Annotated in this window: 47 protein-coding genes, 1 tRNA gene and 2 pseudogenes; 21 read left to right on the top strand and 29 right to left on the bottom strand. The window is 64.4% G+C overall.

The genetic code is table 11. The features are described from left to right. Positions 1 to 904: porin (locus tag G8O24_RS34955; protein WP_188107067.1), on the bottom strand; the 904-nt coding region annotated here is incomplete at its 3' end. 522 nt (positions 905 to 1,426) lie between these two features. Here G8O24_RS34955 and G8O24_RS34950 point away from each other — a divergent pair. After that, complete coding sequence (locus G8O24_RS34950) at positions 1,427 to 1,906, top strand: MarR family winged helix-turn-helix transcriptional regulator (protein ID WP_188107066.1); 480 nt, start codon at positions 1,427 to 1,429, stop codon at positions 1,904 to 1,906. Positions 1,907 to 1,981: 75 nt separating this feature from the next. Here the strand turns inward: G8O24_RS34950 and G8O24_RS34945 are convergent, their stop codons facing one another. After that, a complete protein-coding gene (locus G8O24_RS34945; protein WP_188107072.1) occupies positions 1,982 to 3,079 on the bottom strand; it encodes an alpha/beta hydrolase family protein in 1,098 nt (365 codons plus the stop codon). Positions 3,080 to 3,568: 489 nt separating this feature from the next. Between G8O24_RS34945 and G8O24_RS34940 the strand changes: the two genes are divergently transcribed. Continuing rightward, positions 3,569 to 4,633 carry a ketopantoate reductase family protein gene (locus G8O24_RS34940; RefSeq protein ID WP_188107065.1) on the top strand — a complete coding sequence of 355 codons (1,065 nt, stop codon included), beginning with the start codon at positions 3,569 to 3,571 and terminating at the stop codon, positions 4,631 to 4,633. 25 nt (positions 4,634 to 4,658) lie between these two features. Here the strand turns inward: G8O24_RS34940 and G8O24_RS34935 are convergent, their stop codons facing one another. From G8O24_RS34935 to G8O24_RS44625, 4 genes are all read right to left on the bottom strand, one after another. Then, the gene (locus G8O24_RS34935; RefSeq protein ID WP_244646189.1) at positions 4,659 to 5,732 is read right to left on the bottom strand and encodes an Acg family FMN-binding oxidoreductase; all 1,074 of its coding nucleotides are present in this window, start codon (positions 5,730 to 5,732) and stop codon (positions 4,659 to 4,661) included. A gap of 125 nt (positions 5,733 to 5,857) precedes the next feature. After that, positions 5,858 to 6,127, bottom strand: a complete 270-nt coding sequence (locus G8O24_RS44635) for a hypothetical protein (protein ID WP_244646187.1) — start codon at positions 6,125 to 6,127, stop codon at positions 5,858 to 5,860. Next, the gene (locus G8O24_RS44630) at positions 6,128 to 6,283 is read right to left on the bottom strand and encodes a hypothetical protein (RefSeq protein WP_244646185.1); all 156 of its coding nucleotides are present in this window, start codon (positions 6,281 to 6,283) and stop codon (positions 6,128 to 6,130) included. It abuts the gene before it with no gap. Positions 6,284 to 6,295: 12 nt separating this feature from the next. Beyond that, positions 6,296 to 6,463, bottom strand: coding sequence for a hypothetical protein (locus tag G8O24_RS44625; RefSeq protein ID WP_244646183.1), 168 nt, complete (start codon positions 6,461 to 6,463; stop codon positions 6,296 to 6,298). Between the two features lie 425 nt (positions 6,464 to 6,888). Here G8O24_RS44625 and G8O24_RS34925 point away from each other — a divergent pair, with 425 nt between their 5' ends. Both G8O24_RS34925 and G8O24_RS34920 read left to right on the top strand, forming a co-directional pair. Further along, positions 6,889 to 7,707: a YkgJ family cysteine cluster protein gene (locus G8O24_RS34925; protein WP_188107064.1), complete on the top strand. Its 819-nt coding sequence runs from the start codon at positions 6,889 to 6,891 to the stop codon at positions 7,705 to 7,707. A gap of 105 nt (positions 7,708 to 7,812) precedes the next feature. Continuing rightward, a complete protein-coding gene (locus tag G8O24_RS34920; RefSeq protein WP_188107063.1) occupies positions 7,813 to 9,324 on the top strand; it encodes a helicase HerA domain-containing protein in 1,512 nt (503 codons plus the stop codon). A gap of 5 nt (positions 9,325 to 9,329) precedes the next feature. Here G8O24_RS34920 and G8O24_RS34915 read toward each other — a convergent pair whose 3' ends face one another. From G8O24_RS34915 to G8O24_RS34870, 10 genes are all read right to left on the bottom strand, one after another. Further along, the gene (locus tag G8O24_RS34915; protein WP_244646181.1) at positions 9,330 to 10,355 is read right to left on the bottom strand and encodes a HoxN/HupN/NixA family nickel/cobalt transporter; all 1,026 of its coding nucleotides are present in this window, start codon (positions 10,353 to 10,355) and stop codon (positions 9,330 to 9,332) included. Between the two features lie 106 nt (positions 10,356 to 10,461). Then, positions 10,462 to 11,202 (bottom strand): ABC transporter ATP-binding protein, encoded by a 741-nt coding sequence (locus G8O24_RS34910; RefSeq protein WP_188107062.1) that lies wholly within the window; start codon positions 11,200 to 11,202, stop codon positions 10,462 to 10,464. Further along, positions 11,199 to 12,047, bottom strand: a complete 849-nt coding sequence (locus G8O24_RS34905; protein WP_188107061.1) for an ABC transporter ATP-binding protein — start codon at positions 12,045 to 12,047, stop codon at positions 11,199 to 11,201. The genes G8O24_RS34910 and G8O24_RS34905 overlap by 4 nt, the downstream gene beginning before the upstream one ends. Next, positions 12,047 to 13,870 (bottom strand): ABC transporter permease, encoded by a 1,824-nt coding sequence (locus G8O24_RS34900; protein WP_188107060.1) that lies wholly within the window; start codon positions 13,868 to 13,870, stop codon positions 12,047 to 12,049. The genes G8O24_RS34905 and G8O24_RS34900 overlap by 1 nt, the downstream gene beginning before the upstream one ends. A 53-nt stretch (positions 13,871 to 13,923) precedes the next feature. Next, positions 13,924 to 15,075, bottom strand: coding sequence for an ABC transporter substrate-binding protein (locus G8O24_RS34895; protein WP_188107059.1), 1,152 nt, complete (start codon positions 15,073 to 15,075; stop codon positions 13,924 to 13,926). Positions 15,076 to 15,136: 61 nt separating this feature from the next. Continuing rightward, entirely contained in the window at positions 15,137 to 15,715 is a 579-nt protein-coding gene (locus G8O24_RS34890; protein ID WP_188107058.1) for an alkylhydroperoxidase domain protein, read from the bottom strand. Between the two features lie 15 nt (positions 15,716 to 15,730). Beyond that, on the bottom strand, positions 15,731 to 16,330 hold the full coding sequence (locus G8O24_RS34885) for a CMD domain protein (protein ID WP_188107057.1): 600 nt from the start codon (positions 16,328 to 16,330) through the stop codon (positions 15,731 to 15,733). A 32-nt stretch (positions 16,331 to 16,362) separates the two neighbouring features. Continuing rightward, a complete protein-coding gene (locus G8O24_RS34880; protein ID WP_188107056.1) occupies positions 16,363 to 17,397 on the bottom strand; it encodes a putative FMN-dependent luciferase-like monooxygenase in 1,035 nt (344 codons plus the stop codon). Between the two features lie 133 nt (positions 17,398 to 17,530). Further along, positions 17,531 to 18,325 (bottom strand): MetQ/NlpA family ABC transporter substrate-binding protein, encoded by a 795-nt coding sequence (locus tag G8O24_RS34875; protein WP_188107055.1) that lies wholly within the window; start codon positions 18,323 to 18,325, stop codon positions 17,531 to 17,533. Positions 18,326 to 18,484: 159 nt separating this feature from the next. Continuing rightward, a complete protein-coding gene (locus tag G8O24_RS34870) occupies positions 18,485 to 19,939 on the bottom strand; it encodes an MATE family efflux transporter (RefSeq protein WP_188107054.1) in 1,455 nt (484 codons plus the stop codon). A gap of 146 nt (positions 19,940 to 20,085) precedes the next feature. On the opposite strand from G8O24_RS34870, the gene G8O24_RS34865 reads away from it, so the two are divergent. Next, positions 20,086 to 20,661 carry a TetR family transcriptional regulator gene (locus G8O24_RS34865; RefSeq protein ID WP_188107053.1) on the top strand — a complete coding sequence of 192 codons (576 nt, stop codon included), beginning with the start codon at positions 20,086 to 20,088 and terminating at the stop codon, positions 20,659 to 20,661. Positions 20,662 to 20,899: 238 nt separating this feature from the next. Here G8O24_RS34865 and G8O24_RS34860 read toward each other — a convergent pair whose 3' ends face one another. Then, positions 20,900 to 23,221, bottom strand: a complete 2,322-nt coding sequence (locus tag G8O24_RS34860) for a molybdopterin guanine dinucleotide-containing S/N-oxide reductase (protein ID WP_188107052.1) — start codon at positions 23,219 to 23,221, stop codon at positions 20,900 to 20,902. A 117-nt stretch (positions 23,222 to 23,338) separates the two neighbouring features. Between G8O24_RS34860 and G8O24_RS34855 the strand changes: the two genes are divergently transcribed. The 10 genes and pseudogenes from G8O24_RS34855 to G8O24_RS34810 all read left to right on the top strand — a co-directional run bounded on the left by G8O24_RS34855 (position 23,339) and on the right by G8O24_RS34810 (position 32,278). Further along, entirely contained in the window at positions 23,339 to 23,506 is a 168-nt protein-coding gene (locus tag G8O24_RS34855; RefSeq protein WP_188107051.1) for a hypothetical protein, read from the top strand. Between the two features lie 16 nt (positions 23,507 to 23,522). Beyond that, positions 23,523 to 25,310, top strand: a complete 1,788-nt coding sequence (locus G8O24_RS34850) for a peptide ABC transporter substrate-binding protein (protein WP_188107050.1) — start codon at positions 23,523 to 23,525, stop codon at positions 25,308 to 25,310. Positions 25,311 to 25,474: 164 nt separating this feature from the next. Next, the gene (locus G8O24_RS34845; protein ID WP_188107069.1) at positions 25,475 to 26,353 is read left to right on the top strand and encodes a carbohydrate ABC transporter permease; all 879 of its coding nucleotides are present in this window, start codon (positions 25,475 to 25,477) and stop codon (positions 26,351 to 26,353) included. Beyond that, positions 26,350 to 27,147 carry a carbohydrate ABC transporter permease gene (locus tag G8O24_RS34840; protein WP_188107049.1) on the top strand — a complete coding sequence of 266 codons (798 nt, stop codon included), beginning with the start codon at positions 26,350 to 26,352 and terminating at the stop codon, positions 27,145 to 27,147. Before G8O24_RS34845 ends, G8O24_RS34840 begins: the two co-directional genes overlap by 4 nt. 210 nt (positions 27,148 to 27,357) lie before the next feature. Continuing rightward, positions 27,358 to 27,598 (top strand): annotated as a pseudogene (locus tag G8O24_RS34835) (TetR/AcrR family transcriptional regulator); the annotation flags it as partial. A 152-nt stretch (positions 27,599 to 27,750) separates the two neighbouring features. Continuing rightward, positions 27,751 to 28,779, top strand: coding sequence for an amidohydrolase family protein (locus G8O24_RS34830; RefSeq protein WP_188107048.1), 1,029 nt, complete (start codon positions 27,751 to 27,753; stop codon positions 28,777 to 28,779). 2 nt (positions 28,780 to 28,781) lie between these two features. Then, positions 28,782 to 29,477: a 4-carboxy-4-hydroxy-2-oxoadipate aldolase/oxaloacetate decarboxylase gene (ligK, locus tag G8O24_RS34825; RefSeq protein ID WP_188107047.1), complete on the top strand. Its 696-nt coding sequence runs from the start codon at positions 28,782 to 28,784 to the stop codon at positions 29,475 to 29,477. A gap of 9 nt (positions 29,478 to 29,486) precedes the next feature. Further along, a complete protein-coding gene (locus tag G8O24_RS34820) occupies positions 29,487 to 30,176 on the top strand; it encodes a substrate-binding domain-containing protein (protein ID WP_188107046.1) in 690 nt (229 codons plus the stop codon). A gap of 51 nt (positions 30,177 to 30,227) precedes the next feature. Further along, positions 30,228 to 31,160, top strand: coding sequence for an amidohydrolase family protein (locus G8O24_RS34815; RefSeq protein ID WP_188107045.1), 933 nt, complete (start codon positions 30,228 to 30,230; stop codon positions 31,158 to 31,160). Between the two features lie 158 nt (positions 31,161 to 31,318). Then, positions 31,319 to 32,278: a Gfo/Idh/MocA family oxidoreductase gene (locus G8O24_RS34810; RefSeq protein ID WP_188107044.1), complete on the top strand. Its 960-nt coding sequence runs from the start codon at positions 31,319 to 31,321 to the stop codon at positions 32,276 to 32,278. A 75-nt stretch (positions 32,279 to 32,353) separates the two neighbouring features. Here the strand turns inward: G8O24_RS34810 and G8O24_RS34805 are convergent, their stop codons facing one another. The 3 genes from G8O24_RS34805 to G8O24_RS34795 all read right to left on the bottom strand — a co-directional run bounded on the left by G8O24_RS34805 (position 32,354) and on the right by G8O24_RS34795 (position 34,973). Continuing rightward, a complete protein-coding gene (locus tag G8O24_RS34805) occupies positions 32,354 to 32,677 on the bottom strand; it encodes a 2Fe-2S iron-sulfur cluster-binding protein (RefSeq protein WP_188107043.1) in 324 nt (107 codons plus the stop codon). Between the two features lie 11 nt (positions 32,678 to 32,688). Beyond that, entirely contained in the window at positions 32,689 to 33,852 is a 1,164-nt protein-coding gene (locus tag G8O24_RS34800) for a cytochrome P450 (protein WP_188107042.1), read from the bottom strand. Between the two features lie 164 nt (positions 33,853 to 34,016). Continuing rightward, the gene (locus tag G8O24_RS34795; RefSeq protein ID WP_188107041.1) at positions 34,017 to 34,973 is read right to left on the bottom strand and encodes a LysR family transcriptional regulator; all 957 of its coding nucleotides are present in this window, start codon (positions 34,971 to 34,973) and stop codon (positions 34,017 to 34,019) included. Positions 34,974 to 35,104: 131 nt separating this feature from the next. On the opposite strand from G8O24_RS34795, the gene G8O24_RS34790 reads away from it, so the two are divergent. Continuing rightward, positions 35,105 to 35,458 carry a protocatechuate 4,5-dioxygenase subunit alpha gene (locus G8O24_RS34790; protein ID WP_188107040.1) on the top strand — a complete coding sequence of 118 codons (354 nt, stop codon included), beginning with the start codon at positions 35,105 to 35,107 and terminating at the stop codon, positions 35,456 to 35,458. Positions 35,459 to 35,463: 5 nt separating this feature from the next. After that, positions 35,464 to 36,303: a class III extradiol dioxygenase family protein gene (locus tag G8O24_RS34785; protein WP_188107039.1), complete on the top strand. Its 840-nt coding sequence runs from the start codon at positions 35,464 to 35,466 to the stop codon at positions 36,301 to 36,303. 121 nt (positions 36,304 to 36,424) lie between these two features. Here G8O24_RS34785 and G8O24_RS34780 read toward each other — a convergent pair whose 3' ends face one another. Further along, positions 36,425 to 37,096 (bottom strand): GntR family transcriptional regulator, encoded by a 672-nt coding sequence (locus G8O24_RS34780; RefSeq protein ID WP_188107038.1) that lies wholly within the window; start codon positions 37,094 to 37,096, stop codon positions 36,425 to 36,427. A 134-nt stretch (positions 37,097 to 37,230) separates the two neighbouring features. Here G8O24_RS34780 and G8O24_RS34775 point away from each other — a divergent pair, with 134 nt between their 5' ends. Both G8O24_RS34775 and G8O24_RS44620 read left to right on the top strand, forming a co-directional pair. Beyond that, on the top strand, positions 37,231 to 38,433 hold the full coding sequence (locus G8O24_RS34775; protein ID WP_188107037.1) for an ABC transporter substrate-binding protein: 1,203 nt from the start codon (positions 37,231 to 37,233) through the stop codon (positions 38,431 to 38,433). Next, complete coding sequence (locus G8O24_RS44620; protein ID WP_311972361.1) at positions 38,397 to 38,591, top strand: fumarylacetoacetate hydrolase family protein; 195 nt, start codon at positions 38,397 to 38,399, stop codon at positions 38,589 to 38,591. Before G8O24_RS34775 ends, G8O24_RS44620 begins: the two co-directional genes overlap by 37 nt. 57 nt (positions 38,592 to 38,648) lie before the next feature. On the opposite strand, the gene G8O24_RS34765 is transcribed toward G8O24_RS44620, so the two are convergent. From G8O24_RS34765 to G8O24_RS34740, 6 genes are all read right to left on the bottom strand, one after another. Then, positions 38,649 to 39,434, bottom strand: a complete 786-nt coding sequence (locus tag G8O24_RS34765) for an ABC transporter permease (protein ID WP_188107036.1) — start codon at positions 39,432 to 39,434, stop codon at positions 38,649 to 38,651. After that, positions 39,431 to 40,243, bottom strand: coding sequence for an ABC transporter permease (locus tag G8O24_RS34760; RefSeq protein WP_188107068.1), 813 nt, complete (start codon positions 40,241 to 40,243; stop codon positions 39,431 to 39,433). Before G8O24_RS34760 ends, G8O24_RS34765 begins: the two co-directional genes overlap by 4 nt. Positions 40,244 to 40,312: 69 nt before the next feature. Continuing rightward, on the bottom strand, positions 40,313 to 41,359 hold the full coding sequence (locus tag G8O24_RS34755; RefSeq protein ID WP_188107035.1) for an ABC transporter substrate-binding protein: 1,047 nt from the start codon (positions 41,357 to 41,359) through the stop codon (positions 40,313 to 40,315). A 26-nt stretch (positions 41,360 to 41,385) separates the two neighbouring features. Further along, entirely contained in the window at positions 41,386 to 42,693 is a 1,308-nt protein-coding gene (locus G8O24_RS34750; protein WP_244646177.1) for an NAD(P)/FAD-dependent oxidoreductase, read from the bottom strand. Between the two features lie 15 nt (positions 42,694 to 42,708). Beyond that, a complete protein-coding gene (locus G8O24_RS34745; protein ID WP_188107033.1) occupies positions 42,709 to 43,425 on the bottom strand; it encodes an HAD family hydrolase in 717 nt (238 codons plus the stop codon). Between the two features lie 36 nt (positions 43,426 to 43,461). Then, entirely contained in the window at positions 43,462 to 44,544 is a 1,083-nt protein-coding gene (locus G8O24_RS34740) for an ABC transporter ATP-binding protein (RefSeq protein ID WP_188107032.1), read from the bottom strand. A 210-nt stretch (positions 44,545 to 44,754) separates the two neighbouring features. On the opposite strand from G8O24_RS34740, the gene G8O24_RS34735 reads away from it, so the two are divergent. Continuing rightward, positions 44,755 to 45,711 carry a LysR family transcriptional regulator gene (locus G8O24_RS34735; RefSeq protein WP_188107031.1) on the top strand — a complete coding sequence of 319 codons (957 nt, stop codon included), beginning with the start codon at positions 44,755 to 44,757 and terminating at the stop codon, positions 45,709 to 45,711. A gap of 166 nt (positions 45,712 to 45,877) precedes the next feature. Here G8O24_RS34735 and G8O24_RS34730 read toward each other — a convergent pair. After that, positions 45,878 to 45,954: transfer RNA gene (locus G8O24_RS34730), tRNA-Met, on the bottom strand. Between the two features lie 253 nt (positions 45,955 to 46,207). Continuing rightward, complete coding sequence (locus G8O24_RS44615) at positions 46,208 to 46,474, bottom strand: hypothetical protein (RefSeq protein ID WP_244646175.1); 267 nt, start codon at positions 46,472 to 46,474, stop codon at positions 46,208 to 46,210. Between G8O24_RS44615 and G8O24_RS44610 the strand changes: the two are divergent. Beyond that, a pseudogene (locus G8O24_RS44610) lies at positions 46,428 to 46,526 on the top strand (SAM-dependent methyltransferase); the annotation flags it as partial. The gene G8O24_RS44615 and the pseudogene G8O24_RS44610 sit on opposite strands and share 47 nt — an antisense overlap.

Here is a 46,526-nt window from a genome sequence, read left to right as displayed (position 1 = left end):
CAACGTGGTTGTCATGCGCCGCAACCGACGCCTGGAACAGACCCCAGGCCTGGTCGACACGCACCGCACCGACGAGGTTCGGCGAACGCGAACCGCCGATGGCGTTGGAGCCGTACGAACCACCGATGATGCCGCCGACGCTGGCGCCGGTCATGTTGAGGTTGCCGGCCTGATAGTAAGCGGTTGCGTCTTCAGCCGAGAACGACGCCGTCACGCCCTGGCCGAAATCGGCCGTGTAGGTGAACTGGGTGACGCCGGTGACGGTGCCGCTGCCGCCGACGAGGTTGTCGACGCTGTTGCCGGGATAGTTGGTCCAGGGCGCGTCGAACTGCGACACGGCCTTACCCATCGTGAAGCCAGCGAACTGGATGAAGGCGTAGTACACGCCGAGCGCACCGGCCGAGGTGTTGCCGTCGGTGCCGTTGATCGAGGAACCAACGAGAGCCGGGGTCGCACCCGAGGTGTTCAGAGCCAGGTTGCCGCTGTAGGCGGTCGCGCCGGTCGCGCTGCCGGTGCCGGAATAGTTGCCGGTCGTCCAGGTGAAGACGCCGTCGAAGAAGGTGCGGACAACGCCGTATTCGGTGGCGGTGCGGGTGTCGATGTTGAGATCTTCACGAGCGCGGAAGGTGTAGTAGTTCGCTAGGCGGTTGCGACCGCCGGGGGTGCCGCTCTGGTTCGGATTGTAGTCCGAGTTGGTGTTCAGGTTCGCGTCAGCGCGCAGGTAGCCACCGAGCTTGATGCAGGTGTCGGTGCCCGGGATGTAGTAGAAGCCGGCGCCGTACAGCGAGCAGATCTTCACGTATTCGACCGCCTTGGCCTTCACGGGGAGATCGGCTGCGAACGCGCCCGAGACAGCCATCAGGCTGGCGGCCGTGCCGAGAAAGAGCGTCTTCGTCAACTTCATTAGTAAGCCTCCAAGTCGGTTCCGGGGGCTCGGCTCCCCGATGGGAGGCCGCTCTGCCCTCTTCAATTTCCGTTCAATCCAGGTCCGCACAGATGGTCCGGAACTGAAACGACAGCGAGGTGCCCCCTCCGTCGTGGAGTCACGTATAGTTTATAAAAACAATCACCTCAATTTGTTGATTTGGTGAATCGTAACTTCGGAACCGAATGTTGCCCCCAAGCAACAGAACGCTGACGCAGTGCGGTAACTTGCAGTTAACTGGCAAGAAAAATGAAAAAGCCCTCAGGGGGCATCCCGAGGGCTTTCTTGGAGGTCTCACATCGCTGTCTATCGACGTGGTCAAGAGCAGCAAATTCTGAGGACTACAGACCTAATTTAATTAATTGCTTTTTGCAAGCAATAAACGGGGCTACCTTTTGGTATAATAGGTCTACTGCCCCATCATGGCTTGCGCGACCGGTCGAGGCCTGTCCTATATCTCATCAAAACAATGACCAAAGCCAAACGGAGGGGACTAGCCGCATGATCGAGAAGAAACTCGACAGGGCGATCAGAGATTTCATCTGGAACGTGGTCGAGATCCATTCTCAGCTGGAGGACATCCACACCAGCTGGGCCGGACTGCTCGGCATTACCGAGCCGCAATGGCTGATCCTGATGGCGATCACCGAGCTCGACGAAGGGCGCGGCGTCGCCGGCATCGACATCGCGACCAAGCTGCGGGTTCATCCCGCCTTCGTGACCAACCAGACCAAGAGCCTCGAAAAGGCCGGCCTGCTGTCGCGGCAACCGGGGGCGGACGATGCGCGCTTCGTCCTGATGTCGCTGACGGCAAAGGCGAACGCCGACATCGAAAAGCTGTCGAAGCGCAAGCTCGCCCTGAACTCGACCATGTTCAACGAGCTCGACGAGAAGACCCTGGCCGAACTGAATGCCACGCTCGCAACGATCGCCAAGAACGCGCGGCTGGCTGCGCGCCTGCTGGCGATCGACGCCTCCTGAACCGCCGATGATCACGAGCGCGACGTCGCTCTCCTCGCGCCGAAGCCGTTCGCTCGCACGTTTCCGGACCGTGGCTCAGAGGTAGGTCACGGCATCGAGCCTTCGCGCGGGCCCGAGCTTGCCGTCCAGCCATTCGAAGATGAAATCATCGACAGCGACGAAATTCTCGACCTCGCCAAGGGGATGCGGGATGCGGTTCGGCACGGCGACTGCGCAATCGGCGCCGGCCTGCCGATAGCCGGCCTGGAGCTTCAGCGCGTCCTGCTCCGTCACCATTGAGCGACTCCCGACGACCACGAGCAGCGGGCACGGGATCCTGCGCGACGGCCGCGACGCATCCGACGCGATGCCGTCATCTGCGATGCCGTCATCGACAGCCGGCTCCAGGCCGCTGCTCCGGCGCAGCCACGCCCGGCGCATGACCGGCGTCGCAAGCCCGCCGTCACATATGGCGGCAGCGATCCTGCGATCGGAGAAGGCAAGGCGGGACGCGTGCGCGGCGCCCACGCCTTCGCCATAGATCGCGATCCGCTGCGGGTCGACATCCGGGCGCGCCTCCAGATAGTCCAGCCAGCATTGAAACGCCTGCTCTGCCCGCGACCGGCGGCGAATGGATAGATGGCCAGCATCGACGAACAGCAGCGACATGCCCCTGCAGAGTGAGGCCGGCAGCAGCCGGCTCACCATCGAGCCCAGGGACGTGCCCGCGTCGCTGACGCAGATGACCACGGGAGCGGTCGGCCCGGGACGGCGCACCGGGAGAAAGAAGCCCGTCAGCATCCCCTGATCGGGGCCATCGATCTCCACGCGTTCGACGGCCGGGCCCGCATCATCCGCAAAACTCCGCAGGCTATGACCCACCTTGTCGGCGAAATCGACATGATCGAGATCCCCCGGACACGCCAGGCTGCGCGCAACCTCCAGCGCCGTCAGCCCGCACAGCCAGGCCTCGCCCGCAGTCTGGGCGGAGCCGTCCTTTCGCACCGTCTCGGCGGTCACCAAATAATCGTTCGCGATTCTCGACCAGTCCGAAATCCACAGATGCCTGGGCGCCTCGCGCGCGAGCTCAGCGACCGACAGGCTTTCGAAGAACCCGGACGCACGGCTGCGCAAACGCGCCAGGTTGCGCCCGGCGCCATTGCAGGCGTCATGAGATCGATGATGAGTATCCATATCAGTACGCCGCCAGCAATTTTCCGGACATTTGCCTGGGACTTCTTGTTTGCGCGCGCTTCGCGGACCGACCGGACGAAACGGCCGGTCTTTGAAACGAGCCGGCTTCGATGCGAAGTTCACCTCGGCTCAACTTGATCGTCACGTCTCAGCTCCGTTGCTGCCCACAGTCGTCGGCGCATTCTGCCATTTTTGCAGCGCGGCATTTGCTTTTTTTGCTGCGACCGGCGCTCAAAAAATAGATTTCGTTGATGACATAGAGGGCACGACAATATGCGGCGGATTGCCGCTTCCTCGTTGCCAGATTGACGGTAGCGAGGAACCATCGGGACCGCTTCATCGGCGCGCGAGATGGCGCAACATACAAGCGGCGCCGGGCCGACCGCCTTGTATGCATTATCCCAGTTGCCATCCCCGACCCATTTGCCTTACATGCCGGCCAACGCACCCTGGGATGACGCCGGGGGCGGGATGTCGAGGGGACGAAACGTGGCGCGCAACATTCTGATTCTGGGAGCTTCCTACGGCTCCCTGCTGGGCACCAAGCTCCTGATGGCGGGACACAACGTGACCCTGGTCTGCCGCGCCAAGACCGCGGAGCTGATCAACCGCGACGGTACCGAGGTGCGCATCAAGCTGCGCGACGAGGCGGTGCACCGCGCGATCTTCTCGCGCGACCTGCCCGGCAAGCTGGATGCGGTGACGCCGCAGAACGTCGACCTCTCCCGCTACGATCTCGTCGGCCTGGCGATGCAGGAGCCGCAATACACCAACCACACGGTCCGCATGCTCATGGTCAAGATCGCGGCGGCCAAACTGCCGTGCCTCTCGATCATGAACATGCCGCCGCTGCCGTATCTGAAGCGCATCCCGGCGCTATCAGACATGGATCTCGAGGAGGCCTACACCAATGCGCAGGTGTGGGAGCGGTTCGAGCCTGGACTGGTGACGCTGTGCTCGCCCGATCCGCAGGCCTTCCGTCCGCCGGAGGAAGCGGCGAACGTGCTGCATGTCGGCCTGCCCACCAACTTCAAGGCGTCGGTCTTCGCCGACGAGAAGCACAACAAGCTGCTGCGCGAGCTCGAGGCCGACATTGACGCGGTCACGCTCGACGGCAAGGACGTGCCGGTGAAGTTGAAAGTGTTCTCGTCCCTGTTCGTGCCGCTGGCGAAATGGTCGATGCTGCTCACCGGCAACTACCGCTGCATCACGCCGCACGAGCCGCAGTCGATCCGCGACGCCGTGCATGGCGACCTCAAGCGCTCGCAGACGATCTACGATCATGTCGACGCCATCGCCCGCCGTCTCGGCGCCGACCCCGCGGACCAGGTGCCGTTTGCGAAATACGCCAAGGCCGCCGAAAGCCTGCTCAAGCCGTCGTCGGCGGCGCGCGCGGTCGCCAGCGGCGCGCCCTTCATCGAGCGCGTCGACCTTCTGGTGAAGCTGATCTCGCATCAGCTCGGCGTGCCCAATGCCGAGATCGACCGCACCGTCGAGACCGTGGACCAGAAGCTGAACGAGAAGATCGTGCAGGGCGGCTCAGGCGCGCAGTGATGGGGCGGCGCCGCGGCGCTACGCCTTACGCGATCACCTGAGCGACGGGCCGGCGCAAGGACTTCGGCAGCTCCGGCCCGGTACCGAAACGCACCACGAGATCGGGCAGGCGCGAACCGAGATCGAGATAGGCAGCAAGCTGGCGGCGGAGGTGCGGCACTTCGACCGGCTGATTGACGAAGGCATATTTCAACCCGAGCGCGGTCGCCTGCAACGCAACGCGCTGGCAGGCACGCCCGACCTCGACCCAACGGGCCGCGTCGTCATGCTCGGCGACGAACACCGCAAGACCCGCCGAGCTCTCGATGCAGGCGCGATACTTGTCGTTCTCGGAGCGTTCGGTGAACACGAACGGCAATAGGGGCTGCGCCAGCCATCGCGGCAAGGCCGGATTGCCCGATGCGCGCGAAAACAGGCCGTCCATGGTCGCGACCGCCTCCCGCTCGCTGAAGCGCAACCAGGCCTTGAGCTCCGCCATGAACCTGGCGTCGCGCATCTGTGTCGTGTTGCCTTCAACAACGTAATCCGTGATTGCCGCCATCCGCTTGCGGTCGGTGACGAGGAGCATCGCAACGCCTTCACCGCGGCCTGCCCGATCGAGCTCGCGCAACAGGTCGGTCGTCACAGGCTTGCCGTCGTAGACCGCGCGCGTCGACTGCCGGTGCGGGATTGCGGCGAGCAGCGGCGATTGCTCCGCCGAAGCGTTCTCGAAATCGGCCATGATCGTATCGGCTTCGAAGCGCAGCGCCGGCCGCAACCCCAGGGCAAGGGCCGCATGCGTCAGATTCTCGGCCGCGCAGCCAAGGCTGACGAAGACATGATGATCGTTCGGATCGACCGCGGGGCAGCGGCGCGAGAGATCCGGCGCGAGGGCGATGCTTCGCGGCCCCAAGGTGAAACGCCATGGCTGGGTGTTGTGGCTGTTGGCAGCCAGCGTCGCATAACGGACGATTTCACTGACGCCGCCTTCGGCGCGCAGCGGCGCCCAGGTAGCGCGCACCGCCTCGTCATAAGTCATGGCCGCGGCGGCGCGCGACGGCAGCGGACGCATTACGGCCGCACAGGCAATCCCCGCCATGAAACTCCGTCGGTTGACCATGCAAGCCTCCGCTTAGTGTTTGGAACAATGCCGCGTGCGAGCGTTTCCGACGTTGACGCCGCGCAAGTTCGGCCGGAAAGCTCGGGACGAGTGGCGTCTGGCCGGATCAATCCCGGTCTGGTCCGTCAGGCGTTCCAGAAAGTTTGAAGCCAGATCAGGCCGGTCATGGCGACGAGCGTGACTGCGCCGGTGCGCGTGACGATCTCCGGCCGCCCCAGGCGTCGCACACCACGACCGAGCATCACGCCCAATGTCACCCACGCAGCGCCTGCCGTGACGATCTGAAGCGCAATCACGGCGATCCAGGGCAAGAGCTCGAACAGGCCGGCGTGGAGCGGCAGTAGCAGGAAGGCGAACACCATCGCCTTCGGATTCAAGAGCGTTGTGATCAGCACCTAGCCAAACGTCACCGGAGCGCCGCCACCAAGCTCCCGCACATTGACGCGCCAGAGCGTGACCGCGAGACCCAGGATGTAGACGGTGACCGCGATGCGAAGCGCGACCGCCGCGAGGGGGACATCGTCGAGGATGGGATTGAGCGCCAGCCGCAACAGCGCGATCGCTCACAGATAACCGCACAGCTCCGCCGCCAGCAGATGAAGCGAGCGCGAGATGCCGATCCCCGCCCCCGATGTCGCGAGCAGAGTGTTGGTCGGTCCCGGCATGGCCAGGAGGAAACAGGTCGCCGTGAAGAAGGTCAGAAAGGTCACGGCCGCAAGGTTAGCAGCCATCGAGCCGGCCGATCTTGATCTGTGTCAGATCAAGTTAGGCTGCCATCACGCAAACGTGTCGGCTCACGCGACGTTCGGGACATGTGGGCAAATATCACGACTGCGTGACGACGGCCGTATCACGCGTCTCTCTTGGCCGCGCGCAGCGCCGAATCGCACCGAGATCGAGCGCAAATGGGTCCGGGCAGCCGGATTGACGTTCGCACGTGAGGTCGAAAGCGGTCACGGCCCGCTGCATCGCCCTGCGTTTGCGCAAGCGCAGCATGCGCGCATTGCGGGCCCGACTTCTTGTCAAAAGAGCGAAGAAATGAGCAGCATATTTGTCTCAATCAGGTGTCTGCAATCTATTTGCCAGTCTGCTGTTCCAGCGGGCCGCACGGTTTGCTGGAACACCAGACAAGCCCGAGGCAACAAGAACAAGAACAATGGACCAGGCAATGTTGAGCGTCGTCCGCGCGGTGGAGGCCGGCGCGACCACGATGAAGAGCGTGATCGACGCCACCGGGCTATCCCGTCTCAAGATCGAACGTGCGTTGACTGCACTCGAGAAGCAGAAGCTGCTGGTTCGCGACGACCAGGGGTTTCGCGCGACCGGCCTACCGAAGTCGGCGTCGCCGACACGACAATGCGGAACCTGCAACGCCTGCTGCGACATCCTCGAGGTGGCCGCGGTGGACAAGCCGGTGAACCAGCTCTGCAAGCACTGGCAGACCGGCGCGGGGTGCACGATCTACGATCGCCGCCCGCAGATGTGCCGGTCCTTCGCCTGCGCCTGGCTGCAGGGCCATCTCGACGAGACCTGGTTTCCCGCGCAGTCCGGCATCATCGTGCATTTCAGCCAGGACGCCGTGAACGTGACGGTCGATGACCATTGCCCGGATCGCTGGCGCGAGGAGCCCTATTTCAGCAAGCTCGCCGAATGGTCACTGAACGGGATCAGGCGAATCGGCAATCGCGGCTATGCGACACTTGTCGTGTCCGGCAAGAGCAAGTTCCTGCTGCTCGGACGCACCATTGTTCCCGAACCGACATTGGCGGGAACGGCATTCCTGCCGCTCACCGCCGATACGTTCAGATTCTGGCGGGCGACGTCGGCCGAGCATCTGCAGCGGCTGCACGAGCGCATCGCCGAGATGGAGCGGATCAGACAGGAATTCGGCGCCTGCGCGATTCCTGACAGCGAGGACGACGATCCGCAGCCCCCCTACCGGCCCGCACTTCTACGGCTTTCGAAGCTCGGCTGAAATCGGCCGTGGGCAACGGGGCGTGATTCGTCCTGTTTTGCTCGACGCATCCCGCTCCGATTGATAAGTCCCTTGCCGCTGATGACGGGGACTTGAGTCGGGGACATGACAGTTGCGATCGAGATGGGGCTGACCACGGCGGGCGCCGCGGCGGCCATGGACCTCGAGGAACTGCTGGCCACCCGGCTCCTGGTGCAAGGCAATTCCGGCTCCGGCAAGTCGCATCTGCTCAGGCGCCTCCTGGAGCAGAGCGCGCCCTGGGTGCAGCAGGCCATCATCGATCCCGAAGGCGATTTCGTTACGCTGGCCGAACGCTTCGGACATCTGGTGATCGACGCCGAGGATCACACCGAGCGCGGCCTTCAGGTCGCGGGCGAGCGCGCGCGGCTGCACCGGGTCTCCACCGTACTCAATCTCGAAGGGCTGGATGCCGAGAACCAGATGCGGCGCGCGGCCACCTTCCTCGGCGGCCTGTTCGACGTCGAGCGCGACCATTGGTACCCGATGCTGGTTGTGGTCGACGAGGCGCAGCTGTTCGCGCCCGCGGTCGCCGGCGAAGTCTCGGACGAAGCGCGAAAACTGTCGCTCGGTGCAATGACCAATCTGATGTGCCGCGGCCGCAAGCGCGGACTTGCCGGCATCATCGCGACGCAGCGGCTGGCCAAGCTCGCCAAGAACGTCGCGGCCGAAGCCTCGAACTTCCTGATGGGCCGGACCTTCCTCGACATCGACATGGCGCGCGCCGCCGATCTGCTCGGCATGGAGCGGCGACAGGCGGAAGCCTTTCGCGATCTCGAACGCGGACAATTCATGGCGTTGGGGCCTGCGCTGTCGCGCCGTCCGCTGCGCCTGAACATCGGTTCGACCGAGACCAGCCCGCGCAATTCGACGCCGCGGTTGATGCCGCTGCCCGAGGCCACACTTGAAGACGCTCGCGCCGTCATTCTCGCCGCGCCGCCGCCGGACGCCAGCCGGCCGCAGCGACGGCCAGCGCCTGACCTGCTCGAGCAGCTCCGCGCGGCCAAGGCGGCCGCGCCCGAGATCAGCCGAGAGGAGGTCGAGGTTCCCGTCAGCGCCGAAGAGCTCGCCGAGCGGCGCGAGCGCGTCGATCGCACCTTGCGCGCCGTCTTGGCCGCGCCCGATGCCGGTTTCCGCGCCATCGGCGTGCTCTATCAGGAATTCGTGGTCCGCTGCCGCATCGAAGGCCTCGGCGCCTCCGTGCCCGACCTCACCGAATTCCGTCGCATGCTGACCCATGCGCGCGCCGGCCTCGGCACTGACATCGCCGAGGACGATGCCTGGCAGGAGGTGACATTGCGGGCCTCGATCCTGCCCGACGACATGCAGGGCGTGTTCATGATGATCGCGCGCGCCGCCAAGGAAGGCTGGCCCTGCCCCGGCGATATCGCCATCGCCCGCGCCTATGGATCGCACTCGCTGCGCCGGGCGCAGCGGTTGCTCGGCTATATGGAGGAGCAGGGCCTGATCGTGGTCCAGCTCGACGGCGGCGGGCGCCGGATCGTCACACTGGTGGAATTGGCCTGGGCGACCGCGCCTGGTGATCCCAACGGCGATGATCAACCGGCCGAGCAAATAGCGAGCGCGGCGTCGGCCTGAGGCCGTCAAGCCGCCGCGAACATGCGGCGGTAGACCAGGCGCGAGACCAGCCAGGCGATCACGAACAGCGCGATCACCGCGAAACCGACATTGGCGAGCGATTCATTGAGAGCGTCGACGAGCGCCCACACCCCGCCGTCAAGTCCAAGCCGATCGGCAATCAAACCAAGTGCCTCGATGCCACCGATGAACAGGGCGACCGCGACGGACGCGCCGGTGATCGTGAGATTGTACCAGAGCTTGCGCATGGGATCGACGAAGGCCCAGCGATAGGCGCTGACCATCAGCGCGGAGTCGGCCGTGTCGACCAGCGCCATTCCTGACGCGAACAGCGCCGGGAAAACCAGGATGTCGGCGAGCGAGGCACCGCGCGCCGCTTCGGTGGCGGAGATGCTGAGCAGGCCGATCTCGGTCGCGGTGTCGAAGCCGAGGCCGAACAAGAGGCCGAGCGGAAACATGTGCCAGGGCCTTGTCACCAGGCGGAACATCGGGCCGAGCAGGCGCACTAGAAATCCGCGATGGGCGAGCAGCGCATCAAGCCCGGCGGCGTCATGAACGCCCTGCTCGCGCGCCGCGCGAAAGGTTCGCCACAGGCCGGCGAAAATCACCAGGTTGATCGCCGCGATGAGCAAGAGGAATAGGGCCGACACCGAGGTGCCGATCAGGCTGCCGATATTCTTGAGCAAACTGTCGCCACCAAGGCTGACGACGCCGAGCGCGAGCAGCATGGTCGCGACCACGACGACGGTGGAATGGCCGAGAGCGAAATAGAGCCCGACGCTGCGCGGCGTCTCGCCCGTCGCCATCAGCTTGCGCACGACGTTGTCGATGGCGGCGATGTGGTCGGCATCGACAGCGTGGCGCAGGCCGAACACCCAGGCCAGCAGCGCGGTCGCCATCACCGCGGGCCGGTCCGCGAACGCCTCGAAGGCCCAAGCCCATGCGGCGACATTGGCGGCGACGAGCCCGCCGAACAGCGACACCATTCCGGGCTCGGCAGCCCACACTGACCATCTCGTCACGACACGCATTCCGCCGCACGCCCATTGCGCCCAACGGTATGATATTTTCACAAAGTAGTCATACTGACCAGTGCAAACCGAAGCCGCCGGGACGACGTTCGTGCATGGGCACGCCTCACGCCGCCTCGGAACCGCCGAGATAGGCGTCGCGCACGCGCGGGTCTTCCTTCAGCGTCCGCGCCGGGCCCGACAACACGATCTTGCCGGTCTGGAGCACGTAGGCCTCGTGTGCGATCTCGAGCGCGAGGCTGGCATTCTGCTCGACCATGAACACCGAGACGCCCTCCGCGTTGATGGCGCGGATCAGTTCCAGCACGCGATCGACATAGAGCGGCGACAACCCCATGGTCGGCTCGTCCATCACGATCAGGCGCGGCCGGCTCATCAGCGCACGCGCCATCGCCACCATCTGCTGCTCGCCGCCGGACAGCGAGCCCGCCCGCTGCGACAGCCGCTGGCCGAGCTTGGGGAACAGCGTCAGCATCTTGTCGAGATCCTGCGCGATCGCCTCACGATCGTTACGCACGAAGGCACCCATCAGGATGTTCTCGCGGACGCTCATGTCGGCGAACAGCCGCCGCGCCTCCGGCACCGAGGCAATGCCGCGGCGAACGATCTGCGGCGTGGTCAGGCCGATCACCGAGGCGCCGTCGAACATCACCTCGCCCGAGCGCGGCTTGACCAGGCCCAGAATGATCTTCATCGTGGTCGACTTGCCGCTGGCGTTACCGCCCAGCAGGCAAACGATATGGCCACGGCCAACGGTGATGGACAGGTCGAAATGCACCTGGGCCTGGCCGTAGAAGGTGTTGACGTTCGACAACGCCAGCAACGGTTCGGGTGCGCCCGTGCTCATGCTGCATTCTCCTGCTCCGCCGCCCCCGACAGCCCGTGACCGAGATAAGCCTCGATCACCTTGGGATCGGTGCGCACCTGTTCGCCCGGCCCTTCTGCGATCTTCTTGCCTTCGTCCATGACGATGACTCGGTCGGAGAGCTGCATCACCATCTCCAGCTTGTGCTCGATCAGGAGGATGGTCAGCCCTTCCGTCTTGAGCTCGGCGACGAGCGCCTGCATCTCCGCGGTCTCGCTCGGGTTCATGCCGGCGGTGGGCTCGTCGAGCAGCAAGAGGCGCGGCTTGAGCGCCAGCGCACGCGCGATCTCGACGCGGCGGCGATTGGCGTAGGAGAGGCTGTAGGCCGGCTGGTCGATCCGCGGCAACAGCCGCTCGCCGAAGCGGGCGACAATGGCCTTCACGTCATCGCGCAGCCGCTCTTCCTCGGCCTTGACGCTAGCGGGTCGCAACAGCGCCAGGCCCAATTCCAGCAGCGGGCCGATCACGGGCACCGCCGGCTTGACCGCGCGCAGCCGCGTGTGGGCGCCGATCAGGACGTTGTCCATCACGCTGAGATTGCCGAAGACCCGGCCGAGCTGGAACGTGCGCGCGATGCCTTGCGCCGCGAGCCGTTCCGGCGAGAGGCCGGTGATGTCCTGTCCCTCGAAACGAACCTCGCCCGCATCGGGCCGGTCGAGCCCGGTGACGAGATTGAACAGCGTGGTCTTGCCGGCGCCGTTCGGACCGATGATGCTGACGAGCCCACCCTTGGCGAGATCGAGATCGATGCCGTCGACGGCGGTCAGGCCGCCGAAGCGGCGGGTCAGCCCGCGCAGGGACAACAGCGGTGCATTCGCTTCCGCCATCAGATCGTCCCCAACAGGCCCTGCGGCCTGAACCGCACGAGCAGCAAGAGCACGATGCCGTAGATCAGGATGCGGTATTCCGCCGCGATTCTGAACACTTCGGGGAGGCCGACCAGCGCCACCGCGCCGACGATGGCGCCGACGACATTGCCGAGGCCGCCGAGGATGACGACCGTCAGCGCCAAAATGGATTGCTGGGTGTTGAAGGTCTCGTGGTTGATATAGGAATAGAGATGCGCGGCGATGCCGCCGCTGACGCCGGCGGCGAACCCGCCGAAGATGAAGGCGAGCGATTTGTAGCGGTTGAGGCTGAGGCCATAGGCGCGCGCGGCGATGTCGTCATCGCGGATGGCGCGAAAGCTGCGGCCGAGATGCGATGAGAGCAGGCGCGCCTGCAGCAACGCGAGCACCACCATGACGGCGAACGCGAACCAGTAGATCGAGGCCGGGCTGATCAAATCGTAGCCGAACAGCGACAGCGGCGGGATGCCGGAAATGCCGATCGGGCCGCGCGTGACGCTTTCCCAGTTCAGGATCACCAGCGACACGATCTCGCCGATCGCAAGCGTCGCGATCGAGACGTAGTGGCCGCGCAGACGGAACGACGGGGAGATCAGGATCGTGCCGAGGGCGGCGCTCATCAGGCCGCCGGCGATGATGGCAAGCCCGACGGGCAGGTTTAATGTCAGCGACAGCAGTGCCGAGGTATAGGCGCCGATCGCGAGCAGCGCGGCGTGACCGAGCGAGACCTGCCCGATGGTGCCGGCCACCAGCGTCAGGCTGAGCGCGAGCATGCCGAGCAGCCAGGCGTTGATCAACGTCTGCAGCACGTAGAACGACACCGGCAGCAGCGGCAGGATCGCGAACACCGCAACCGCAGCCGACAGGGCCCAGCACGGAATGCGCAGCGGCCGGCTCGGCGCGATGAAGGTGCCGGTCAGGGGCTCCGGCGGTGCCTGCCGCGCGCTGGCGAACAGGCCGTTCGGCCGCAGCACCAGCACGACGACCAGCAGCAGGAAGGCGAACAGATTGCGGTAGCTGGTGCCGAATACGGCGACGCCGTAGCTCTCGACGAGGCCCAGCAGAAGGCTGCCGACGACCGCACCCGGCACGTTACCGGCACCGCCGACCACTTCCGCGACGACACCCTTGAGCGTCGCCTGCAGGCTCATCGCGGTGTCGATCTGGTTGTAGTACATGCCGACCAGCATGCCCGAGACGCCGCCGAGCGCAGCCGCGATGCCGAACACCGCCTGATTGACGCGGTTGACGTCAACGCCCATCTGCATCGCCGCGTCACGATCCTGCGAGGCCGCGCGCACTGCCCAGCCGAGCTTGCTGTAACGCAAGAACACGAACAGCAGCAGCGCGCTGGTGATGCCGACGCCGGCGATCAAGAGATCGAGCGGCCCGATGGTGCCGCCACCGACCTGGAAGCGGACATCAGGCAACTGGCTCGGCAGCGCCCGCGGATTGGGCGAGAAGGTCAGCATCACGAGCTGATCCAGCACGAAGCTGATGCCGATGGTCGCCAGCAGCGGCGCGATGCGCACCGAGTTCTGCAGCGGCCGCAGGCCGAACCGCTCGATGATCAGGCCGACCAGGGCGGCCACCACCGCAACAAGGATGATGGTGAGCGGCAGCGGCGTATGCAGCTGCACCACAGCGACCCAGCCGATATAGGCGCCGACCAGATAGATCGAGCCTTGTGCGAAGTTGATCAGCCGGCTGACGCCGAAGATCAGCGCGAGCCCGACCGCAACCAGCGCGTAGACGTTACCGACGATCAGCCCGTTGATGGTGTAGTCGAGCCAGGAAGACACGCGATGGTCCCAATCAGAGAAAAGCGGCCGGGACGAAAGACCCGGCCATCATGTCAGGTCGGCTTGCCGTCCCAAAGCGCGAACTGGCCCTTGCGCACGACGAGCTCGGCATTCATCGCGCCCTTGACGCGGCGGGTTGCGACGTCGAACGTCGCGGTGCCGAAGATGACGCTCGGGACGTCCTTGACCTTGGCGAAGGCATCGCGGATCGCCCTGCGGTCGGTGCCGCCGATCCTGATCACGGCCGCGGCCATGTTCATCGCATCATAGGAATATGCGTTGAAGGCGTCTGGCTCCAGCCCGTTGTACTTCTTCTTGAATCCGGCGATGAATTTCTGCACCTCGGGCCGCGGATCTTCCGGGAAGTAGCGGGTGCCGACGTGCACGTCCTCGACGGCCTCGCCACCGAGCTCCAGGAATTTCGGCGAATAGACCGAGCTTGCGGCGCAGATCACCTGCTTCAGTCCGACCTGCCGCGCCTGGCGCGCGATCAGCGCACCGTCGGAATAATAGGAGATCAGCACCAGACCATCGGGATTGGCATCGCGCACGCGCACCAAGGTGGAGCGGAAGTCGCGCTCCTCGGCGATGTAGCCTTCGGTGACGACGATCTCCGCGCCATATTCCTTGGCGGCGTTGTTGAAATAGTCACGGCTGGTGCGGCCCCAATCAGTGTTGAGATGCAGCACCGCGAGCTTCTTGAGGCCCAGGCTCTTCACCGCATAGCGCGCCAGCAGTGGCTGCTCGTCGGCCTGGCTGACCGAAGTGCTCCACATGAAGTCGCCGCCCTTGGTGAAGTCAGGGTGCGAATTGGTGAAGCCGAATTGCACCAGGCCGCCGCGCTGATAGATCGGCGAGGCCGCCATCGAGGCCGGGCTGGAGAAATCGCCGAGCTCCAGCACGATCTTGGGATCGGACACGAATTTCTGGGCGATCGCGACCGATTGGCGTGGATCGCTCTGGCTGTCCTCGAATTGATAGGCAAGCTTGCGGCCGTCAATGCCGCCGGCGGCCGTGATCTCGTCCAGCGCGAGATCGAAACCCTGCTTCCATTGGGTGCCATATTGCGCGTTCGGCCCCGTCAGCGGACCGCTGACACCGAGCAGGATCGGCTCAGCGTCGGCGAAGGCACTGCGGGAGAAGGCTGCGCCCGCCATCATGGCGAGAGAGCCCTGGACCAGGGTTCGACGATTGATGTTGCTCATGCACGGCTCCATCCAGTCAGGTGTTACAGATAAGCAGCAAGTCTTGTGCCGGTGAAATTGCCTATTTCGAGGGCTCCCCGAGCGACAGCATCAGCCGGTTCGCCCAGTTGAAGAACGAGGCACCGTTGATGACATCGACGATCTCGGCATCGTCGAGGCCCGCTTGGCGCAGCTCCTTGATATTGTCAGGGCCGAACGCAATCGGCGTCGCGGCCAGCGCGACAGAGGCCTTGACCACGGCGTTCCAGCGCTCGCCGAGATCGGCACCAACGCCTTCGTCGAGCAGCTTCTGCACGTCGTCTCGCCGCCTGGAATAAGTGCTGGCAAAGCGCGCATGCACCGAGGCGCAATAGATGCAGCCATTGTAGCGTGAGGTCGCAGCCGCGGCGAGCTCGCGCTCGGCGCGCGGCAGGCCGTCGGCGACGTTGTAGAAGATGTCCTTGTCGGTCTTGGTGCGGGCTTCCAGCACCTCGGGATCGCGCACCAGCAGGCGGAAATATTCCGACTTGGCGCGGGCGCGGTCGACGAGGCCTGCGAAATGCCGCTCTGTCAGCTCGGCCTCGGGCAACGGCTCGATCCAGGAGACCCAGCCGAGCTCATCCTGGGTGAAGACATTGGGCGGATTGACGGTCGCACTCATGATTGCGGGCTCCTCTTATGCGCTTGCCGCGGCGAGCGTGCGCAGGCCGCTGACGACCCGCACCTGGAACGACAGGAACGCAACGAGTTGGGAGAAGGTGACGATGCCGGTGGTCGACCAGCCTGCGGCCAGCAGCGCCTTCATGTCGCTCGACGCCGCATCGCGCGGACGGAACACCAGGAGGTGCGCGTGCTCGAGGGCCGCAGTGAGCCGAGCACCGAGTCCAGGCTTGCGATCCGCGCTCACGCGATAGATCAGTCCGGCCGTATTCTCGATCGACAGCGGACCCGCCGGAAACGAGCCATATGGCCCCGAGGTCTTGCCGCGCGCGATCTCGACGTCGATTGCTTCAAGCAGAGCCGCTCCGCCCGCGCTCGCCGCGAGCTTGTCGCGATAAAAGCTGGCTACGGGCGACTCGCCATGGAGACCGGTCACGAAGGTTGCAACCGCGGCACGTTCGAGCAGCGAGAAACCGCCGGCATCGATCGGCTCGAACAGAGACAGATAGCTTTTCTGCGCGTTCTCGCGCGCTTGCAGGCGCTTGGCGCGAATGGCGTCCAGGGCCGAGCCCGGCTTGATCCCGGCGAGTGTGTCGATGATGTCCGGCGTAGTCATCTCAAGGCCTCGTGCAATCCATCAAATCCCGCCTAGCCCGCCAGGGCCACTTCGGGCGCCGTCCGGGTCCAGCCCAATGCCGGCGCGACCTTGTCCGCCACCAGCTCGATCGAGCGCAAAACGTAAGGGTGCGGCGCATCGACCGAATGGACCTGGAAGACCAGATCGGTGATCCGATCCAGCGTCGCATCGGACCGCAGCGAGGCGATAACCTCATCTGGCCCGCCGACATGGGTGTCGAACGCGGTGATCATCTCCTCCAGCGTCTCGCCCGGAGGGAGGTGACCGCCCTTCATGAACTGCGGCAGTGCGCGGCGGAGCCCGATATCGGCCAGCCGCAGCGCCTCGCGATGATCGTCGGCGACGAACACGCTGCGCGAGGCCATGATGCGCGGTTCGGCGCCCGGCGGCAGCGCTTCGAGATAGGCATCGATGATCGGATTCTGGATCTCGGCGAGCGTGGCGTTCGGCGCGTCCTTGGCCCGCGGCTGGGTTCGCGACAGCAAGAGGCCGTCGCCGGCCTTGCCGGCGCGTACGCCACCCGCCACCGAGAAGGTCGCCTGCCAGATGCGCTTGTCCAATTGCGGCCGCTGCGGATAGAGCGTGTCGCCGCCATCAAGCGGCTTGCCGGTCAGCGCCTTGCGGACCACCTCCAGATTGCGGGCAAAGATCTCGTTGCGCTGGGTGCCGTCGAGGCCGAAGGCGGCGAAGGCCGATGGATTGCCGCCGGTGCCGACGCCGAGTTCGAAGCGGCCATTGCAGAGCAGGTCGAGCACCGCCGCATCCTCCGCCACCCGCACCGCACTCTCCAGCGGCAAGGTGACGATGCCGGTGCCGAGACGAATGCGCGAAGTCTGGGCTGCGACGTAGCCGAGGAAGGTGAAGGGCGACGGCAGGCCGCCTTCGCGCTCGTGAAAATGGTGCTGCGCGATCCACGCGGAATCCAGCCCCGCCTTCTCGGCGCGCACGATCTGCTCGGCGGCAAAGCGGTAGCGCTCGGCCGCCGGGGCTTCATCGAGCAGTCGCGTGAAAAATCCCAGGCGTTTCAGATTTGCAAAGCGTTTCATACGACCCCTGTCGGGCGAGATTGGCCACGGGAACCGATGATGTCGGTTGCTGGAGCCGGAGGCAAGCAGGCAATGCGCAAGGCTGCCCGCCGAGATCAGGCCCCTGCGCTGGACCTTTGGCCAAGCAGACTGCCTACCAGCTCGGCAACACCGCGCCCTTGAACTTGGTGAGGACAAACTCCTTCACCTCGGGCGTGTGATAGCTGTCGACCAGGATCTTGACCCAGGGCTTGTCCTTGTCGGCGCTGCGCACCGCGATCAGGTTGACATAGGGTCCCTTCGGATCCTCGCGCAGGATCGGGTCCTTGACGGGATCAAGGCCCGCCTGGGTTGCATAATTGGTATTGATCGCGGCAGCATCGACGTCGTCGAGCGCGCGCGGCGCCTGCGCCGCGTCGACCTCGATGAATTTCAGCTTTTTCGGGTTCTCGGTGATGTCGAGCACCGTCGGCTTGAAGCCAACGCCATCCTTCAGCTTGATCACGCCCTTGTCGCGCAACAGCAACAACACGCGGCCGCCATTGGTCGGATCGTTGGGGATCGAGACCTTGCCGCCCTCGGGAATATCGGCGAACGCCTCGTGCTTCTTCGAATAGACGCCGATCGGGAAGTTCACGGTGAGGCCAACGGCCTCGATCTTGTAGCCGCGATCGGCCTTCTGGTTGTCGAGATAAGGCTGGTTCTGGAACGAATTGGCCTGGATCTCGCCGGCGTCGAGCGCCGCGTTCGGCACCACATAGTCCGAAAACTCGAGGAGCTGGATATCGAGCCCCTGCTTGGCGGCGATCGGCTTCACGGCTTCCAAAATCTGAGCATGCGGTCCCGGCGTCACGCCGATCTTGATGGTCTCGGCTGAGCTTGCTGCCGACCACGCGGCGAGCACCGTCGCGAGGATCAAAGCGGGGCGAAACGACATCTTGGTCTCCATGGGCGAAATGATTGGAAACCCTATTCGCTTCTCCGGCGGGCGAAATCAATGAAATGAAAATCCATATAAACCGGCCACGATGGGCGAAGCTTCTCCGTTCACCGCAAAATGGAAAATGAACGCAAATTGCGGCAGGCGCGAGCCGCGCGCAAGCCCTTCCTAGGCGCGCGGCTCGGCGCGCCAGGTCGACGGCGAGAGCATGATCAGCACGCAGATCGCGGCGTAGGCGGCCAGCGACATCGTGACCATGGTGGCAAGACCGGTCATGCCTGCGCCGAAATACGCAACGGCAACCCAGCCGCCGCCGGCGGCGATCAGGATACGCGCGACCGCGGACATCAGCGGACCCATCGCCCGGCCGCTGCCTTGGGCTGCGAATGACGTGACGAAGCCGAATCCCAGCGCCGCATAGGCCGGCGCGACGATGCGCAAATACGTCATGCCCTCATTCACGACGTCGGCGTCGTGGCTGAAGAGATGCAGCCAGACCGTCGGGAAGATCGCGACCAGCAGGCCGATGGAGCCCGTCATGATCATGCCGGCGGCGCCGCTGACCCAGCCGATCCGCCGCGCCCGCGCGGTCTGGCCCGCGCCCATGTTGACGCCGACCATGGTCAGCGTCGCAGTGCTGATACCGAACAGGAGTGGGATCATGATGTAGTCGAGCCGCGAGGCGATGCCGTAGCCGGCGAGCGCGGAGGTGCCGAACAGGCCGACCGCGCCAGTGACGAGAATGACGGTGAGATTGGTCAGCACCGCGTTGAGCGCTGTGGGGATGCCGACCTTGAGCATGTCGCCGAAGATCTTTGCGCGCAGCGGCACGATGTGGAGCCGCAGACCCGAGGCGCCCGAGGACATGTAACGCAGCAGGAACAGCATCGCCGCGCCATAATAGAGTCCGAAGGCGACGCCGGCGCCGCCGATGCCCAGGCTGGGCACCGGTCCGAAGCCGAAGATCAGGAGTGGCGAGACCGGAATGGTCACGAGCGCGCCGATCAGCGTCACCAGCGCCGGGACCTTGACATTGCCCGAGCCGCGCAAGGCTGCGGCCTGGAGGTTGACGATCCAGACTGGAATGGCGCCGGCGAACAAATAGCTGGCATAGGTGACCGCCGCGTCGAGCGCGCCGTCGCGGCCGCCGAGGGTTCGGAACAGGGCCGGGCCGCCGAAATGCGCGCCGAACGTGAACAGCCCGCCGGCGATGATCGCGAGCACGATGGCGTGGAACAGCGCCGCATCCGCATCGTCGCGTCGGCCGGCGCCGACCGCGCGCGCCACCGACGAGGCGACGCCGGAGCCGAATCCGCCATTCGACATCATGGTCATCAGCATGAAGATCGGGAACACCAGCGCGGCGCCGGCCAGCGCATCGGTGCCGAGATAGCCGACATAATAGGCCTCCGCGATGTTCACCGCGGTCTGCGCCACCAGCACCGTCACGGTCGGGGCCGCGAGCTTGAGCAGGGTCGACAGGATCGGCGCGGTCAGCAACGCGGCACGGCGCTGATCGCTGGCGCTCTGGGCGGGTGGTGCGGCCGAACGAACCGGAGCCGCCGCGTCGACGGCTGCGTCGGCGGCGGACAAGGGCAGTGCGGCGACGTCCTCGGCTGACATTCTCAGGGTCCTTTCCGCCAGGCCACGACGGCACGCGGTCATTGCATTATCCCTATAATGTCTTATTATGATCGTAATGCAATAGGGATATTGCTCACGGTCCCGTGGCCACCCGTTCGGGCGGATGGCGGCAAGGAACAGAGGCCATGCGCTACGACAAGGGACACAAGGACGAGACGCGCCGGCACATCCTCGATGTCGCCTCCGCACAATTCCGCGAGAACGGGATCGCCGCTGTCGGCCTTGCCGGCATCATGTCGGAGGCGGGTCTAACCAATGGGGCCTTCTATACGCACTTCGCTTCCAAGGAAGAGTTGGTGCGGGAGGTGCTGGCTGATGCGCTCGCACGGCGCGAGGCGCGGCACAAGGCCAATATCGAGAACGGCACCGCCATCGAAGCCACGATTCGCGACTACCTCTCCACCCGACACCGCGACCGAACCGGTGCCGGCTGCCCGACCGCCGCGCTGGTCGCCGAGATCGCGCGACATCCCAAGCCAACGCGCCAGGCCTTCACCGGAAAAATCGCCGATATCGTCGGCCTGATGGCGGAGCAGATCAGGCACGGCACCCCGGAAGAACGGCGGCGCAAGGCGATCGCGATCTATTCGACCATGGTCGGCGCGCTGCAATTGGCCCGGGCGGTGTCCGACAGGCAATTGTCCGACGAGATTCTGGATATTGCCGTCGGCACAGCGATCGCCATTGCGAACGAAAGCTGAGGCATTCGTTGCATCGAACGCCCATGTATGGCGGTTTGGCGGCGGCTGAAATGAATCTTTGGCCGTTGCAATACGGCGAAACTTGATGTGCTGGCCGCGGAGAGGTTAGCGTCTGCACGCGGCCTTACAACTTCCCCAAGTTCGTTGAGTTCGCACTGGATCGCCGCCTGAATCTGCTTTCTGGCCGGCGGTCCAGTTATAACCTCCACGGGCAGGACAGGCTCGGTCCTCGTGCACGCTACACCGGATCGAACGCCCGGATCGGCGGCAGATTGCCGGTGAACTTCTCAACCTCCACCGTGGTGAGCTGGCCTGTGCAGCCTTGCGCGAACGACGAGGTGCCGATGTCGCGCGTCAGCACGTTCGGATTGCCGTGGACGCAGAGCGGTGCGTCGTCGTGGGGATCCATCGGATCGTACCAGGCCCCGGTCGGCAGCTGCACGACACCGGGCGCGATGCCGTCGGTGACATGGACCGCGGCCAGGCACGCGCCGCGTTCGTTGAACAGGCGGATGATATCGCCGTCGACGATGCCGCGCGCGTTCGCATCACCGGGATTCATCCGCGCGACCTCCCGGCCGCGATGTTTGGCGGCAAGCGAATGTCCGCCGAAATCGAGCTGGCTGTGCAGGCGCGTCACCGGCTGGTTGGCGACGAGGAAGCATGGCGCGCCCGGCTTTGGCGTCTCGCTCTTCTCGAGCCAGACGGGATGGCCGGGACAATCCGCGTCGCCATGACCTGCGATCTTCGCGGAATAGATCTCGATGCGTCCGCTCGGCGTCGGCAGCGGATGCGCGAGGGGATCCTCGCGAAAACTGCGCAAGCGGCCCCCATCGTCGGGCTGCTGCGGCACGACCAGGCTGCCGCGCCTCCAGAACTCCTCGAAGCTCGGGGCCTCGAGACCGCGCGTGGCAAGCGAGGCGCGGGCCGGCTCGTAAAGATGCTCCAGCCATTGCCGCGAGGTGCGGCCCTCGGTGAAGGGCTCGCGGGCACCGAGACGATCGGCAAGATCAACAAAGATGTCGTAGTCGTCGCGCGCCAGTCCATATGGCTCGGCAAGCCGGTGCATCGCGATCATCAGGGGATCATTGCTGGAATAGCCGATGTCCTCGCGCTCCAGCGTCATGGTCGAGGGCAGCACGATGTCGGCATGGCGCGCGGTCGCGGTCCAGGCGAGCTCGTGCACGACCAGCGTGTCGACCTTTGCAAAGGCCTTGCGCAGGCGGTTGATGTCCTGGTGGTGATGAAACGGATTGCCGCCGGCCCAGTAAACCAAGCGGATGTCCGGATAGGTGCGCGTCTCGCCATTGTAGCGATAGGTGCCGCCGGGATTGAGCAGCATGTCGGCGATGCGCGCGACCGGAATGAAGTCGCGGACGCCATTGCGGCCCTGCCCCAGCGTCGGCCCGGGAATGTCGTTGACGCGGCGGCCGTAATAGCCGATCGCACCGAGCGAATAGGCGTAGCCGCCGCCAGGAAGACCGATCTGGCCGAGCGCGGCCGCCAGCACCATGCCCATCCACACCGGCTGCTCGCCGTGTTCGGCGCGCTGCAGCGAATGCGAAACGGTGATGAGCGCGCGCTTGCCGGCAAGACGCCGCGCCAGCTGGCGGATCGCCTCGGCATCGATGCCGCAGATCACAGCGGCCCATGCGGCGTCTTTGGCTTGGCCGTCGCTCTCGCCGGCAAGATAGCGCAGGAACACCGGCCAGCCCTTGGTGTAGCGATCGAGGAAGGCCTGGTCGTGCAGACCTTCGCTGACCAGCGTGTGGACCATGCCGAGCATCAGCGCTGTGTCGGTACCGGGGATGCAGGTCATCCATTCCGCGCCGGCCTCGACCGGCAGATCCTCCCGCAGCGGGCTCATCAGGATGAACTCGCAGCCGCGCTTGCGCGCCGCCGCCATGGCGCCCCGTTCGACATGCTTGCTGATCGAGCCACCCGCCACCATCGAGTTCTTCAGTGCCATGCCGCCGAAGGCGAGCACGATCTCGCTCTTTTCAGCGATCTGCTCCCAGGTGACATTGCGCTTGGTGATGTCCTCGTAGCCAACGAGGATCTGCGGCAGCAGCACGGAAGACGCGCCTGAGGAATAGGAATTCACCGAGCGGACATAACCGCCCATCGCGATGTTGAGGAATCGGTGCACCTGGCTCTGCGCGTGATGGAAGCGGCCCGCGCTCGACCAGCCGTAGGAGCCGCCGAACACGGCGCCGGGGCCGCGCGTATCGCGGATGCGCGCCAGCTCGTCGCCGAGCAGACCGAGCGCCTTCTCCCAGCTGACGGACACGAATTCGTCGCGGCCGCGCCTGTCATCAGGCCCCGGCCCGCGCTCGAGCCAGCCGCGACGGATCGCAGGCTGGGCGACGCGCGCCTGATGGCGCAAGGCGCCCGGAAAATTGTGGATGATGCCGTTCGGATCGGGATCGCCCGCATACGCCCTCACCTCGAGTCCGGCCTCGCCATTGCGTGCGGAAAACACGCCCCAATGCGACGTGTGCGGCTTGAATCCATCCGACAAATCGAGGCCGGGGTCAGGGAAGCCGATCGTATCGTCCATCGCGTGGCCCTCAATCGCGAAGCGCCGAGCAGGCGGCTCCGGTTGCAATCATCTAGCCAATATAAGGAGGGCAGCACGGGCAGGGCAATTGATTACCGGTGCCCGGAACCTGCGTGCATGGCCGCATGCGCGCGGATCGCACCCTTGGTGGCGGAGTTCAAGCTCGAAGCTGCATCCGTTGTCATCCGCACCCAGCATTTCGTCGCACCGCTTTCCACCATCGTCGCCATTGCCGCTTCGCGCCCGATGCAACATGATGGAGCGCCGGTGACGACTGTTCCTTGACGGTGGAGCTCATCCGATGGACGAAAACGACATCCGCGGACTCATCGCGGAAGTGAAGCAAGGCACGCTGTCGCGACGTTCGTTCATCCAGACGATGGCAGCGGTGGGCATCGCAGCGCCAGTTGCGAGCCAGATCCTGCTCTGGAACGACGTGGCGATGGCGGACGCAACGCTTCCCTACAAGCCGGCCAAGGCGGGCGGCGGCGGCCCGCTCAAGATGCTGGTCTGGCAGGCCCCCACCTTGCTCAATCCGCATTTCGCGCTCGGCACCAAGGACCAGGTCGCCTCGCGGGTCTTCTTCGAGCCGCTTGCCGGCTGGGACAAGGAAGGCAACCTCATCCCCTGCCTCGCCGCAGAAGTCCCGACCAAGGCGAATGGCGGCCTCTCGGCCGACGGCACCAGCGTGATCTGGAAGCTGAAGCAGGGCGTGACATGGCATGACGGCAAGCCTTTCACGGCCGACGACGTCGTCTTCACCTGGGCTTATGCCGCCGATCTCGCCACCGCCGCCTACACCACGGGGTCGTACAAGGACATCACGGTCGCGAAGATCGACGACCACACCGTCAAGGTGATCTTCAAGGCGCCGACCCCGTTCTGGGCCGATCCCTTCGTGGGCGCTACCGGCCAGATTCTGCCAAAGCACCATTTCGGCGACTATGCCGGCGCCAAATCGCGCGAGGCGCCGGGCAATCTGAAGCCGGTCGGCACCGGTCCCTACAAATTCGTCGAGTTCAAGCCGGGCGATCAGCTCCGGGCCGAACGCAATCCCGACTATCACGTCAAGAACCAGCCCTATTTCGACACGTTCGAGATCAAGGGAGGCGGCGATGCAGTTTCCGCAGCGCGCGCCGTGCTGCAAACCGGCGAATACGACTATGCCTGGAATCTGCTGGTGGAGGACGAGATCCTCAAGCGCATGGAAGCCGGCGGCAAAGGCAGGGTGGAATTCACCATATCCGGCGGCCTCGAGTTCATCATCCTCAACACGACGGACCCTTGGACCGAGGTCGACGGCGAACGCTCCAGCGTCAAGACCAAGCATCCGACGCTGTCCGATCCGGCGGTGCGACGGGCGATCAACCTTCTGGTCGACCGCGAAGGAATCCAGAAATTCATCTACGGCCGCGCCGCCGTCGCAACCGCGAGCTTCGTCAACCAGCCCACCCAATTCAAGTCGAGCAAGCTGAACTACGCGTTCAACGTCGACAAGGCGAACGAAATTCTCGACCAGGCCGGCTGGAAGATGGGCGCGGACGGCATCCGCGAGAAGGACGGCAGGAAGCTCAAATACGTATTCCAGACTTCCATCAATGCCCCGCGGCAGAAGGCCCAGGCCATCGTCAAGCAGGCCTGCCAGAAGGCCGGCATCGACATCGAGCTCAAATCGGTGACGGCCTCGGTATTCTTCTCGTCCGACGTCGGCAACCCCGACACCTACTCCAAATTCTACTGCGACATGGAGATGTACAACACCACGATGCCGCAGCCCGATCCGGAGCGCTTCCTGAACCAGTGCGTCTCCTGGGAGATCGCGAGCAAGGACAACAAATGGCTCGGCCGCAACGTCTCGCGCTGGTCGGATCCCGAGGCCGACAAAGCCTACAAGGCAGCGCAGAACGAGCTCGACCCGGTCGAGCGGGCCGCGCTGCTGATCAAGGTCAACGAGATCTTCTGCGAGGCGAACGTGTTCCTGCCGCTGCTGTCCCGCTACATCGTCGGCGGCGCCATCAACGGTCTCATGACCGACATCTCGGGATGGGACGTCACGACCTGGAATTTGGCGAGCTGGTATCGGAATTGAGCAACCGCGCATGAGCACCGCGCGGAACTGGGCTGCGCTGCCGCCTCTTGGATTTCGAGCGTCGGAAGAGCTAACTCCCGCGCGATCGGGAATGCTGAAGGGCCTCGGTATCTATCGAGGCCCTTTCTTTGTGCCCGGGCGTGTCCCCGTTGCAATCATTCGACATGAAGCCCTACGACAACAGAGCCTGGTTCCTGGTGCTCCCTGCGCTGGTCATCATGACCTTCGTCGGAATCCTCCCTCTGGTCGCCGTCACCAATTACTCCTTCCAGGACCTGTTCAGCCTGAACAATCCCTATTGGGTCGGCCTCGACTGGTACCGCAACATCGTCAGGTCGGAGCGCTTCTACGCCAGCCTGGCGCGAAGCTTCCTGTTCTCGGCCATCGTGCTCTCGATCCAACTGCCGCTCGGCATCTGGATCGCGTTGTTGCTGCAGCGATCGCATCGCTTCATCGTCAGCACCGTCCTCGTCCTGATCACCCTGCCGCTGGTGGTGCCCTGGAACATGATCCCGGTGATCTGGCTCAACTTCATCAATCCCAATGCCGGTATTGCCGGCCGGCTGCTGACATGGCTGGGCGCGGGCTTCGACTACAAGTTCAACGCGCTGCACACCTGGATCGTGCTGGTGGTGATGGACACCTGGCATTGGCTCGGCCTCGTCGTCGTGCTGGCCTATGCCGGCATCTCGGGCATTCCGGCCGCCTATTATCAGGCCGCCGCCATCGATGCCGCGTCGGAATGGCAGGTGTTTCGCTTCATCCAGCTGCCGAAAATGAAGACCGTACTGTCGATGGCGGTGCTGCTTCGCTTCATGGACAGCTTCATGATCTACATCGAGGCCTTCCGCATCAACGCCGGAGGCCCCGACAGCGCCACCGCATTTCTCAGCCTCGACCTCGGCGAGGAGATTCAGGCCTTCAACTACGGACCTTCAGCCGCCCGCTCGATGGTCTATTTCCTGATCGTCCTGACGGTCGCCTGGACCTTCAAGGCGGCCACGAGCACGAGGGCGCCCGTCGCGCTGGAACCCGCCACATGAAGTCGCTGACATCGATCTTGCGGATCGCCCTGTTCGCCGGGATCGGCGCCTTCATCCTGGTGCCGCTGGCGCAGACGATCATCACCAGCTTCGTGTCGACCCTGCCGAGAGCCGGGATTGCGGAGGGGCATTTCAGCCTGGTCAATTACCTGAACATCCTGCAATCGCCGGTTCTGAAACAGTCGATTCTCAATTCCATCATCTATGTGGTCTTGAACGTCGCGCTCTGCCTCGGCGTCGGATTGCCGGCCGCCTATGCGTTCGCCCGCTACAGCTTCGTCGGCGACCGGCAGCTGTTCTTCCTGCTGCTGGTGTTTCGCATCACGCCGACCGTCGTGCTGTCGCTGCCGATCTTCGTCCTGTTCGCGCAGATCGGCCTCGAGAACACCCCAGTCGGCATCGCGCTGGTTCACTGCGTCTTCAACATTCCGATCGCGATCTGGATCCTGGAGGGCTTCATCGCCTCGGTGCCGCGCGAGTTCGATGAGACGGCCTTCCTGGACGGCCATTCGCTTCCCGGCTTCTTCTTCCGCCACCTCGTTCCGGCGATCGCGCCGGGCATCGGCGTGACCGCGTTCTTCTGCTTCATCTTCTCCTGGGTGGAGGTGGTGCTCGCCCGCATCCTGACGACGACAGGCGGCAAGCCGATCACCATGGCGATCAACGCGCTGTTCGGCTTTCGCACCGACTTCGGCCTCGTCATGGCCATGACCGTCCTCGCCCTCGTCCCCGGAATCGCGATGATCTATTTCGTGCGCAATCACCTCGCCAAGGGTTTTGTCATCCGCACGTGACGCTAGCCACCAAAGCGGTGCTGCTGGCGGATCGGGTCCTCTACGGACTGGCCGCAAGGTGCGAGGCTGGGGCATCCAAGGCCCCGGCAACCGATCACGCACACAGTTTCACACTGACGTCACGGCTTGAAAGAGCCGAATTCCTCAATTGGTGGCTGTTTGCAGCACTCTTGTTGACTTGTCCTACTTATTTGTACAATAGTACAAATCATGATCCGCGAACCCGCCAGCAAGGAAACGGCGCGCAAGCCGAACATGCGCGAGACCATTCTCGCCGCGGCCGAACAGCAGTTTTCCGTCAACGGTTTCAATGCCGTATCGGTTCGCGACGGGACGCAGGCGGCAGGCGCCAATCCGGGCAGCGTGACCTATCATGTCACCACAAAGGACGGCCTCCTCCTCGAAATCCCCCACCGCCATGACGCGCCGACCAACCTGCGCCGCTCCAAGCAGTCAACCATGGCCTCATTCCAGCCGCCCGCGCTCGACCGTCCCGAGGCAGCGCGGATGCCCAGTAAGATTCCCGCAAGCGCCGGGCCCCCGCCGCGCTAGGCGCGAGCGGCACGCAAAAGCCCGACGCGAAACAATTGGAGGAGAGCTGAAGTGATCATCGACGTGCACGGTCATTACACCACGGCACCCAAGGCCCTCGAGGAATGGCGTAACCGGCAGATCGCGGGCATCAAGGATCCGTCCGCCAAACCCAGGGCCAGCGAGCTCAGGATCAGCGATGACGAGCTGCGGGAGTCCATCGCCAACAACCAGCTCCGCCAGATGAAGGAGCGCGGCAGCGATCTCACGATCTTTTCGCCGAGGGCGAGCTTTATGGCCCATCACATCGGCGACTTCGAAGTGTCCTCGACCTGGGCCGCGATCTGCAACGAATTGTGCTTCCGCGTCTCAAAGCTGTTCCCGGACAATTTCATCGGCGCGGCAATGCTGCCGCAGTCGCCGGGCGTCGATCCCAAGACCTGCATTCCCGAGCTCGAGAAGTGCATCAAGGAGTACGGCTTCGTCGGCATCAATCTCAATCCCGATCCGTCCGGCGGCCACTGGACATCCCCGCCGCTGTCCGACCGGCACTGGTATCCGGTCTACGAGAAGATGGTCGAGCTCGACATCCCCGCGATGATCCACGTCTCGACCAGCTGCAACGCCTGCTTCCACACCACGGGCGCGCACTATCTCAACGCCGACACCACGGCCTTCATGCAGTGCCTGACCTCGGACCTGTTCAAGGATTTTCCGACGCTCCGCTTCCTGATCCCGCATGGCGGCGGCGCGGTGCCCTATCACTGGGGCCGCTTCCGCGGGCTGGCGCAGGAGATGAAGAAGCCGCTTTTGAAGGATCATCTCCTCAATAACATCTTCTTCGACACCTGCGTCTATCACCAGCCCGGCATCGACCTCCTCACCAAGGTGATCCCGGTCGAGAACGTGCTGTTCGCCAGCGAAATGATCGGCGCGGTGCGCGGCATCGATCCGGAGACCGGATTCCACTACGACGACACCAAGCGCTACATCGAGGCCGCCAAGACGCTGACCGCGGAGGACCGCTACAAGATCTACGAAGGCAACGCGCGGCGCGTGTTCCCGCGCCTCGACATCGCGCTGAAGGCAAGAGGAAACTGATCATGAGCGCTGCGATGAACGATCTCGGCATCGTCCGCCGCAACATCGTGCGGGCCGACAAAGCCGCCGTTGAAAAGCTGTCGCGCTTCGGCGTCGCGACCATCCACGAGGCGATGGGCCGCGTCGGGTTGATGCAGCACTACATGCGCCCGATCTATTCCGGCGCGCAGATGTGCGGCACCGCGGTAACCGTCCTGCTGCAGCCGGGCGACAACTGGATGATGCATGTGGTGGCCGAGCAGATCCAGCCCGGCGACGTCGTGGTCGCGGCCTGCACCGTCGAGAACACCGACGGCTTCTTCGGCGATCTGCTCGCGACCTCGTTCCGCGCCCGCGGCGCCAAGGGCCTGGTCATCGATGGCGGCGTGCGCGACGTCATGGACCTGACCGAGATGAAGTTCCCGGTGTTCGCGCGCGCCATCTCGGCGCGGGGCACCGTCAAGGCGACGCTCGGCTCGGTCAATATCCCCATCGTCTGCGCCGGAGCGCCCGTCAACCCCGGGGACGTGATCGTCGCCGACATGGACGGGATCGTCGTGGTCCCCGCCCGCATCGCGCAACAGGCTGCAGATGCAGCGCAAGCGCGCGAGAACAACGAGGCCGAGAAGCGCGAGAAGCTCGCCAGCGGGGTACTCGGGCTCGACATGTACAGGATGCGCGAGCCGCTGGCGAAGGCCGGGCTGAAATACATCGACTGAGCACCGAACATGGCGGCACAGGTTACTGGCATCTCGTCGATGGCGACCCGTCAGATCCTGACGGAGCTTTGCGACGCTTACCGGAAGAAGACCGGGCAGACGGTAGCGATCGAATCGGTCGGGGGGGTCGATGCGACCAAGCGCGTTCGCGCCGGCGAGGCCTTCGACATCATCGTGCTGGCCGACGACGCGCTGAAGCAGCTCGAGGCCGAGGGCTTTCTCAAGGCAGGCAGCCGCGCGGGCTTCGCCAATTCGGCGACGGCGGTGGCGATCCGCGCGGGGGCCGAGCGCCCCGACCTCAGCAATGAGGCTTCACTGAAGGCGGCCGTGCTCGCGGCAAAGTCGATCGGTTACTCGACCGGCCCGAGCGGCACCCATGTGCTCAATCTGTTGAAGAATTGGGGAATCGAGCAGGTCGTCGCGGAGCGATTGGTCAAGGCATCGCCCGGCATTCCTGTAGGCTCCCTTGTGGCGCGCGGCGAGGCCGAGCTCGGCTTCCAGCAGCTCAGCGAGTTCCTCGACGTACCCGGTATCGAGATCGCCGGCCCCCTGCCGTCAGAGGTTCAGTCAGTGACGCTGTTTGCGTGCGGTGTGTGCGCGCAGGCAGCGAACGAGGCCGGGGCGCGCGAGCTCGTCACCTATCTGACATCCCGAGACGCCGAGGCGCCCAAGCGGCGCCATGGCATGGAGCCCGCATGATCGACACGCTTGCGCGGCGGCGCGGCTGACGAACATCGAGAGGAAACGTTCATGTCAAAACCTGTGACCGGGCCGTTCGAGAAGACCCCGGGTTGGCTCGACTGGTACGACGGCCCGTCCAAGCCCCGTTTCAAGGTGCCCCAAGGCGCCGTTGACGCGCATTGTCATGTCTTCGGCCCCGGCGCCGAATATCCCTATGCGCCCGAGCGGAAATATACGCCGTGCGACGCCTCACGGCAGCAGCTCTATTCGCTGCGCGATCATTTGGGCTTCTCCCGCAACGTCGTCGTGCAGGCGACCTGCCACGGCGCCGACAACCGCGCCATGGTCGATGCGCTCGTCCACTCCAGCGGCAAGGCCCGGGGCGTTGCCACCGTGAAGCGCAACGTGACCGATGCCGAGCTTCAAGCGATGCATGATGCGGGCGTTCGCGGCGTGCGCTTCAACTTCGTCAAGCGTCTGGTCGATTTCACGCCCAAGGACGAGCTCAACGAGATCGCCGCGCGGATCGCCGAGCTCGGCTGGCATGTCGTGATCTATTTCGAGGCGGTGGATCTACCCGAGCTCTGGGACTTCTTCACGGGCCTGCCGACCACGGTTGTGGTCGATCACATGGGCCGGCCTGACGTCAACAAGCCCGAAGACGGCCCGGAGTTTTCGCTGTTCCTGAAGTTCATGCGCGAACATGCGAACGTCTGGTCCAAGGTGAGCTGCCCCGAGCGGTTGTCGGTTGCGGGACCGCCGGCGCTGAACGGCGAGCAGGACGCCTATCGCGACGTGATCCCGTTCGCCCGCCGCGTGGTCGAGACCTTCCCCGACCGCGTGCTCTGGGGCACCGACTGGCCGCATCCGAACCTGAAGGGACACATGCCCGACGACGGCCTGCTGGTCGATTTCATTCCACATATTGCGGTCACGCCTGAGCTGCAGCGCAAATTGCTGGTCGACAATCCGATGCGGCTGTACTGGCCGGAAGAGACCTAGAGAAATCCTGAAGAGGAGATCATCCGATGTCACTCGACAAACCCTACAAGGACATTCCCGGTACGACCCTTTGCGACGCCGACATGTCGCGCCAAGGCTTTACCATGTGCCGGCAAGCAACAGCGCCGTCGGCCATCTGATTCTGGAGAACAACTGACATGGCCAAAACGATCAAGGTGGCGCTGGCCGGCGCCGGCGCGTTCGGTATCAAGCACCTCGACGGCATCAAGAACATCGACGGCGTCGAGGTGGTGTCGCTGGTCGGCCGCAGGCTGGATCAGACCAAGGAGGTCGCCGACAAATACGGCATCAAGCACGTCTCCACCGAGCTTGCCGACAGCCTGAAGCTGCCGGAGGTCGACGCCGTGATCCTGTGCACGCCGACGCAGATGCATGCCGCCCAGGCGATCGAGTGCATGAAGGCCGGCAAGCATGTGCAGGTCGAGATTCCGCTCGCGGACTCGCTGGCCGACGCGCAGGCCGTGGTGGATCTGCAGAAGAGGACCGGATTGACCGCCATGTGCGGCCACACTCGCCGCTTCAACCCGAGCCACCAATGGGTGCACCAGAAGATCGTGGCGGGCGAGTACAACATCCAACAGATGGACGTGCAGACCTACTTCTTCCGCCGCACCAACATGAACGCGCTGGGCCAGCCGCGGAGCTGGACCGACCATCTGCTCTGGCATCACGCCGCCCATACGGTCGATTTGTTCGCCTACCAGGCGCGCTCGCCGATCGTGAAGGCCAACGCGGTGCAAGGACCGATCCATCCGGCCCTGGGCATCGCCATGGACATGTCGATCCAGCTCAAGGCCGCCAATGGTGCCATCTGCACGCTCAGCCTGTCCTTCAACAATGACGGGCCGCTCGGCACCTTCTTCCGCTACATCGGCGACACCGGCACCTATATCGCTCGCTACGACGATCTGGTGAACGGCAAGGAGGAGAAGATCGACGTCTCCAAGGTCGACGTCTCCATGAACGGCATCGAGCTGCAGGACCGCGAGTTCTTCGCCGCGATCCGCGAGGGCCGCGAGCCCAATGCCAGCGTCGCCCAGGTGCTGCCCTGCTACCAGGTGCTGCACGACCTGGACCGGCAACTCGCGGCGGGTTAGGTAGCGTCCTCTCTCCACATGTCATTCCGGGAGGCGCCGCAAGGCGCAGGCCCGGAATGACGAAGTCAGTTCATGTCACCCCTGCGTCGCAGGCAGCGTCACCACGAGCCCTTCCAGCCCGGCCGTCGCCTGGACCTGACACGCCAGGCGGCTGTTCGGCTTCAGTTCGGCGGCGACCGTGTCGAGCAGGTCCACCTCGCCGGCGCTCGGCGCCGGCAGCTCGGCGAACCGGCTCTCCTCGATATAGCAATGGCAGGTGCCGCAGGCGCAGGAACCTCCGCATTCGCCGACGATGCCATCGACGCCATTGGCGGTCGCGCCCTGCATCAGGCTCCAGCCCTCCTCGACATTCACGGCGTGGCTTTTGCCGGAGGGCTCAACATAGATGATGCTAACCATCGCCCTCTCCCTCAGTGCACGGCCAGCTCGAGCAGCATCGGGCTGCGGAAGGTCGACGACGGCATCCAGGCCAGTTGCTCCTGGGTACGGCGATAACTCGGCACGACCTTGTGGAATTCGTCGAAGGCGATCTTCACGGCGAGGCGGGCAATCGCGGTGCCGAGACAGGCATGCACGCCACCGCCGAAACCAAGATGACCGCGCGGCTTGCGCGTGATGTCATAGACATCCGGATCGGGATATTGCCGCTCGTCGCGATTACCCGAGCCATAGGCGAGGCAGACGAAATCGCCCTCCCGCATGGTCTGGCCATGCAGCGTGAGGTCCTTCTGCAGGCAGCGTCGGAAGCGCTGGGCCGAGGTGTTGAAGCGAAGCGATTCCTCGATCGCGTCGGGCAACAGCTCGGGATTGGCGACCACCGCCTGCCGCGCCTCTTTGTAGTCCGCGAGGTTGAAGGCGAACATGCTCATGAAGCCGCCGAGCGATTCTATTCCGGCCATGGTCAGCGTCGTGGTGGTGAGCAGCACCTCGCGCTCGTCGAGCCTGTCGCCGTCGATCCCGGCCATGCTGAAATGCGAGATCAGGTCGTTCTGCGGGTTGGCCCTGCGCTCCGCAATCACGTTGGACGCATAATCCTGCATCCAGTTGTAGGCTGCGATATGCTCGGGCCCCTTGGCGCGGGTGTGTGGATCGCTCTGCACCATCAGCACGGCCTTGTCGCGAACGGTCTGCTCGTCGCCGAGCGGCAGCCCCAGCGCGGCGAACAGCACGCGCACCGTAAACTTGGACGAAAAATCCTCGATGAAGTCGAAGCGGTCCTTGCCGCGCAAGGCTTGCGCGGTGCTCCGGGCGATGTCGCGGATCGGATCGGCCAGCGCCTCGAGAGTGCGCTTCATGAAGGCGTACTGGATCAGGCCACGCAACCGATCGTGGCGCGGCGGATCGGTCGTGCCGAGCGTGGCGCCCGCGCGGTTGGGCAATTCGGTCATCAGATTGCCCTTGGCGGAGGAGTAGACCTGCCAGTTCTGGCCGGCGGAAACGATGTCGGAGTAGCGCGACAGCACCCACATGCCCGCCTGCGGACTCCAGAAGCACGGATGCTCGTCGCGCAAGGTCTTGTAGAACGGGAACGGGTCGGCATCGACCACGGGCGAATAGGGATCGAAGGCGAACATGGGGTCTCCTCCTCGAGATCTGTGTTGCTTGCTCTTGCCTATGCTTAGCGCCGCGGGCGTCTGCGCCGTGAGAGATGAACCTCGCAGAGACTTGGACTTTTCAAACATGGCCGCTCAGTCGCCACGACGTCGCAGCGCTGGGCGGTACTCCATTGCTTAAACGATCAGCGACGGGCTGCCCTCCGCACGGACGGCGCGTTGGGCATGTGCTCCGCAGCCGCCGCCAGCGACGGTGCGACCACGATTTCGAGCTGCTGGCGCAGCCAGCGGTGCATCGGATCGGTCTGGTGCCGGAGGTGCCAGACCATGAACATCGGCATCGGCGGGCATGCCACCGGCACCGGCGCCACGGCGAAGTCGCGCAGCATATGGGCACGTAGCAGGCTCGGCAGTGTCGCAATCAGCGTGCTGCCGCGCAGGAACGGTCCGATCCCGGCAAAGCCGGGAACCTCCGCCACGAAGCGGCGGTGCACCCCGCGCTCGGCGAGCACCTCGTCGAGGTCGAGCGGCCGCCGCGGCTCATGCAATACGGTGACGTGGTCTGCCGCAAGGTAGTCCTCGAGCGTCAGCGGTGCCTTGCGCTGACTTGCATCGTAGAACACGCGGTAACTGTCCTCGTAGAGCCGCTTCTGCAGCACATCCAACGCCTCGGGCGGCCGCGGCGTAATGACGAGCTGGCACTGCTCGTCGCGCAATAGCTCGGCCGTCGGCGCGCCGGACTGGATCACCCGCAGCGCAAAGCCCGGTGCCTGGCCACGGACATAGCGCAGGAAGGACGGCAACAGCAGGTCGCGCTGCAAATCATTGGCGGCGATCGTCACCAGCGCGGACAGCTTCGCCGGATCGAATTCGGCGGCACTGGAGAAGCTGCGCAACTCGTCCAGCAGCCGGCGGGCATGGATCGCAAGCGCCTGCGCGCGTGCCGTCGGCACGATCCCCCGTCCCGACTTCACGAACAAGGGATCGCCGACGATGGCGCGCAGCTTGTCGAGGAGATGGCTGACCGCCGACTGGGTCACGCCAAGCCGCTGCGCGGCCTGCGTCACCGAGCCTGCCTCGATTACCGCCAGCAGGAGCCGAAGCAGGTGGCCATCCAGATCCAAATGATCGAATTGGCTCATGAGAGCAATCAGAGTCCCGGCGTTTATCTTCCCTAGCAATTAGATCGAAATAGTGCCCGGGACGACTGCTGCGCGATTTGATCTGGAGCAAATCGCGCCGGGCCCGGAAACAAGACCCAGGGAGAAACGCCATGCCCAACGCCAAGCCGCGGCAGCCCGTGCCGGGCACCACGATCTTCGACGGTGAGCAGGCCCGCAAGGGCTATGCGCTGAACAAGATGTGCTACTCGTTCAACGATGCCGCCAACCGGGCTGCCTTCGTCGCGAACGAGGACGCCTATTGCGCCAAATACGGCCTCAACGCCCAGCAGCGCGAGGCGATCCGCAATCGCAACGTGCTGCAGCTGATCGAGGCCGGCGGCAATGCCTACTACCTCGCCAAATTCGCCGGCATCTTCGGTCTCGACATGCAGGACATCGGCGCGCAGCAGACCGGCATGACCAAGGACGAGTTCAAGGCGAAACTTCTGGCGGCGGCGAGGTAATCATCATGGCAAGGATTGTTGGTGCGATCACGACCTCACACGTGCCTGCCATCGGCGGCGCGATCGCCAAGGGCCTGCAGCAGGATCCCTATTGGAAACCCTTCTTCGACGGCTTTCCTCCGGCGCGCGACTGGCTCGCCAAGGTGAAGCCCGAAATCGTCGTGATGGTCTATAATGATCACGGCCTGAACTTCTTCCTCGACAAGATGCCGACCTTCGCGATCGGCGCCGCGGGCGAATATCGCAACGCTGACGAGGGCTGGGGCATTCCGACCGTAAAACCGTTCCGCGGCGATCCCGAGCTGTCATGGCACATCATCGAGAAGCTCGTCGAAGACGAGTTCGACGTCGTGTCCTGCCAGGAGATGGTCGTCGACCACGCCTTCACACTGCCGATGGCGCTGTGCTGGCCCGACCAGAACTGGCCGGTCCGCACCGTTCCGGTGGTGGTGAACACGGTGCAGGCGCCCCTGCCCTCCGCGGCGCGCTGCTACAAGCTCGGCAACGCGCTCGCACGTGCCATTGCGTCCTGGCCCAAGGACGAGCGGGTCGTGGTGATGGGCACCGGCGGCCTGTCGCACCAACTCGATGGCGAGCGCGCGGGCTTCATCAACAAGGAGTTCGACCTGAAGTTCATGGACAGCATGGTCAACGACCCCGCCTGGGCCACGAAATATTCGACCGTCGAGCTGGTCGAGCTCTCCGGCACGCAAGGAGTCGAATTGCTGAACTGGATGGTCGCGCGCGGCACACTTCCGGAGAAGGTCAAAAAGCAGCATTCCAACTATCACATTCCGATCTCGAACACGGCGACCGGAATGATGGTGCTGGAGCCTGCAGCCTGACACGGCTTCGTAGCGCGTATGAAAGCGACGCAACCGGCTCGTCTGGTCGCAATTCCCAGTGCACGACAAGGAGGCAGACGCCGCCGACCGCCGCCAGCGCGCCGCCGACCTCGCAGGTATCTCACCCGACCTCGTCCGTCTCCGCCCGCCTCAGGGCCGGCTCGATCGTGTCCCGGGTCCTACCGATATGCGCTGTCATCGCAGCGACCGCCCGGTCGGGGTCGCGTGCAAGCGCCGCCTCCATCAGCTCGCGATGCTCGCGCGCGGCGTCGCGATTGCCGCGGTCGGTCTTGCGCGCGAGGTCGAGATAGCGCTCATTGTGGGCGAACAACAGGTCGCGCACGCGCAGCATCCAGGCGCTGTCGCAGGCCCGGGCGAGCGCGGCGTGGAAATCGCCGTGCGCCAAGATCCACGTCGGCGAAAAGCCGCCGTCCGCGGCCGCGATCGGCGTAACCGCCAGCCGGTGATGCGCGGCGACCACGGCCGCCTCCCAGGCGAGATCGCCGTTGGCGATCGCACGGCGCAGGCACTTGGTCTCGATCTCGATGCGCATTTCGGTGAGATCGCGCAAATCGGCGACCGACACCGGTGCGACGCGGAAGCCGCGCTGCGGCATCGCCGTCACCAGCCCCTCTGCGGTCAGCCGCGCAAGCGCCTCGCGGATCGCCCCGGTGCTGACCGAGAAAGCCGATCCGAGTTCGCTGATCTTCAGCTTCGCCTCGGGCCTGTATTGGCCGGCGAGCAGACTGACGCGGAGCTGTTCATAAACGGTCTGAGTGGCGCTTGCGGACATCCGTCATGCATATCACGCGCGCGAAGCAAAAATACATTTTCAATGGAAAAGTATATTTTATTGCCGACGCGCCAAGACCTCCGTAAGGTCGAATAAACGGCCGTCGTCAGCGCGGCCCATCAGGGAGGAGCCAAATGCGAAGCGCTATTGCAGCTGCAGGGCTGTACGTCGTCTGGGTCGCTCTCGCGGCACCGGCTCTCGCCGAAGACCAGCCCGGCATCACCTCCGCCGAGATCCGCATCGGACAGACCATGCCCTATAGCGGGCCGGTGTCCGCCTTCGGCATCCTCGGCAAGGGTGAAGTCGCATATTTCAAGATGGTCAACGACCGCGGCGGCATCAACGGCCGCAAAGTCAACCTGCTCTCGCTCGACGACAGCTACGTGCCGCCCAAGACCGTGGAGCAGACGCGCCGGCTGGTCGAGAGCGACGACGTCTCGTTCATCTTCTCAACGATGGGAACCGCGCATAACACGGCGATCGCCAAATATCTGCAGAGCAAGAAGGTGCCCCAGTTGTTCGTGGCCACGGGCGCCTCGAAGTTCGGTGATCCCGCGCAGTTTCCGCTGGCGCTGATGGGCGTGATGGCACCGTTCCGTAACGAGGCCCGCATGTATGCGCGCTATGCGCTGCAGAAGAAGTCCGACGCGACCTTCGCGGTGCTGGCGCAGAACGACGATTTCGGCCGCGACTACCTCGCCGGACTCAAGGACGTGCTCGGCGATCGGTTCGACACGGCGGTCACGGCGGCGACCTACGAGCCGACCGAGCCGACGATCGACTCCCAGATCGTGAAGCTCAAATCGAGCGGCGCGGATGCGCTCGTGATCGCCGCGACGCCGAAATTCGCTGCACAGGCCATCCGCAAGACCTACGAGATCAACTGGCGTCCGATGACGTTTCTGAGCAATGTGTCGGTCTGGATGTCCTCGGTGATGGAGCCCGCCGGCCTCGACGCCGGCACGGGCATCATCTCGAGCGCCTATGTCAAGGATCCGCTCGATCCGGCATGGGCGGACGATCCCGGCGTGAAGGGCTGGCGCGACTACATGGCCAAATACGTGCCTGACGGTGACGTCCGCGATTCCAACTACGTCAACGGCTACAACAACGGCATGGTGCTGGAGCACGTGCTCAAGGCGGCCGGCAACGACCTCAGTCGCGAGAACATCCTGCGGCAGGCTCTGTCGATCAAGGATCTGGAGTTGCCGATGCTGCTGCCCGGCATCAAAGTCAATACCGGCGAGAGTGACCATCTGCCGGTCGAGCAGCTGCAGTTCATGCGCTTCACCGGCAAGCAGTGGGAGCGCTTCGGCGAGGTGCTGTCGACCAAGTAGCGCCACTTCGCACCGAGCCAGGCGATATCATTTTCACGGGCACTCCGGAGGGAGTGATCGTTGGAATGCCGAAGGAGAAGCAGGTTTGGCTGAAGGCCGGCGATAGGATCATCAGCCGAATTGAGAAGCTTGGCACACTGAAGGTCGATTTAGCTTAGGAGCCGTTCTAAGGGGTTGCGGCGGGATGCGCGCATTTCATTGGCCGGTGATTTGCCCTATGCGCTGCCTTTCTGTCGTGCAGTTGCGACCAGCACCAGCATGAAGGAGCCCGCCGTCATCAACGTCGAGATCGCGGCAATGGTTGGGTCGATCTCGTCGCGAAGCGCGGTGAACATGCGCTTGGTCAGCGGCTGGTACTGGCCGCCGGAGATGAACAGCGCGACGATGGTCTCGTCCATCGCCGAGATGAAGGCGAAGATGCCGCCGGCGACCACGCTGGACTTGATCTGCGGCAGCGTCACCGCGAAGAAGCTGCGCAGGCGGTTCATGCCGAGGCTGCGCGCCACCATCTCCTGCGCCGGATCAAAACTCTGCAGGCCCGCCAGCACCGAGATGACGACGTAAGGCAATCCCAGCATCATGTTCGCCAGCACGAGGCCGGGCATGGTGGCGACCAGACCGACCTTGGCATAGACGAAGAAAATGCCGACTGCGGTGATGATGATCGGCACCACCAACGGCAGCAGCAGCGCCATATGGATCAGCCGCATGATCCGCAGCTTCGACTGGCTGATGGCGTAGGCGGCGGCCACTCCACAGGGCGTCGCGATCAGGACGGTCAGGAACGCGACCGTCAGCGTCACCTGCGTCGCCTGCATCCAGGCCGTACTTGAGAAATATTGCTGGTACCAGCGCAGCGAGAAGGAGGGCGGCGGGAAGGTCAGAAAGCGCGCGCTGGAGAACGAGATCGGCGCGATGATCAGAACCGGGAGGATCAAATAGACCAGCACCAGCGCGCTGATCACGTAGAGGGCGATCCGTGCGGGCGAGGTGCGCGTCATTTCTGCCCCAGCACACGATCGAGCGAGATGAAGCGGCTGACGACGAAGAAGATCGCAAGCACGCATAGGAGCAGCACCACGGCGACCGCGCTCGCGGCGCCGAACTGGTTGTAGAGCTCGACATTGCGGCTTACCAGCATCGATACCATCACCGTGCGCCCGCCACCGAGCAACTCCGGCGTGATGTAGAAGCCGAGGCAGAGCACGAACACCATGGTGCAGCCCGCGAGCACGCCCGGGAGCGACAGCGGCAGGAACACGCGCATGAAGGTCAGCGACGGGCTCGCGCCCAGGCTGGCGCCAGCCTGCATCAGATCGTTCGGGATCTTCTGCATGGTGGCATAGAGCGGCAGGACCATGAACGGCAGCAGGATGTGCACGGTGGCAACCACCGTGCCGAACACGTTGTGGACCAACGCGAGCGGCTCGCCGATGACGTCGAGATAGCGCAGGAACTGATTGATCACGCCGGTGCGCTGCAGCAGCGCCAGCCAGGCATAGGCGCGCACCAGCACGCTGGTCCAGAACGGCAGCACCACGAGCGAGAGGATGAGAATGCTCCATCCCTTCGGCACCGAGTTGGCGAGGTAGGCCACGGGATAGCCGAGCAGCAACGCGATCACCATGACCGCGAGGCTGATCTCGAAGGTCAGCGCAAAGCTGCGCCAGTAGAGGTCTTCGGTGAAGACGCGGCGATAGTTCTCCAGCGTGAAACCGTCATGATAGATCGACTGCCAGGCGAGCCAGCCGACCGGCAGCACGATCAAGGCCAGGATCACCAGCAGCGCCGGCGACACCAACGCCAGCATCAGCCCGTGTTCGCGGCGCTGATGCTGCTGGGAGGGATCTGACAAGGATGTCGTCAACGCGGCCTCGCCCTACTTCTGCATGAACGATGCCCAGCGCTTTTCGGCGGCTTCCCCCGCGGGCGAGGACCACCAGGCGTAGGACATCAGTGCCTGCTTCGCAGCATTGGCCGGCTCGCTCGGCAATTGCGCGGCACGCTCGGACTTGATCACGCCCGTCTCGAAGGCCTTGGGGTTGCCCGGGCCATAATCGATGTGCAGCGGCAGATTGGCCTGGTGCACGGGATCAACGGCCTCGTTGAGGAACTTCACCGCGGTCTCGAGATTCGGCGCGCCCTTGAGGATGCAGAGCGAGGTGCTCTGCAGGATGCCCTCGTTGTAGGTAAAGGCGACTTTGGCGCCCTCCTTGGCGACAGCACTGACGCGGCCGTTCCAGGCCATCTCCATGTCGACCTCGCCGTCATTGAGCAACTGCGCCGACTGCGCGCCCGAGGTCCACCACACCGTGATGTGCGGCTTGATCTCCTCCAGCTTCTTGAAGGCGCGATCGACGTCGAGCGGGTATAGCTTGTCGGGCGGGACGCCGTCAGCCATCAGCGCGGCTTCGAGCGTCGCGAACGGGTGATTGCGTAGCGCGCGGCGGCCAGGGAATTTCTTCACGTCCCAGAAATCGGCCCAGCTGTTCGGCGCGTCCTTCGGGAAGGTCTTCTGGCTGTAGGACAGTACGCTGGAATAGAACTCGTAGGACACAGAATAGGGACTGCGATAGGCCTCCGGCATCGCCGCGCCGTTGGGAATCTTCGAAAAATCGAGCTTCTCGATCAGCCCCTGCTCTCCCCCGCGCAGGCAGTTGCCGGTCGGGGTATCGACGACATCCCAGATCGGCTTGCCGCTGCCGACCTGCGTCTTGATGGCGGGCCAGGCATCGGGAATGGAGTCCTGGTTGATAGTAATGCCGAGCTTCCTGGCGGCGGGATCGAGGATCGCTACCGTCTGCGCCTGCTGATAGGCACCGCCCTGCGAGACGAAGGTGATCTGCTCGGCGGCATCGGCCGCGCCGGTCAATCCGATCGCGCCCAGCAGCGCGCAGCCCAATCGAAAGCTCTGTCTCATCGTCATCTCGCCTTCTCCATCTCCAAATGATCTCACTGACCGATCGCATCGAGAAACTGGTACCAGCCGGCGACGATGCGCACGGCGGGCTCACGCAGCGGATAGAACGGAATCGCCTTCACGCGCCCTGCATCGAGCAGGCCCATGTTGGGCGTCTCGCCGCGCACGAAGGCGGCGAGATAACGGCCCATCAAGCTCGACATTGCAACGCCGGCGCCGTTGTAGCCGACCGAGAACAGCGTGCGATCGTCGCGCCGGCCGATATGCGGCACCGAATCCAGCGTCATCGCGACAAGGCCCGACCATTTGTATGCGAGCGGGACGTCGGCGAGTTCGGGGAAGATGTCGACCATCGCCTTGCGCAGGGCATCGAACGCCGCCTGCGAATCCTGTTTGCCGAAGGCGCCGCGGCCGCCGAAGATCACGCGGTTGTCGACGATGCGGAACCAGCGCATCATGCGCTTGGTCTCGGTGTAGGTGCGCCCCGTCGGCATCAGCTTCCCCGCGAGATTGCGCGGCAGATGCTCGGTCGCGATGATGGCGCTGCGGAAGGGGATCAGCGTGCGCTGCAGATGTGCCGTCGCACCGGTCAAATCCGAATAGCTGTTGGTGGCGATGATCGCCTGCCTGGCGCGCACGGCGGCTTGCGGCGTCTCGGCGACGATGCCGCCCTTCTCGCTCCGCAATCGCACCACCGGCGATTCCTGGAAGATCGGAACGCCGCGGCTCGCCACACCTTTTGCGAGACCACGCAGATAGTTCAGCGGGTGGATGCCGCCCGAGCCGGGATTGAGCACGCCGCCGACAAAGATGTCGGAGCCGGTCTCCTCGCGGACCCCGCTCTTGTCGAGGATGCGGACCTCGGCCGAGCCCATCTCGCGCGTCATCCAGTCGGCTTCATCGATCGCGGCCTTCAGCGTCGTGTCGTTATGGGCAGCCTTGACCTGACCGGTGCGGACGAGGTTCGCACTGGTGATGCCGAACTCCGAGACCAGTTCCTCGACCATGTCGGTCGATTCATGCGCGATCTCGTACATGCGCCGCGCCATGGCACGGCCATGCACGGCATCGATATCGCGGAACGACAGGCGGAATTTTGCGGTGATGACGCCCCCATTGCGCCCGCTCGCGCCCCAGCCGGGACGGTTGGCCTCGAGCACGATGGGACTGAGCCCGCTCTTGGCGATGTGGTGCGCGGCGGAGAGGCCGGTGTAGCCGGCGCCGATGATCACGACATCCGCCTGTTGCTCACTCGATAGCACGGGAAACGCGCGCGCCGGCTCCGCCGTGGTTTCCCATAGCGAATTGACCGATGGCAGCGCGCGCCAGTCCCGTGTCATGCCGCCGCTCATCCGTTACGCCGCCGGTCCAATCGCCGCGTCGGCGAGCGCCTTCAAGGTTGGATAATGGAAGTCCGGCTTGGTCAGCATCTCCACCGCCGGCGTGCCGCCGAAGCCGGCAATGCCCTGGCGACGCTCGATCCAGCACACCTTGTAGCCGAGCTTCCGCGCGATCCCGATGTCATGATACTGGCTCTGCGCGACGTGCAGGATGTCGGATTGCTTGTAGCCGAACGCCGACTGGCGGCCCTTGTTATAGGCGAAGAATTCCGGATTCGGCTTCGCAACGCCCGTGTCATCGGCGCAGACCGTGTCATCGAAGGGATTGCCGAGCGCATGCGCGTAGCAGGACAGCGCGACGCGGTCCGCGTTGGTCATCGCGACCAGCCGGAACTTGGTACGCAGGCGCCTGAGCGCTTCGACCGAATCCGGGAACGGCTGCCAGCGCAGCACGGAAAGCTGGAACACGTCACAGGAGGCATCGTCCGCCGGCAGCCCGAGCTCCTTGGCGAGATAGCGGTAGACGTGGAACATGACCTCGCTGGAGCGCTCGTAATGCTTGTCGCGCCCGCGCTTGTAGGCTTCGAAGATCTGGTCGTCGCTGAGCTCGGCCGGCGTCTTGCCGGCGATCTTGCGCACGGCGGAGAGCACGCCGGTCTCGAAATCGATCAAGGTGCCGACGACGTCGAAGGTGAGGACCTTGAAATTGCTGAACGCGGCTTGGGTCGACATGTCGGTTTCTTCTCTCGAGTTGTATGGGGCTTGAGTTCAGTCTCCCACCCTGGGGACGACGATGGTGTCCTCGGGGTGGAGCGTCACAGTGAGGCTGCCGCCAAGCGGCGGGATGCGTTGATAGGCCTGGTGGTAGCTGGGCTGGCGCAGGCTGAGCGCGATGCCGTCGGTGAGCGCGAGGAAAATGCGTAGGCTCTCGCCCTGGTAGACGATGTCGGTGACGGTCCCGGTCAGTCGGTTGCAGGCGTCATCCTGCGCGCCATCATCGATCAGCAGTTTTTCGCTGTGAACGGCCAGCATCAGGGCATCGCCATCGGGAATGGCGCGCGCGCTGCGCAGCAACGCATCGCCGAGCGCGACTGTGAAGGCATCGACCCGGCGGACCGGCAGCATCGTCGCTTCGCCGATGAAGCTGGCGACGAAGGAATCGGTGGGATGATCGTGCAGTCGCGCCGGTTCGTCGATCTGGACCAGCCGGCCGTCCTTCATGACGGCGACGCGGTCGCTCATGGTCAGCGCCTCGCGCTGGTCATGGGTGACATAGATGATGGTGGCCTGGATGCGCTTGTGCAGCGCGCGCAGCTCGATCTGCATGGATTCGCGCAGCTGCTTGTCGAGCGCGGAAAGCGGCTCGTCCATCAGGATCAGGCGCGGCTCGAAGATCATGGCGCGCGCCAGCGCCACACGCTGCCGCTGGCCGCCGGAAGGCTGCGCAATGCCGCGCTCTTCGTATCCAGCAAGGCCGACCATGCTGAGCGCCGCGCGCACCTTGTCCGGCCAGCTCGCTTTCGGCAGGCGCCGCGCACGCAGGGGAAAGGCGACGTTCTCGCCGACGCTCATATGCGGAAACAGCGCGTAGTTCTGGAAGACCACGCCAATATCGCGCTTGTGCGCCGGCATGTAAGTGACGTCGCGGCCGCCGAAGAGAATGGTGCCCGAGGTCGGCAGGATGAAGCCGCCGAGAATGCCGAGCAGCGTGGTCTTGCCGGAGCCGGAGGGGCCGAGCAGCGAGACGAACTCACCGGCGCCGACAGTGAGCGAAACGTCGTCGAGGGCGCGAACGGCACCGTAGGCCTTCCTGGCCGACCTGATCTCGACGCTTTCCGCTCGCTTGTCCAACGATCGACCTCGCGCAATCCCGCAATGGCGTGCCTCACTGCGCGCCATAAGCCTGCTTTATAGACAGCGCTTTGAAGCATTCCGAGGCGTGGCGTGCACCGCACCAAATCTTCGCTCGCAAGCCCTGTGTTTAGGCTGTCATGCCGATGACAACAGAGTTGGCAAAATCCGGCAATTGCCAAATTCTCACGCGCCTCATAACATGACGTTATGCCCGAGCTCCGCCGCATGCTGCCCTCCAGCAACGCCCTGTTCGTCTTCGACGCAGCCGCGCGCAATGGCAGCTTCACGGCTGCGGCCGCCGAACTGAACGTGACGCAGCCGGCGGTGAGCCGCATGCTTGGACAGTTTGAGGAGCATCTCGGCGTACGCCTGTTCGACCGCAAGGCGGGCCGCGCAGTGCTCACCGAGGAAGGCGAATTGCTCTATCGCCGCGTGCTCGAAGGCTTTCGCAGCATCGAAACCGGGCTCACCGAGATCGAGCGCCGCCGCAAAGGCACCGAGACGGTGACGCTGTCGGTCTCCTCCGCCTTCACCACCCATTGGCTGATGCCGCGCATCGACAAGCTGCAGAAGCAGTTTCCGCAAGTCGACCTGCGATTCCAACTTATCTCCGGCGCGTTGCGCGGACCGGTGGAGAATGTTGATCTCGGCATGCGCTTCCGCGATCGTGACGAGCCCTCCTCCGGTGGCACGCTGGTGATGAAGGAAGTCATGCTGCCGATGTGCAGCCCCGCCTATCTGGGGGAGACCAATTCTGCCGAAGGCAACACCATCATTCGTCTCGCCGAGACGCCGGGCGACTGGGCCGCGGATTACCCATCGCTTCTGACCGGACGCCGCGGCGTAGCCAAGGGCCTGAGCTTCACCGATTATGCCGTGGTGGTGCAGGCCGCGCTGCTAGGCCAGGGAATTGCTCTCGGCTGGCTGACGGTGACATCGCATTGGCTTCTGACGGGCTCACTGGTGCCGGCCTCCGATACACTGGCCACAACGCGCCGCCTCTGCGAATTCCTGCCGCCCCGTCACCGGCCCATGCGGCCCATCGCGACCGAAATTCGAGATTGGATCATCGCACAGATGCGACGAGAGGTCGCCGCGATCGACCGGCTATATCCCCAACTCGGATTGATGTCCGCTTGCTACGAGTTGAGCGTGACATCCTAGATTTGATGGCTGATGGGCGAAGGGGAACCCAACCAGAGCGCTGGAAACCAGATCAGGCTCTTCTAGACGAGATTCAGAGTATCCCGCGATGCTCCCGCTTCAGTCCGAGAAGCAAGCGCAAACGGCTTGAGCCGTCGATCATGCGCGACAGTCGGAAAATTGAAGGTGGTAGCGGGGGAGGGACTCGAACCCCCGACCCCAGGATTATGATTCCCGTGCTCTAACCAGCTGAGCTACCCCGCCACGAGCCGATCGCGGCGGCCAAAACGGCCGATCTCGCGAACGCGCGGCATATAAGGAAGGGGGCGGCGGGAAGTCAATCCGAAAAGCTTCCGCCTTCGCCAAGGCTTCGGCGGGACAAGTCTGCGGAAAAGCGAGTATTTTCAGGCACCAGACTCGCGGAGAGCCCCCTCCCCCGGAATTCGCGCTATTGCCCGAGTTCCGGCCTCTCCCCGGACGCGCGGAGAGTCGAAAGCCCGCTTGCGCGGAAACTCTCTTATTTCGGCTTCACATTGGGGTCGCCGCCGGGGCTGCCGGGGGGCGGGATCACCGGCATGCTGCCGTCCGTGCTCGGTGCAGGGGCGTGCATCTCGGGGTCGACGCCTGAGGGCGGGCAGAGCACGCCGTCGGACTTTGCCAGACGATCGCCGAGCGGTTCCCGGGATTGGCCGGTGGTCTGGCCATCAGGGGTGGTGGCGCAATATGTCATCACCGCGGTGCCCGATCCCGAAGGCACGCTCGATGAGTTCGTGCGCGTGCTCAAGCCCGGCGGTGAGCTGATCCTCGTAGACCACATCGGCGCCGAGAAGGGCCTA

This window comes from Bradyrhizobium campsiandrae, assembly GCF_014529705.1.
GTDB classification, from domain to species: Bacteria; Pseudomonadota; Alphaproteobacteria; order Rhizobiales; family Xanthobacteraceae; genus Bradyrhizobium; species Bradyrhizobium campsiandrae.
The sequence above is the reverse complement of the archived record's forward strand: the minus strand, read 5'-3'. Positions and strand labels throughout refer to the sequence as shown.

What these genes read in the sequence shown, in the direction of transcription:
- G8O24_RS34765 (WP_188107036.1), bottom strand. Translation starts at nt 39,434, where the DNA reads ATGACGCGCACCTCGCCCGCACGGATCGCCCTCTACGTGATCAGCGCG.
- G8O24_RS34760 (WP_188107068.1), bottom strand. Translation starts at nt 40,243, where the DNA reads ATGCTGGCGTTGGTGTCGCCGGCGCTGCTGGTGATCCTGGCCTTGATC.
- G8O24_RS34785 (WP_188107039.1), top strand. Translation starts at nt 35,464, where the DNA reads ATGGCAAGGATTGTTGGTGCGATCACGACCTCACACGTGCCTGCCATC.
- G8O24_RS34890 (WP_188107058.1), bottom strand. Translation starts at nt 15,715, where the DNA reads ATGAGTGCGACCGTCAATCCGCCCAATGTCTTCACCCAGGATGAGCTC.
- G8O24_RS34750 (WP_244646177.1), bottom strand. Translation starts at nt 42,693, where the DNA reads ATGACACGGGACTGGCGCGCGCTGCCATCGGTCAATTCGCTATGGGAA.
- G8O24_RS34920 (WP_188107063.1), top strand. Translation starts at nt 7,813, where the DNA reads ATGACAGTTGCGATCGAGATGGGGCTGACCACGGCGGGCGCCGCGGCG.
- G8O24_RS34845 (WP_188107069.1), top strand. Translation starts at nt 25,475, where the DNA reads ATGAAGCCCTACGACAACAGAGCCTGGTTCCTGGTGCTCCCTGCGCTG.
- G8O24_RS34935 (WP_244646189.1), bottom strand. Translation starts at nt 5,732, where the DNA reads ATGGTCAACCGACGGAGTTTCATGGCGGGGATTGCCTGTGCGGCCGTA.
- G8O24_RS34885 (WP_188107057.1), bottom strand. Translation starts at nt 16,330, where the DNA reads ATGACTACGCCGGACATCATCGACACACTCGCCGGGATCAAGCCGGGC.
- G8O24_RS34925 (WP_188107064.1), top strand. Translation starts at nt 6,889, where the DNA reads ATGGACCAGGCAATGTTGAGCGTCGTCCGCGCGGTGGAGGCCGGCGCG.
- G8O24_RS34795 (WP_188107041.1), bottom strand. Translation starts at nt 34,973, where the DNA reads ATGAGCCAATTCGATCATTTGGATCTGGATGGCCACCTGCTTCGGCTC.
- G8O24_RS44625 (WP_244646183.1), bottom strand. Translation starts at nt 6,463, where the DNA reads ATGGCTGCTAACCTTGCGGCCGTGACCTTTCTGACCTTCTTCACGGCG.
- G8O24_RS34800 (WP_188107042.1), bottom strand. Translation starts at nt 33,852, where the DNA reads ATGTTCGCCTTCGATCCCTATTCGCCCGTGGTCGATGCCGACCCGTTC.
- G8O24_RS34755 (WP_188107035.1), bottom strand. Translation starts at nt 41,359, where the DNA reads ATGACGATGAGACAGAGCTTTCGATTGGGCTGCGCGCTGCTGGGCGCG.
- G8O24_RS34810 (WP_188107044.1), top strand. Translation starts at nt 31,319, where the DNA reads ATGGCCAAAACGATCAAGGTGGCGCTGGCCGGCGCCGGCGCGTTCGGT.
- G8O24_RS34950 (WP_188107066.1), top strand. Translation starts at nt 1,427, where the DNA reads ATGATCGAGAAGAAACTCGACAGGGCGATCAGAGATTTCATCTGGAAC.
- G8O24_RS34910 (WP_188107062.1), bottom strand. Translation starts at nt 11,202, where the DNA reads ATGAGCACGGGCGCACCCGAACCGTTGCTGGCGTTGTCGAACGTCAAC.
- G8O24_RS34735 (WP_188107031.1), top strand. Translation starts at nt 44,755, where the DNA reads ATGCCCGAGCTCCGCCGCATGCTGCCCTCCAGCAACGCCCTGTTCGTC.
- G8O24_RS34865 (WP_188107053.1), top strand. Translation starts at nt 20,086, where the DNA reads ATGCGCTACGACAAGGGACACAAGGACGAGACGCGCCGGCACATCCTC.
- G8O24_RS34895 (WP_188107059.1), bottom strand. Translation starts at nt 15,075, where the DNA reads ATGAGCAACATCAATCGTCGAACCCTGGTCCAGGGCTCTCTCGCCATG.
- G8O24_RS34855 (WP_188107051.1), top strand. Translation starts at nt 23,339, where the DNA reads ATGGCCGCATGCGCGCGGATCGCACCCTTGGTGGCGGAGTTCAAGCTC.
- G8O24_RS34880 (WP_188107056.1), bottom strand. Translation starts at nt 17,397, where the DNA reads ATGAAACGCTTTGCAAATCTGAAACGCCTGGGATTTTTCACGCGACTG.
- G8O24_RS34945 (WP_188107072.1), bottom strand. Translation starts at nt 3,079, where the DNA reads ATGGATACTCATCATCGATCTCATGACGCCTGCAATGGCGCCGGGCGC.
- ligK (WP_188107047.1), top strand. Translation starts at nt 28,782, where the DNA reads ATGAGCGCTGCGATGAACGATCTCGGCATCGTCCGCCGCAACATCGTG.
- G8O24_RS34805 (WP_188107043.1), bottom strand. Translation starts at nt 32,677, where the DNA reads ATGGTTAGCATCATCTATGTTGAGCCCTCCGGCAAAAGCCACGCCGTG.
- G8O24_RS34905 (WP_188107061.1), bottom strand. Translation starts at nt 12,047, where the DNA reads ATGGCGGAAGCGAATGCACCGCTGTTGTCCCTGCGCGGGCTGACCCGC.
- G8O24_RS34745 (WP_188107033.1), bottom strand. Translation starts at nt 43,425, where the DNA reads ATGTCGACCCAAGCCGCGTTCAGCAATTTCAAGGTCCTCACCTTCGAC.
- G8O24_RS34870 (WP_188107054.1), bottom strand. Translation starts at nt 19,939, where the DNA reads ATGTCAGCCGAGGACGTCGCCGCACTGCCCTTGTCCGCCGCCGACGCA.
- G8O24_RS34840 (WP_188107049.1), top strand. Translation starts at nt 26,350, where the DNA reads ATGAAGTCGCTGACATCGATCTTGCGGATCGCCCTGTTCGCCGGGATC.
- G8O24_RS34875 (WP_188107055.1), bottom strand. Translation starts at nt 18,325, where the DNA reads ATGGAGACCAAGATGTCGTTTCGCCCCGCTTTGATCCTCGCGACGGTG.
- G8O24_RS34780 (WP_188107038.1), bottom strand. Translation starts at nt 37,096, where the DNA reads ATGTCCGCAAGCGCCACTCAGACCGTTTATGAACAGCTCCGCGTCAGT.
- G8O24_RS34860 (WP_188107052.1), bottom strand. Translation starts at nt 23,221, where the DNA reads ATGGACGATACGATCGGCTTCCCTGACCCCGGCCTCGATTTGTCGGAT.
- G8O24_RS34775 (WP_188107037.1), top strand. Translation starts at nt 37,231, where the DNA reads ATGCGAAGCGCTATTGCAGCTGCAGGGCTGTACGTCGTCTGGGTCGCT.
- G8O24_RS34850 (WP_188107050.1), top strand. Translation starts at nt 23,523, where the DNA reads ATGGACGAAAACGACATCCGCGGACTCATCGCGGAAGTGAAGCAAGGC.
- G8O24_RS34790 (WP_188107040.1), top strand. Translation starts at nt 35,105, where the DNA reads ATGCCCAACGCCAAGCCGCGGCAGCCCGTGCCGGGCACCACGATCTTC.
- G8O24_RS34820 (WP_188107046.1), top strand. Translation starts at nt 29,487, where the DNA reads ATGGCGGCACAGGTTACTGGCATCTCGTCGATGGCGACCCGTCAGATC.
- G8O24_RS34915 (WP_244646181.1), bottom strand. Translation starts at nt 10,355, where the DNA reads ATGCGTGTCGTGACGAGATGGTCAGTGTGGGCTGCCGAGCCCGGAATG.
- G8O24_RS34815 (WP_188107045.1), top strand. Translation starts at nt 30,228, where the DNA reads ATGTCAAAACCTGTGACCGGGCCGTTCGAGAAGACCCCGGGTTGGCTC.